Source organism: Stecheria intestinalis (genome assembly GCF_009696165.1).
In the GTDB taxonomy this organism is placed as follows: Bacteria; Bacillota_I; Bacilli_A; order Erysipelotrichales; family Erysipelotrichaceae; genus Bulleidia; species Bulleidia intestinalis.
The window spans coordinates 1-57,671 of the sequence record NZ_VUMN01000016.1 but is presented as its reverse complement, the minus strand read 5'-3'; the positions used below and the strand labels follow the sequence as shown (position 1 = coordinate 57,671).

Annotated in this window: 47 protein-coding genes (1 of these 47 running past the window's edge); 41 read left to right on the top strand and 6 right to left on the bottom strand. The window is 50.5% G+C overall.

Annotated features, from left to right (window positions below; translation table 11 throughout):
* The 21 genes from FYJ51_RS07775 to FYJ51_RS07675 all read left to right on the top strand — a co-directional run.
* A protein-coding gene (locus FYJ51_RS07775) for an EAL domain-containing protein (protein ID WP_105304047.1) crosses the window boundary here: on the top strand, positions 1-374 show its 3' end. 1,570 nt of this gene lie to the left of the window's left edge; only the last 374 of its 1,944 coding nucleotides appear in the window; the start codon falls outside the window, past its left edge; its stop codon occupies positions 372-374.
* On the top strand, positions 371-3,220 hold the full coding sequence (locus FYJ51_RS07770) for an EAL domain-containing protein (protein WP_154504730.1): 2,850 nt from the start codon (positions 371-373) through the stop codon (positions 3,218-3,220). The genes FYJ51_RS07775 and FYJ51_RS07770 overlap by 4 nt, the downstream gene beginning before the upstream one ends.
* Positions 3,221-3,319: 99 nt before the next feature.
* A complete protein-coding gene (locus FYJ51_RS07765; RefSeq protein WP_154504728.1) occupies positions 3,320-3,463 on the top strand; it encodes a hypothetical protein in 144 nt (47 codons plus the stop codon).
* Positions 3,464-3,556: 93 nt separating this feature from the next.
* A complete protein-coding gene (locus FYJ51_RS07760) occupies positions 3,557-4,318 on the top strand; it encodes a hypothetical protein (RefSeq protein ID WP_154504726.1) in 762 nt (253 codons plus the stop codon).
* Positions 4,315-4,623 carry a hypothetical protein gene (locus FYJ51_RS07755; protein ID WP_154504724.1) on the top strand — a complete coding sequence of 103 codons (309 nt, stop codon included), beginning with the start codon at positions 4,315-4,317 and terminating at the stop codon, positions 4,621-4,623. Before FYJ51_RS07760 ends, FYJ51_RS07755 begins: the two co-directional genes overlap by 4 nt.
* A gap of 15 nt (positions 4,624-4,638) precedes the next feature.
* The gene (locus tag FYJ51_RS07750) at positions 4,639-5,163 is read left to right on the top strand and encodes a pilus assembly FimT family protein (protein ID WP_154504722.1); all 525 of its coding nucleotides are present in this window, start codon (positions 4,639-4,641) and stop codon (positions 5,161-5,163) included.
* A gap of 10 nt (positions 5,164-5,173) precedes the next feature.
* A complete protein-coding gene (locus FYJ51_RS07745; protein WP_154504720.1) occupies positions 5,174-13,567 on the top strand; it encodes a CHAP domain-containing protein in 8,394 nt (2,797 codons plus the stop codon).
* A gap of 1 nt (position 13,568) precedes the next feature.
* Complete coding sequence (locus FYJ51_RS07740) at positions 13,569-14,000, top strand: hypothetical protein (protein WP_154504718.1); 432 nt, start codon at positions 13,569-13,571, stop codon at positions 13,998-14,000.
* Positions 13,997-14,779, top strand: coding sequence for a prepilin peptidase (locus FYJ51_RS07735; protein ID WP_154504716.1), 783 nt, complete (start codon positions 13,997-13,999; stop codon positions 14,777-14,779). The genes FYJ51_RS07740 and FYJ51_RS07735 overlap by 4 nt, the downstream gene beginning before the upstream one ends.
* Positions 14,780-14,793: 14 nt before the next feature.
* Positions 14,794-15,792, top strand: a complete 999-nt coding sequence (gene pilM / locus FYJ51_RS07730) for a pilus assembly protein PilM (protein ID WP_154504714.1) — start codon at positions 14,794-14,796, stop codon at positions 15,790-15,792.
* An 11-nt stretch (positions 15,793-15,803) separates the two neighbouring features.
* Entirely contained in the window at positions 15,804-16,418 is a 615-nt protein-coding gene (locus FYJ51_RS07725; RefSeq protein WP_154504712.1) for a hypothetical protein, read from the top strand.
* Entirely contained in the window at positions 16,418-17,071 is a 654-nt protein-coding gene (locus tag FYJ51_RS07720) for a hypothetical protein (RefSeq protein ID WP_105304037.1), read from the top strand. The genes FYJ51_RS07725 and FYJ51_RS07720 overlap by 1 nt, the downstream gene beginning before the upstream one ends.
* Before the next feature lie 83 nt (positions 17,072-17,154).
* Complete coding sequence (locus FYJ51_RS07715) at positions 17,155-18,126, top strand: glycosyltransferase family 2 protein (RefSeq protein ID WP_105304036.1); 972 nt, start codon at positions 17,155-17,157, stop codon at positions 18,124-18,126.
* 186 nt (positions 18,127-18,312) lie between these two features.
* Entirely contained in the window at positions 18,313-21,009 is a 2,697-nt protein-coding gene (locus tag FYJ51_RS07710; RefSeq protein ID WP_205946243.1) for a diguanylate cyclase domain-containing protein, read from the top strand.
* Positions 21,010-21,186: 177 nt separating this feature from the next.
* The gene (gene pyrH / locus FYJ51_RS07705) at positions 21,187-21,888 is read left to right on the top strand and encodes a UMP kinase (RefSeq protein ID WP_154504708.1); all 702 of its coding nucleotides are present in this window, start codon (positions 21,187-21,189) and stop codon (positions 21,886-21,888) included.
* A 19-nt stretch (positions 21,889-21,907) separates the two neighbouring features.
* On the top strand, positions 21,908-22,456 hold the full coding sequence (gene frr / locus FYJ51_RS07700; RefSeq protein ID WP_154504706.1) for a ribosome recycling factor: 549 nt from the start codon (positions 21,908-21,910) through the stop codon (positions 22,454-22,456).
* 143 nt (positions 22,457-22,599) lie between these two features.
* A complete protein-coding gene (locus FYJ51_RS07695) occupies positions 22,600-23,793 on the top strand; it encodes a BMP family ABC transporter substrate-binding protein (protein WP_154504704.1) in 1,194 nt (397 codons plus the stop codon).
* A gap of 288 nt (positions 23,794-24,081) precedes the next feature.
* On the top strand, positions 24,082-25,632 hold the full coding sequence (locus FYJ51_RS07690; RefSeq protein WP_154504702.1) for an ABC transporter ATP-binding protein: 1,551 nt from the start codon (positions 24,082-24,084) through the stop codon (positions 25,630-25,632).
* Positions 25,629-26,765, top strand: coding sequence for an ABC transporter permease (locus FYJ51_RS07685; protein WP_154504700.1), 1,137 nt, complete (start codon positions 25,629-25,631; stop codon positions 26,763-26,765). Before FYJ51_RS07690 ends, FYJ51_RS07685 begins: the two co-directional genes overlap by 4 nt.
* A gap of 2 nt (positions 26,766-26,767) precedes the next feature.
* Positions 26,768-27,709: an ABC transporter permease gene (locus FYJ51_RS07680; RefSeq protein WP_154504698.1), complete on the top strand. Its 942-nt coding sequence runs from the start codon at positions 26,768-26,770 to the stop codon at positions 27,707-27,709.
* Positions 27,710-27,715: 6 nt separating this feature from the next.
* On the top strand, positions 27,716-28,012 hold the full coding sequence (locus FYJ51_RS07675) for an HU family DNA-binding protein (RefSeq protein ID WP_154504696.1): 297 nt from the start codon (positions 27,716-27,718) through the stop codon (positions 28,010-28,012).
* Between the two features lie 740 nt (positions 28,013-28,752).
* Here the strand turns inward: FYJ51_RS07675 and FYJ51_RS07670 are convergent.
* The 6 genes from FYJ51_RS07670 to FYJ51_RS07645 form a co-directional block, all read right to left on the bottom strand.
* Positions 28,753-28,998, bottom strand: a complete 246-nt coding sequence (locus FYJ51_RS07670) for a hypothetical protein (protein ID WP_154504694.1) — start codon at positions 28,996-28,998, stop codon at positions 28,753-28,755.
* Between the two features lie 18 nt (positions 28,999-29,016).
* Positions 29,017-29,481, bottom strand: a complete 465-nt coding sequence (locus tag FYJ51_RS07665; protein ID WP_154504692.1) for a hypothetical protein — start codon at positions 29,479-29,481, stop codon at positions 29,017-29,019.
* Positions 29,482-29,580: 99 nt separating this feature from the next.
* Positions 29,581-29,991 carry a hypothetical protein gene (locus FYJ51_RS07660; RefSeq protein ID WP_154504690.1) on the bottom strand — a complete coding sequence of 137 codons (411 nt, stop codon included), beginning with the start codon at positions 29,989-29,991 and terminating at the stop codon, positions 29,581-29,583.
* A gap of 1,389 nt (positions 29,992-31,380) precedes the next feature.
* Positions 31,381-31,617: a hypothetical protein gene (locus FYJ51_RS07655; protein WP_154504688.1), complete on the bottom strand. Its 237-nt coding sequence runs from the start codon at positions 31,615-31,617 to the stop codon at positions 31,381-31,383.
* 51 nt (positions 31,618-31,668) lie between these two features.
* Positions 31,669-32,550 carry a hypothetical protein gene (locus FYJ51_RS07650; protein WP_154504686.1) on the bottom strand — a complete coding sequence of 294 codons (882 nt, stop codon included), beginning with the start codon at positions 32,548-32,550 and terminating at the stop codon, positions 31,669-31,671.
* Between the two features lie 351 nt (positions 32,551-32,901).
* The gene (locus tag FYJ51_RS07645; protein WP_154504684.1) at positions 32,902-33,210 is read right to left on the bottom strand and encodes a hypothetical protein; all 309 of its coding nucleotides are present in this window, start codon (positions 33,208-33,210) and stop codon (positions 32,902-32,904) included.
* A 67-nt stretch (positions 33,211-33,277) separates the two neighbouring features.
* Between FYJ51_RS07645 and FYJ51_RS07640 the strand changes: the two genes are divergently transcribed.
* The 20 genes from FYJ51_RS07640 (at position 33,278) to FYJ51_RS07545 (ending at position 57,605) form a co-directional block, all read left to right on the top strand.
* Entirely contained in the window at positions 33,278-33,709 is a 432-nt protein-coding gene (locus FYJ51_RS07640) for a hypothetical protein (protein ID WP_154504682.1), read from the top strand.
* 94 nt (positions 33,710-33,803) lie between these two features.
* On the top strand, positions 33,804-35,003 hold the full coding sequence (locus FYJ51_RS07635; RefSeq protein ID WP_154504680.1) for a hypothetical protein: 1,200 nt from the start codon (positions 33,804-33,806) through the stop codon (positions 35,001-35,003).
* A 19-nt stretch (positions 35,004-35,022) separates the two neighbouring features.
* Positions 35,023-36,627 carry an accessory Sec system protein Asp1 gene (asp1, locus tag FYJ51_RS07630; RefSeq protein WP_205946242.1) on the top strand — a complete coding sequence of 535 codons (1,605 nt, stop codon included), beginning with the start codon at positions 35,023-35,025 and terminating at the stop codon, positions 36,625-36,627.
* Positions 36,590-38,098 (top strand): accessory Sec system protein Asp2, encoded by a 1,509-nt coding sequence (asp2, locus tag FYJ51_RS07625; protein WP_154504676.1) that lies wholly within the window; start codon positions 36,590-36,592, stop codon positions 38,096-38,098. Before asp1 ends, asp2 begins: the two co-directional genes overlap by 38 nt.
* Entirely contained in the window at positions 38,091-38,537 is a 447-nt protein-coding gene (asp3, locus tag FYJ51_RS07620; RefSeq protein ID WP_154504674.1) for an accessory Sec system protein Asp3, read from the top strand. Before asp2 ends, asp3 begins: the two co-directional genes overlap by 8 nt.
* A complete protein-coding gene (gene secA2, locus FYJ51_RS07615; RefSeq protein WP_154504672.1) occupies positions 38,534-40,861 on the top strand; it encodes an accessory Sec system translocase SecA2 in 2,328 nt (775 codons plus the stop codon). Before asp3 ends, secA2 begins: the two co-directional genes overlap by 4 nt.
* A gap of 11 nt (positions 40,862-40,872) precedes the next feature.
* Positions 40,873-42,369 carry an accessory Sec system glycosyltransferase GtfA gene (gene gtfA, locus FYJ51_RS07610; RefSeq protein WP_154504670.1) on the top strand — a complete coding sequence of 499 codons (1,497 nt, stop codon included), beginning with the start codon at positions 40,873-40,875 and terminating at the stop codon, positions 42,367-42,369.
* Entirely contained in the window at positions 42,342-43,781 is a 1,440-nt protein-coding gene (gene gtfB / locus FYJ51_RS07605) for an accessory Sec system glycosylation chaperone GtfB (protein ID WP_154504668.1), read from the top strand. The genes gtfA and gtfB overlap by 28 nt, the downstream gene beginning before the upstream one ends.
* A gap of 84 nt (positions 43,782-43,865) precedes the next feature.
* Positions 43,866-44,876 (top strand): hypothetical protein, encoded by a 1,011-nt coding sequence (locus FYJ51_RS07600; protein ID WP_154504666.1) that lies wholly within the window; start codon positions 43,866-43,868, stop codon positions 44,874-44,876.
* A gap of 12 nt (positions 44,877-44,888) precedes the next feature.
* Positions 44,889-48,002: an N-acetylglucosaminidase gene (locus FYJ51_RS07595; RefSeq protein WP_154504664.1), complete on the top strand. Its 3,114-nt coding sequence runs from the start codon at positions 44,889-44,891 to the stop codon at positions 48,000-48,002.
* Positions 47,995-49,977, top strand: a complete 1,983-nt coding sequence (locus FYJ51_RS07590) for a PASTA domain-containing protein (protein WP_205946241.1) — start codon at positions 47,995-47,997, stop codon at positions 49,975-49,977. Before FYJ51_RS07595 ends, FYJ51_RS07590 begins: the two co-directional genes overlap by 8 nt.
* 100 nt (positions 49,978-50,077) lie before the next feature.
* On the top strand, positions 50,078-50,779 hold the full coding sequence (uppS, locus tag FYJ51_RS07585; RefSeq protein ID WP_105304013.1) for a polyprenyl diphosphate synthase: 702 nt from the start codon (positions 50,078-50,080) through the stop codon (positions 50,777-50,779).
* Positions 50,776-51,558, top strand: a complete 783-nt coding sequence (locus FYJ51_RS07580; protein ID WP_154504660.1) for a phosphatidate cytidylyltransferase — start codon at positions 50,776-50,778, stop codon at positions 51,556-51,558. Before uppS ends, FYJ51_RS07580 begins: the two co-directional genes overlap by 4 nt.
* Positions 51,559-51,560: 2 nt before the next feature.
* Positions 51,561-52,727 carry a 1-deoxy-D-xylulose-5-phosphate reductoisomerase gene (locus FYJ51_RS07575; protein ID WP_105304011.1) on the top strand — a complete coding sequence of 389 codons (1,167 nt, stop codon included), beginning with the start codon at positions 51,561-51,563 and terminating at the stop codon, positions 52,725-52,727.
* Positions 52,724-53,785, top strand: a complete 1,062-nt coding sequence (rseP, locus tag FYJ51_RS07570) for an RIP metalloprotease RseP (protein ID WP_154504658.1) — start codon at positions 52,724-52,726, stop codon at positions 53,783-53,785. The genes FYJ51_RS07575 and rseP overlap by 4 nt, the downstream gene beginning before the upstream one ends.
* 17 nt (positions 53,786-53,802) lie before the next feature.
* Entirely contained in the window at positions 53,803-54,819 is a 1,017-nt protein-coding gene (galE, locus tag FYJ51_RS07565; protein WP_105304009.1) for a UDP-glucose 4-epimerase GalE, read from the top strand.
* Between the two features lie 59 nt (positions 54,820-54,878).
* The gene (locus FYJ51_RS07560) at positions 54,879-55,610 is read left to right on the top strand and encodes an alpha/beta hydrolase (protein WP_154504656.1); all 732 of its coding nucleotides are present in this window, start codon (positions 54,879-54,881) and stop codon (positions 55,608-55,610) included.
* Between the two features lie 7 nt (positions 55,611-55,617).
* Positions 55,618-56,697, top strand: a complete 1,080-nt coding sequence (locus FYJ51_RS07555) for a PTS transporter subunit EIIC (protein WP_154504654.1) — start codon at positions 55,618-55,620, stop codon at positions 56,695-56,697.
* A 54-nt stretch (positions 56,698-56,751) separates the two neighbouring features.
* On the top strand, positions 56,752-57,225 hold the full coding sequence (locus tag FYJ51_RS07550; protein WP_154504652.1) for a DUF3592 domain-containing protein: 474 nt from the start codon (positions 56,752-56,754) through the stop codon (positions 57,223-57,225).
* Positions 57,210-57,605: a UPF0758 domain-containing protein gene (locus FYJ51_RS07545; RefSeq protein WP_154504650.1), complete on the top strand. Its 396-nt coding sequence runs from the start codon at positions 57,210-57,212 to the stop codon at positions 57,603-57,605. Before FYJ51_RS07550 ends, FYJ51_RS07545 begins: the two co-directional genes overlap by 16 nt.
* The last annotated feature ends 66 nt before the right edge of the window (positions 57,606-57,671 follow it).

Here is a 57,671-nt window from a genome sequence, read left to right as displayed (position 1 = left end):
CCGTTCTTCATAAGCAGATTGTCCTGCTTCAGCAAGCAGGAATTCCCTTTATCCTGGATGATTTCGGCAGCATGTCTTCGAATCTGGAACGGCTCAAGGATAATCCGTTCATGTGTGTGAAGCTGGACAAGGATATGGTATGGAGCTATATGAAGAAGCCTGATTTTATCATGCCGCATATCATCGATGCATGTCATGAGATGGAGATCCTGGTGACGGCAGAAGGAATCGAGGATCAGAAAACCGCCGAAGTATTCAGGAAGCTTGGATGTGATTTTTTTCAGGGATTCCTTTATGCACAGCCGCTTCCGGAAGAAGAATTCCTCAAGAAGATCATTGCGGATAAAGAAGCAGGCAGGACGCAGGAATCATGAAAAAAAAGAACTGGGCAGACTGGCTGGGGAGACAGATCCGACTGGTTTTCTTTACCGACGATCAGAAGCTATACCGGAATGAACCCTTCCGGAATGAGTGGCTCCGCCAGGAAGTATTCTATTTTCTCTGGGTTGCAGTACTGGTTTCCATGCTTTCTCTGATCGGGCTCGTGGGAACTTCTTCGGTTCAGGCAGAAGGCGAGATTCTTCCGTGGTTCAATGCGCCGAAGGTGTATGCACTGATTCTCGGGGTGAATATCGTCTTCTTCAGCCTGCTGCTGAAAGACCGGGAAGAATTTGAAACCAGAAAGAATCATGCATTCTTCACGGTCCGGGTGTTTTCGATCGTGGAGATGCTGCTGGCAAATATTACCTTTTTCACCACCCAGAAAGGAAGCAGTTTCTTTTTCGAGTATCTGCTGATTTCCATGGTTACCTTTCTGGTTCCTCTTTATGCTCATCGGGAGATGCTGATAATCATGGCGGCAGATCTTGCTCCGGCAGTTTTCATCACCCTGCGCTTCCGGAGCATGACGCCATGGCAGGATCTGGTCGACCTCATGATTTTCCAGGTCTTCTGCATCTTCGTAGCAAGTATCCGCTGGTATTCGTTTGTGCAGTATGAAGCGATCCGCCAGCAGCTGGAACAGAGCAATTCCCGACTTCAGGATGAGAGCCGTACAGATGGCCTGACCGGATTGCTGAATCGCAATGCCTGGCGGAATGACTTCACGGAATATCTGAATCACCCGATCTGCCTTGCTTTGGTGGATCTGGATTATTTCAAGCATATCAATGATACCTATGGACATCTGTTCGGGGATAAGGTGCTGGTTTTGATGGCAGAGCTGGTCCGGAAGGAATTCTCGAGGGATCGGGAAAATTGCTATCGCTTCGGCGGAGATGAGCTTCTGATTCTCTCCGTGTCGTCTGATGCAGAGGAATTTGAACAGCGGCTGCAGACCGTTCAGAAAGAGGCTGCTCATAATATGTCCCTTGGAATTCAGATGAATATGAGCATCGGATTCTGCAGCGGACTGCCAAGGAGCGAAGAGGATCTTCGTCTGTGCATGAAGATTGCAGATCACTGTCTCTATGCGGTGAAAGGCAGCGGCAGGAATTCAGTTTCAGGAGGAAAGCTGGAAAATGCAGAAGAGTACCAGGTGAATGGGAAAAGGGGAAAAGATTTCCTGGCTTCTATGATGAGCCTGGATGAGATCCTGCAGTCCTTTCATGAATCGGATGTTCATGCTTACGGCTGGACGACCCTGTATTTTGATATCAATCATTTTTCGGATCTTTCCAATCGCCTTGGCTTCAAAGCCGGCAGAGCGATTCTGCAGTCTGTGGCAATGGCGATCAGCAATCAGTTTCCCGGAGATCTGCTGGCAAATCCGGAACTGGATCATTTTGTTCTGTATACCGTGGCGTCGGATGAAGAAATCCTTAAGCGAGTGGAACTGATCCGCAAAGAGATTGCCGGTCTCAATCCGGACACTTATCTGAGCCTGAAATGCGGAGCGTACCGCAATCGGGAAAATGAAGATCAGGCTGGTCCGATGCAAGGCCTTTATAATGCAAAATATGCTGCCGAAAATTCCGCGAATTCAGAAGAAGTGATATTTTACGATGCGGCCATGGATCGTGTGCGCCGGAAGGAAACCTATGTCCAGGATCATTTCATAGAAGCCCTTGAACAAAAGAAGATCAGCGTCTTCTATCAGCCGATTGTCAGTGCACTCAGCGAAAAGACAGTCGGCTTCGAAGCACTCTCCAGATGGAAAGTGCCAGAGGAGGGAATCCTTTCTCCGGCAGACTTTATTCCATGTCTCGAGCGCACGCACCTGATTTTCCATCTGGATCTGTATCTGCTGGAGCAGGTCTGCCTCGAACTTGATCAGAAGGCAGGGGACTTCTTTGTCAATGTAAACCTTTCCCAAGATGATTTTGATGTCATTGATGTTCCGGATGAGATCGAGCATATTCTGGCAAAGCATCGGATTGCAAAGGAACAAATTCAGTTTGAGATCACGGAGTCGGCAGTCGGCAGAAAGAGCTCGATGGTTCAGGCGATTAACGAAATGCAGAGCCGGGGCTTCCGGATCTGGATCGATGATTTCGGTACCGGTCAGTCTTCTCTCAGCGTGCTGAAAGATTATTCGGTTTCCGGAATCAAGCTGGACCAGGAATTCCTGCGGGGATCGGGATCTATGGATCGTTCGAAGAAGATCATTTCCGAGATCGTTATTCTCAGTCATTCCATGGGCTTCCACGTGATTGCGGAAGGCATAGAGACCAGTGACCAGTACTGGTTTGTCCGGCGGGCGGGAGTGGATCTTATCCAGGGGTTCTATTTCAGCAAGCCGATCCCATTCAGCCAGCTGTCGGAGGGATTGTTTTTCAGAAATCTGACCAGCGAAGAAGACAGGAAGTTTTATCGGGCAGCTTCCTGGGTCGATCTGGACGGACCGATGGAATCCTGCCTGTTTCGGCAGGGACAGGAACATCCGCTCTTTGCAAAGGGAGTTCTGGAACAGGAACGTGGCAGGCTGTATTTCCTGAGGATGAATGAAGATATGGAGAAGCTATGCGCCCCTGTTCTTGTAAGAAATAAGAATCGGATGGAGATAGACCAGGAATGGGCTTTCCAGGCTGAGGTTCAGAGTTCGATCGCCCAGCTGCATGGACTGGCGGGGGTTGTTCAGTTCCAGGCCAGCGAAAACGAAATAACTTATTTCGGGGAAATCGGACTGCTTGCCAGCAGTCCTTCTGCCGGCAAGGAGGCCTTTGTGCTTACGATCACGAACTATCATACCCGGCAGGCGGAGGGAATCGAAAAAACGTGATGATCATCACGGAAGTCTTTCTCTCCGGAAAAGACAAGGGTTTCTTTTCTGTTTCTTTGGCATATCATTACCCATGTTGAGATTCTGCGGGAGGAAATCATGGACGAGAAACAGGAACAGGGAAACAGTTTCTTTGAAGACGTGGAGGAAAAAGAGAAAACGGAATCGCTATCTGCTCCGGTCATGAGTGAAAAGGAACTGGAAGAAGTAACCGCAAAGCTTCATCAATGGCTCTGGAAGTGATGGGAAACCATCCTTCCTTTTTTGTGCATCGCTCTGATTCGTGCTAATAGCCCATGATTGTCATATAATAAAGAAAGCGCAGAGGGTTTTCCTATGCGCGGAAAGAAAGACAGGATCCCGATGAAGCAGCTCTTGCTCGCAGGACAGAAGAAACTGAAGTCTCAGGAAGGTGCTTCCCTGATGGTAGCCTTGCTGTTTTTCGTCATGTGTGCATCAGTGGGATCAGTCATTCTTGCAGCAGCTAGTTCTGCAGCAGGGAGGATGAGCAGTCTCAAAGATAATCCGGAAGCCCAGAAAGAGCTTTATATCTATACCGGATACCTGGAAAAGGAATTCACGGCTGACAATGTATATGATCCGGAAACTCCGATTCCGGAGAATGCGGCTGCAGACTATAACCCGATCACTGATTTCAGTGATTCTTCCGAGATCAGGGATGTTCTGAAGGTGATGGCTTCCAGGATGTACAAGACCCAGTTTATCAATATCAGAACTCTGGGAAATTCCTATTGGGGGACCAGTACTGGAAATCTGAATATCTTTCAGAATAACACCGGTGCTATCACAGCAGGGAGCACTCCTATTACGCAGTCCTATGTGATTTCTGAAATAGATGGCTCTGATGTTCTGGCGCATAAGGCGTCAGTGACCATCATCATGAATGCTGATTATTCAGCCATGGTGACAGTGTCTCTGCTTGATACCAATGATCAGAGCAAAGTGATTTCCTCGATTTCTTTCAAGGTGACTGCTGAAACTCCTGAGATTCGCTATGATGAGACGATTGCGGATGGGAAGACCATCAGTTTCCGCGTTTCCTGGACTGAAGCTTCCATCACGGAGGCTGCCGCATGAAACAGATGATGAGAAAACTGAATTCTTCTGCCGGAGAATCCATCGCAGAAGTGCTTGCAGCGATGCTGGTGATTGCACTCGGAATCGTGATGCTGGTTTCCATGGTCTCTTCTTCGGGCAATATGATCCGCAGATCTGAGCAGAGCTACGCTGAATATATGGACCAGTTCAATGCCCTTGAAGTGCAGGCTTCACCTGCAGCAGCTGCCGATCCGAAGCCGGAGACTGCAGACATTTCGATGAAATGCACTTCTGGCGCTGATTCATATACTGGTTCGATCACGGTCTGGAAGGCGGGGCAGTAGTCTATGAGCAGGGAAATGAGAAAACTCAGAAGTGCTGTCGGTGCTTCCTTAGCAGAGACGCTGGTCACGATATTGCTGCTGTCGATTATTCTGAGCGCTGTCGTAGCAGGCATTCCGGCAGTGATGTCCGTCTATCGGGAAGTACGTCTGAAGGCAGATGCGCAGACTCTTTTAGCAACTGCCGTCACGGCCGTAACAGATGAACTCCGCTATGCAGAGGATGTTCAGTATTCGGCTGATTATACGTTCTATTCTTCCAAGCGTTCTGCTACGATCGCACTGGTCAACAGCACATATGGAACTGAGAGCACCAGCAGTGATCTTTCTGATCATGGAATTTTCATTCAGAATATCACGACAAAGAATACAACACCGCTTCTGACCAAGCAGACACAGACGCTTGGACTTTATGCTTCTTTAACTCCGGGTTCTATGGAAAACGGATGTATTGTTTATACGGTTTCAGTCATTTCTTCCGATGGCAAAGTGATTGAGAGCACGGCACTGAAAGTCAGACCGATTTCCAGTTATCAGGGGTAGATAGAGATTGATGATGAGGAAATTACAGATTAGAAAAAACAGAGAAGGATTCACGCTGGCAGAACTGCTCGTGACGGTAGCGATCACGGTTATTCTTGCTTCGTTCGGCTTTGTCAGTGTGTCAGGATATCAGAGGCGTCTGAAGCTCACTGAGATGGATAATACTGCTCGTGAGATCTTCATTGCGGCTCAGAACCATCTGACTTCATCTGAGGCTTCCGGAAGCTGGAACAGTGTGTTTCAGACGGATGCTGCTGAATCCGACTTCGGAGTAAAGGTATCTGCAAGCACTCTTGGAATCAGTGATTCTTCAGATGCCTATCGGGCAATCCTTTCCACCAGAGGAAAAGAGCCTTCAGATGGTGATTATGCGACTGCATGGAATGAGATTCTTCCTTATGGCTCCATTACGGAATCAGTTCGTACAGAAGGCCAGTATATCGTCATCTATAACGCTTCCAGCGCTTCTATCTATGGAGTTCTTTATACAGACAATTCCAGCAATGCTTTCGGGTCGGTGAATTCTGAATTCTCTTTCGATTTATCTAAGCTGAGCGAATATCTTGAACTGGTTCAGAAAACTCAGGATGAGCGTGTTTCCTATGAATCCGGAAATGGTCATGTCTATATTGGCTGGTATGGTGGTGCTTTAAGCAAGGCTGATAATTCTTCTTCAGCTTCTTCAGCAGATGCGCCGTCTCTCTACTTTGATAATGCTGAGATTCTGAAACTGAACTTCAATTATTCCGGAAGCAAATATTCTTATGCAGTCCTGAAATTCACAGGCAATACGAGCGGGGCAGAGGTATCGGTTAAAGTTGAAAAAACTGGTGGTATTTCTCCGGTATCTGATTCTGACAACAGCAAGATTGCCAGCAGGCTGAATTCTTCCTTGTCCTGGAAACCAGTCACAGGCGGAATCAGCTTCAGTATCAGTCTGGATGATATTACAAGGCAGGGTGGAAACTTCGGCTATATTTTTGATACAGATATAAGTGATACGCCAGCTGTCTCTTCTAACGGAAATGCATCTTCTGCTAAGTTTATTTCCGGTGAAGATATTACAGTGACTGCATATGCAGTACGTACGGATGGCACTCAGTCTCTCACTGCTGCTGCAACGGCGAACAGCCTGTTCGAAGAAGTCAAAGGGGATTTGATCAGTATCTCTAATGGCCGTCACCTGCAGAACCTGGATGCTTCAGTATCAGGAATTCTAAAATCAAAGCTCTCTTCCAAGAGTGCAAAGCTCACACGGAATATCACCTGGAACACAGAGACAGCTGGCTTTTTCAGACAGGTTTTTGCACTTGGAAATAGTACTTCTGTTCCGACAAGAATCTACGGAAGAGATGGAAATCTCAAAGCCAGCAGCTCTTCTTTCTGCAGCATCTATAATGATCTGCTTTCAGAGGTAGATGGCAATAACCATACACTGGCTTATTTCAGTTTTGCTGGTAATGACAAAGCGAATAATAATAATGCCGGTCTGTTTGCACAGAATCCTCAGAATCCTAATACTGGTACAGCATTTTCAATTCATAATCTGACGATCAGTGATTCTTCTTCATCAAGTTCGAGCGGCAATGCAGGAATTCTGATGGGGCAGAGTACTTACGGATTAACAATCTCTGATGTTCACATTACTGCTACTVGTAATAATTCAGTTACGGTCAGTGCCCCGAAAGGGTCTGCTGGAGGTCTGATCGGATATCTGGCATCCGCCGCTTCTTCAACGACGACAGGAAGTTCAAACTTCACTATCTCTGATTGCTATTTTGTTTCAAGTACAACTCAGAATACAGATGATTCTGCTGATCAGGGCGGCTGGGTGAATGGAAATACTGCATCCGGTGGTTTTATCGGGACTGTTCAGGAAACCAATGAGAAGATCACAGTGACCATCAGCGATTCTTATTCCAATACCTATGTTTCCTTAAGATCAGATAGTACGAATGGGGCTTCTGCCGGCGGTTTCATCGGAGCAATCAGCACTACTGACGGATCCGTAATGATTCAGCGTTCCTATGCTGCAGGAAGGACCGTTTCCAAAGTATATCCGGATAAGGCTGATGGGCGGGGCAGATACAATGTTTACAGTCCTGCTGATGGAACCTATGCTGGCGGATTTATCGGAAGCGCGAATGGAAGACTTACCATTAATGCATGTTTCAGTGCCGCATCTGTTTACAGCAGCGGAGATTCTTCTTATTCTGGTGGATTCATCGGTGCAGCAAACGGAAGTTCCTATGTGACAATCAAAGGCAGCTATGCGGCTGGAAAAGTGTTCGGAACAAATCACAGAGGGGCGTTCCTTGGAATCAGCAGCCCTGGTGAGATGAATGCTTCTGACTGCTATGCGTTAAAAGGTAGCGGATTTAACGACTCTCTCAGCCTGATCTCTGATAATTCAGCAGTTTCCGGAATTGCTTTTGCAGAATCCGGTGCAGAAGGATCTCCGTTTGCAGTGGATGAGTCCAGCAGGAAAGCAGCAACTTCTAATGATGCAGAGCTGCTTGGTGAGTTTTATCCTTTCATGACTACTTCTCAGCTTTCTTCTGCATATCTGAATGACAGTTCGCAGTCTGAAAATGATAAAGATAATCAGTACTTCGGAGACTGGGAAGTTCCTGGGGGTACGAAGATTCTTATTGTCGGTGTAAACGGGAATAAACTGACCGTTCATTTTGCAGTTCCTAAAGGGACTGAAAAATTTACGATCGGAGTGAAGGGAGAAGATTCCGGGAAAACCTTCTACTGCCCTGCACAGATTGATGCAGATGGAACGATTCATTGGGTTAATTTTCTGACTTATCATTACAACACAAATGTCTGGACCTCTGGCGGAACAGTCAGTGATTTTTCCGGAAATTCCAAAACCAATGTGAAAGAGAATTCTGACTATTCGCAGCTTTATTCAGAGAGCAAAAAGGACTTCCAGAACGCAATTGATGCAGAAAAAAAGTCCGGAAGCAAGTACGGGACCATCGGTTCACCCTCCGCGGATGATAACTCGGAATTCTTTGCTCTTGTCCTTGATGATCTGACCGTTTATGGACATCAGTTCTCTGACATGTTCTTCAATACGGGTATGCTGCCAGGGGAGAACATCACCGTTTCTGTTGTTTCAGGATGGAATAATTCTTTTAAAATCGATAAATCTACTGGAGTCTATGTAAATAGCCTCTTTGATGATGGTACAAAACAAAGTAATCATACTGCATTGATTGCAAACAGCAGGCATCTGGAAAATCTTGATGAGAAAATTGCGGGAATCAAGGCAATGAATGCGGAGAGCTATTTTGCTGGCTTTACGATTGCTAAGCAGACAGATAACATCCACTGGAATACAGATAATGGTGCTATTTCAACGTCTCAGAAAGGAACGATTGCTTTTGCTGAAGAATTGAAGAATCCTTCTTCAGGAAATGTATCAGTTTATAGTAAATATTATTTCCATGAGTTACAGTTAGCGTCTGACAGCAGCTTTGTTCCTATTCAGAATCAATCGCTCCAGGAATATGATGGAAATCATTTCTCGGTTGAGAATCTGACGATTGATATGCATCACGTGCACAACTGGTATCAGACCAGCGGAATCTTCTCGGAACTTGGAGCACAGAATCATCAGGTATCGGTTCATGATCTTTCCTTGAACAATATCACTTCCATCTCCGTTGGCGCTGAGGCTGGTGGACTTGCTGGAAAAGTAACCAACGGTTCCTTTAGCAATGTTTCTCTGACCGGCAATTCATCGGTCAGCTCCCTGAACTTTGGCTCTGCAGGAGGGCTGATTGGTGCTGCGAGTGGAAGCTTGAACATGAGCACCTGTTCTGCATACGGAAGCGATATTGCTATTTCTGTGAATGGATGGGGAAAATCCGGCGGCGGCTTAATTGGTGAGATTGCGGCAAATCAGAAAGCAGTAACGATCTCTGATTCGCAGGCGGCGGTTCTGATCCATGCTGTTGAAAATGGCGCAGGAGGAAGCAATGCTGGCGGTCTGATCGGCAGCATTTCCAACGCAGGCTCAGGTTCTTCCGTTACCGCATCGCAATCCGGCGGTCATACGCAGAACGGGAGTTACTCCACTACAGTTTTCAATATGAATCTTCCATATCAGCAGTCGAATGCTGGTGGTTTAATAGGCACGATTTCAGGTTCCCAGCTTGACATCAGGAATTGTTATTCGACAATGTCAGTTTATGCAAGCCAGTATGCAGGTGGTTTTATCGGGCAGATTTCAGACGGAACTGTTCAGGTTAATAACTGCTATTCTACGGGGCTGGTTGGGGGAGGATCAGCAAGAGGCTCCTTCGCTGGCAGTATCGGAAATAACTCTCTCACAGGTACTGATAATTATTATCTGAATGAGATCAATGATTCCGGAGTCCAGCCGATCGGCAATGGTTCTTTTCAATCTTTCAGCATCGAAGGAAAAGATGAAGGAACCTTCCCATTTAGAAAGACTGAAGAAATATCTACTAATAAATATGACTTAACCCTTTTCGGAGCGTATCCATTCCAGGCTTACACGACAATCAATGGGAAGAAATCCCATGTCGGTGATTGGCCGGAATCGAAAGGAATTCTTGTCGATAACGATAATGTCCTTCAGGTGAAATTTCGCATTCCAAATATTGCTGATACCTGGAAATATACCATCCAGATCGGGATTTATGGGGAGACTTCAGGGAGCACAGAGAAGAAAGCTGCATTCTATCTGTTTAGGTCAGATAAATCCGGAAATGTTGACTGGAACAAGCCGGAAAGGTTCAAAGCAAAATTGATTCCGATTACCTATGACTCGGAAACAGGAATACTTACTTTGACTCTGGATGATATTACTTCCGATCGAGGAAATAATAGATTTGCAAAGCTGTTCCCGGACTTTATTCCTGGGGAGAACATCGATATTTACGCTGATTATTCCTCAGATCCTGAATTCATGAATAAGGTTGCAAATCAGACTGATTTATCTTCTTTTTACCATGTTAAGACAAACAGTCTCTTCGGCGATGGTTCCTTCAGCAGCAATTATTCTTCTTCAGGCTATTCCTCTCAGGCGTCGACGGTTGCGGATCATTATGGATTGAATGGAAAAGATTATTCCAGCACTGCTCTTATTCTGAATACACGTCACCTGGAAAACTTAAGCTACGCTGTGTCGCTTTATACCAGGTCGGGGTCGAGCAGTATCTCAGCACAATCTGCTAAGCAGTTATGCGATATCGATGTTTCTGAGTTCTTCAGCGAGGTAAAGGAAAAGCATGTATATTTTGATAATACGATTTCTGATGATAGTACCTCAACTGTGACGAAAAGGACTGATGATTACCGCTTGATTGGTATTATTAATGATGATTTGCAAAGCTATGACGGCGGGGGACATCAAATCAGGAATCTCAGTATCGGAAATACCCTGTATTACACCATGGGGTATCAATTCATTTCTCACCTGGATTCTGAAATCGGCATGTTTGCATGCCTTAATCAGAATGCAAGCAGCCGGGATTTCTCCATTAGTAACCTGACTCTGGTTAATCCGGATCTCAGCGGAAGCATAAGTACTGATGCGGGTGCTCTGATCGGAAAGGTTTATTCTGGCAACAATGTTACCATCAGCAAGGTTTCAGTGATCTCGGAAGAGGCTGCTTCCTCAAAGATCATTGGAGCTCATGCAGGCGGACTGATCGGTGTTTCTGAAGGAAGTTCCATCACCATTAATGACAGCTATGCGGAAGGCGGGAACCTGAGTATTGCTGGTCAGATTGATGCAGGCGGACTGATCGGTTCTGCAAGCGGATCTGATCCTCTGACTTTCAGAATCTCCAATTCTTCTGCAACCGCTTATGTGCAGCAGTCTGCTGATTCCGTTTCTGGCTCTGCATATTATGCAGGCGGACTGATTGGTTCTCTTTCCTGGACTGGCAATGCTGCTTCTATTACCAATACTTATGCAGGCGGACATACCAGCGAAGGAAACTATCTGGATACGACTGATACCTCCAGGGCTGGAAGGGTGAATGTCTATTCTGCTAACGGAACAGCCGGCGGTCTGATCGGATATCAGTCCGGATTGCTGTCAATTGACAAGAGCTTCTCTGCAGCATCTGTGGGTTCCGGAGCTTCTGCAAATGGTTATTCAGCAGGACTGATCGGATACAGCACAGGTCTTTCTTCTGATGCTCCGGTTTCGATCAGTGATTCTTATTCAGCTGGGAAGGTTCTGAAGCTGTCAGATCAGGCGATTTCTTCTGAAATTCTGAATGCTTCTGCTTCTACAGGAAACTGGAATCAGTATCTGAGCTTCAGCCATGTGCGTTATCTCTCATCCGGCTCAGGCTTCAGCAGTATTATCTGGAATGACTCTGCCGCTTCGGATGCTGGTTCTGAGATTCCGTCTTCAATCAAAGTCGATGAACTTAAGGCACTGGCTTCAGAGGAGAAAGGAAACAATGCTGAAAACAGCATTTGCTACGATCCTTCATTGAAGGGGGAAGGAAAGCCCGGATCCTACCCATATCCTGTTTACACAACCGCTGCAGTTACGGGGTCTGACGGTACTGTGCTGAATCAGCGTACCTATATCGGAGACTGGACGGAAACAGAGAATGCTTCTGCAAAAGTCAATTTCGTAATTGAAGAAGCGCCGGAAGATGAATCGGAGTTCTTCAGCGAGGGAGAAGCGTCTTCTTCTCCAGAAGCAAGTGCAGGTGCATCGGCAGAAAGCACGGAAACTCCGGAAGCCAGTGCATCCGCGGAAGCTGCAAGCAGTCCTTCACCGAGTCCTTCTCTGACTCCTGAGGCATCTCCTGCTGCCTCTGCAGAAGTGACCTCCACACCTTCTGCAGTGACAGAGAATACAGATACACAACCATCTCCTTCTGCATCTGCAGGAGGAGGCAATGCAACTCCATACCTGCATGCAGTGAAACTGTCTCATCCGCTTCTGAAGAAAGAAGAGACAGAGGAGACAGGAGAACCATCTGAAACACCTGCAGCTGATGCGCCTTCTGATTCTTCTGACTCTTCTCAGAAGATTGAAGGAGTAGAAACAGAAGAAGGAGATATCGTTACGGAAGAGGACCATGCAGTCACGATTGAACGGACTGTAGATGTCGGCAAAACGATTTCTCTATCTCCGATTCATCCGGTTGAGGATGGCTATACGCTCATCGGATGGAGACTGGTAGATTCCGAGAGTGATGAAGAGAATACCGGAAGTGAATCATTGGAAGTAGTCGATGGTTCCGGAAATACCGGGGTTGTTCATTATGACTATGATCCGGATGCGGTGGTTACGGTAGAAGGGGATATGAACCTGAAGGCAGTGTTTGTGAGCAACGATCTGCTTTCCTTCGGCAATACCTGGACATCTTCGGTGAGTGCTGCATTCAATCCATATCCTGGCAATACGAATAACTGCACGTGGACTGCATGGCAGCTTGTTTATGAGACGATGGGAATCCGCCTTCCTGCATGGGGTGATGCCGGCTACTGGCTGATTCGTGCAAAGGCAGCTGGTTTTACTGTGTCTTCAGAGCCTTCCGTCAATTCGCTGGTGGTGTTCTCGAACCATGTCGGCTTTGTGACAGATGTCAGCGAAGATGGACAGACGGTTTATATCAGGGAAGGCAATTACAGCGGCATGTATCATGAGGGCTGGTGGCCTGCCTATGGCGACCGGCATGGTCAGAAGAGATACGGATATATCTGGCTGAGCGGATCCGGAACCTCAGACATTACGGAAGAAGAACTCGCCGAGATGGAGAAGGAACAGGCTGCTCGCGAAGAAGCAGAAACAGAACAGGAAGAAACCGAAGAGACGATTGTCATCTCGGATGGATATTATGCAGGAAACAATGAAACAGCCTTACTTCAGGATCTTGCTGAGAAGGGTCTTTCTGCCGGAACCAGAAGCGAAGCATACAGCAATACTGCAGAAGCAGGAACGATCATTGCGCATGACAGCGGAACCTTTGCAAAGGGTGCTGCCGTGAATTATACCGTTTCGCTCGGAAAAGAACAGGTGACGGAAGAAACTGCAGAGCCGTCTCTGACTCCAGAAGCTTCTGCATCGGCAAGTGCTTCTTCAGTTCCATCCGCTTCTGCAAGTGCTTCTGCACCGGCTCCGTCGGTATCTGAGATCACTGAAACTGCGGTTCCTTCTGCAAGTGCATCTGCTCCAGCACCATCTGTTTCTGAAATCACAGTAACTGCAGCACCCGCAGAGACCTCAGAACCTGTCAATACTCCGGTTCCTTCTGTAACTGAGATCGAAGCTTCTCCTTCTGCTGCAGCAAGTTCCGCTCCGGCAGAATCTGCACCGGTTCCTTCCGTGAAGGAGATTGTGCCGGCAGCTTCTGAGACGCCGTCAGCTTCTGCGGCTGGTGAGGAATGATATGAAGAAGCTAGGGGGAAACAGAGGAGAGATCAGTGTTCTGGAACTGATTCTGATTCCGTTGATTATCTTCTTCGTGGTGTTCTTTCTGATTCAGGGAGGAGACTGGATGAAGATCCGGGTGGATCATGGCAATGATGGCCTGACCGCGAATACCGCAGAATCGGTTGCCAGGATCAATTCAAACAATGGATTGAATTGCCCGGTAGATGGCAGCGATGGCAGATGTCCGCACTGGACGAGCAGCGGATATGTTGCGTATTACGACAATGTGAAGAATACCATTGTTGGAGAGAAGCCTTATGGATATAACGAGGATTCCACGATGGTCATTGAAGGAAAGAAGTACTATGGAGATCCTGGAACCATGGTGATCAAAGTCGTGTGCTCAGAGGGAAAGATCACGCTGAGCTGGGAAGAGGGCAGGCAATGAGGCTGAGTTCTTTTTCCATCGGATTCCAGATCTGGGTGATTGTATTATGCTTCTTTCTCGGGGCTGCTTTAGGCAGTTTCATGAACTGCATTGCCGGAAGGATTGTAAGGCATGAGGACTGGATTCATGGGCGTTCGAAGTGCGATGCCTGCGGTCATGTGCTTGGCTGGAGAGATCTGATTCCGGTATTCACCTATCTGCTTGCTAAGGGCAGATGCAGATACTGCGGAGCGAAGATTCCTTCTGACTGCTTATGGACAGAGGCTGGCTTAGGACTTCTGTTCGTATTCTTTGCGGAGTGGTTCGGATTGAGCATGGAAACAGTCAGGACCATGGGACTGGCGAGCATTCTTCTCGGATTATCGCTGGTGGATCTGGAGAGCTATGAGATTCCGGATGGATTCATCATTGCCGGGATTGTCTGGTGGGGAATCTGTCTTCCGTTTATGGGTGAAACCATCGGCTCCCTGGTGAAGAATGGACTGATCGGAGGCTTTGCGATTGCCGGAGGCATGCTTGCTTTCTCGCTTCTCTTTGATAAGATCACAGGGAAGGACAGCATGGGCGGGGGAGATATCAAGCTGTATTTCATGGTGTCACTGTATCTCGGCCCGGCAGAAGGTTTTCTGAATCTTATCCTGTCCTGCATCGTGGGCCTTTTATTCGTGTTATTATTACACCGGCAGAAGATACCGTTCGGGCCGTCGATCTCGATCAGTTCTGTGATCTGCCTGCTGGTTGGATTGCCGATTGTAAGCTGGTATTTCAGCTTGTTCTAAAGGGGTTTTGACGTATGGCAAATGGATTGCTTGGTATGGAGTTCGGCTCCAGCCGTCTGAAAATTGCTGAAGTGAGGGATCATAAGCTGGTCAAGTTCTTCGCCGCCGATATGCCTGACAATATCATCCGCAATGGTGAGGTTGTCTCCATGGACGGACTTTCTGACTTCCTGAAGGATGTGCTGAAGGAGCAGAAGTTCACTGCAAAGAAGGTATGTCTTGCTGTCCCGGATGCAGATACGATTATCCGCCGTCTGCAGTTTCCGCTTATGACCGAAGCCCAGCTGAAGGTGAATCTTCCGTTTGAGTTTCATGATTTCATTACGGGAGAGAAAGATGATTACCTGTTTGACTATGCGATGATCGGCATTGAGAGCGATGAATCCGGGAAAGATACTGGAATGGATCTGCTCGGAGTAGCCGTTTCAAAGCAGAAGATGCTGGATTACCAGACCATGTTACGGAGGATCGGTCTGAAGCTTGTCGAGGCTGCTCCGGCTTCCCTTGCGATCGGCTGTCTTCTGAACCGGCTGGTTCCGGAAAGCAGAAACCGGGATTTTGCAGTTCTGGATCTTGGGTATCATTCTTCTGATATTCTGATGTTCTCAGATGGCGTCTATGATACCAAGCGGACTTATGAGATTGGCTGTGAGACTATGGCACAGCGGATTGCGGAACAGATGAATTGCGATATTCATATCGCTTCGCTGCACCTGAAGCAGAATAAGGATGGCGTTCTGGACAGTGAGGCGGTTTCAGATATTTCCGGTGAGATTGCCGTCAATGTGATGCGGGCAGTCAATTACTATACGTATGAGAAGCGGGATAATTCCCTGGAAGTGCTGTATGTGACCGGGGGCGGGGCCTGGATTGAACCGCTGGTGAAGCAGATCAGCGATACGGTTCCGCTGAAGGTGGTTCTGCTCAGTTCATTGAAGAATGCAGCAGTTTCTGATGAGGAAGCGCTGATCAGCGGATCGGCAGCCTGCGGGATCTGCTTCTATGGGGAGTGAGGTGCTGATCGATGAGTGAAAAGAAGAGCATCTTTTCAAAGGAAATCAGTCTGAAGCCTGTCAAAGCACGCTATCCGGAAAAGACGTATATCAATCTCGTCGTCGACGAGCAGAAAGCAAAGGATCAGAAAGCAATCATCTGGTTTGCGGTGTTTCTGGCGGTTCTGGCAGGATTCGTGAAAGTGGGGGTCTATGATCGCCTGGATGAGCTGAATGCTGCGGAAGCGCAGTATAATCAGATGGCCGCGCAGCTCACGAAGCTGCAGGAAGCAAACAGCAGCTATGATTCTGTCAAGGAACAGTATGATGAAGTGACTGACTGGTACATGACGGATGAAGAGAAGATGGAAGCTGACAAGGGCAGTGTCTTCGATATGCTGGATGCCGATATGATGCCGTATGTGAAGCTGGAGAATGTCTCGATCAGCGGCAGCACCATTACGGTGCAGACTGGAGTGACGGATCTTTCCACGGTATCGACATTCCTGAAGGCATTGCAGAATGATTCCCGAAATGGGTATGTTACGGTAACGACCGCAGCGGCTTCCGGGGATGAGACCGGAAACCTCGTGACGGCTAGTGTCGTGATTACCTGGGCTACTTCTTCAGAAGGGGGGAATCAGTGATGCTGTCACATGAATTCACGAAACGGGAGAAGATCCTTCTTCTGATCTGTGCAGTTCTGTTCCTCGGGTTCTTCTACTATGAAGTCGTCTACCGCAATGTGCAGGCAAGGCTTGCCGATTACAATACGGATACGCTGGTGACGGAGATTCAGGTCGAGACCGCCAAGGCATCGAAGATCAGCCAGATGCAGCGGGTCATTGAGGACTCGGAAGGAAAAGTCACCGGGGATCTCAGCATCTACAACAATCAGAGCGCAGAGATCACAGCCATGGGTGAGATCTTTGATGAAGATGCAGACAATGTCAGCCTCTCCTGGAGCGATCCGGTATTGACTCAGACGATTGTTCGCAGAGATGTGACGATCTCGTTCCACTGCACTTCCTATCAGAACTTCCGGAATGTTCTGCAGAAGATGTCTGAGATGAAGTACCGTTGTCTGATCAGGGACGTGACGGTTTCCGGCTATGACCGGAATGCGGGAACGGGCATCCAGGATGGCAATGATCTGAATGCATCGATTCAGGTAACCTTCTTCGAGACGACCGAAGGTGCTTCCAATCTCTCTGGTCTTACGGTCAGCCAGGATGACAGCACCACGGATGATACGCTTGGCGATGAACTCCAGAATCGGGCACAGGCTTACAGCAATTAAGCAGGGGCAATGAGCTCCTGCTTTTCTGATGGGAATTGCAGAAGAACTTCGTGACAGGTAAAATGTCTCAAGAGGTATCATGTATGACGAAAAAACCAGTGCTCTGGATCGTGATTCCCTGCTACAACGAGCAGGAGGTGCTGCCCATTACTGCACCGCAGTTTCTGAAGAAGATTCAGGATCTTGCCGGGCAGGGACTGATTGCGGAAGATTCGAGAATTCTGTTTGTCAATGATGGCAGCAAAGATCTCACCTGGAAGATCATCGCGGACCTTGCTGCACAGGATAAGCACTACCTCGGTATTGCCCAGTCCCGAAACCGCGGCCATCAGAATGCCGTGCTTGCCGGACTCATGGAAGCCAAGGATCATTGCGATATCACGATCTCGATTGACTGCGATGGCCAGGATGACATCAATGCCATGGATCAGATGGTGAAGGAATATCTGAACGGGGCAGAGATTGTATACGGCGTGCGGTCGAAGCGGGATACAGATACGTGGTTCAAGCGGACCAGCGCGGAGTCATTCTATAAATTCATGAATCGGATGGGCGTAGAGACGGTATATAACCATGCGGATTACCGTCTGGTGAGTTCCCGGGTGCTGCAGCATTTTGCCGACTTCCGGGAAGTGAATATCTTTCTCAGAGGCATGTTTCCGCTGGTTGGCTTCAAAAGTACGTGCGTGTACTATGAGCGCCATGAGCGCTTGGCAGGGAAGAGCCACTATCCGCTGAAGAAGATGATCAATCTTGCGGTGGATGGCATCACCAGTCTTTCGATTGAGCCGATTCATCTGATCGCAAAGCTCGGCATCCTCGTCTCACTGATCGGCATCATCGGCATCATCTGGGCAATCGTGAGAGCCGTAAGCGGCCATACCGTGGCAGGCTGGGCTTCGCTGGTATGCATCATCTGCTTCTTAGGAGGGATTATCTTATTAAGCCTCGGCATTATCGGCGAGTATGTCGGAAAGACATACATGGAGTCCAAGCATCGCCCGCGCTATATCATCAGCGAACGGACTTCTGATCAGAAAGAAGATAAAGACTGACGGTTATTCCGCATGGTGTTAAAATAGAATTAACAAAGGGGCAGATTCATTTTTAAGATCATGCAGACGGAACACATTCGAACATGGTGTCGGAACCATTTTGATGCGAAAGCTTTTCCGGCTTCTCATCTGGAGATGGCATTCCGGACAAATCTGAGGTTTTCGGGAAGCCTGGCAGTCTTTTCGATGGCTGCGTTGTTTGTCATCTATCGGAATACCGTATGGAAGATCGGGCTATGCCCGAGGATCGTCTATCTTCTGCTCTGTGCAGAAGTGATGATCAGCGGGCTTGTGCTGCTTGCCTCAAAGAAACGGGAAGTATGTAGATCAGAAAAAAAATACAGGAAGTATCTGAACTTCTATATCTTTTCCATATGCCTGGTCAGTCCCTGCATTGCGACCCTGGATTACCTGGCAAAGGGCCAGGAGATCTTCTTTGTTCCGCTGACGGCTGCCGTATTCTGCGGGCTCTGCATTCCGCCGATCTACGGTCTGGTTCTGCCGTTTGTATCGTACCTGCTGATTCCGTTTATCATCACGAGTGCGATGGAGATCCGGATCGCGTTTCATCCGGTCATGTGGTTTCTGACGATTCTGATGAGTGCGGTTGCGCTTCTGAGATGGGATTTCATCGGCGATCTTGCAAGCATGGAAGCCAGGCTGACGGAAACGAATCAGCGGCTGAAGAATGTCAGTGAGCGTGATGAGCTGACTGGTCTTCGAAACCGCATGGGATTGCGGAATGATTATGACCGCTATGCGAATATGCGGCTCATTGTAGGCATGGCAGATATCGATAATTTCAAGTTTTACAATGATACGTATGGTCATGATGTCGGCGATCTGATTCTGAAAGATATGGCGGACAACCTGAAGAAGCAGTTCGGAGAAGCTGGGGTCTACCGGTTCGGCGGCGACGAGTTTCTGATTATCCAGACCGGCCTTGACAGGCAGGACTTCGAACGGACCGCCGTGAAGTGGAAGAAGAGCCTGAAGCCCCGCATGTTCGGGACGCTGGAATTATGCCCGGAGTTCACGCTCGGGTTTGTCTATGGCAATACGCATGGCACGGATGATCTGAGAAAGATGATCTCGCAGGCGGATGAGCAGCTGTATGAAGGCAAAGCGTCCGGCAAGGGAAGAATCAGCGGTTCGCGGTTTCTGGATGGTTCCCGGAAGCCGGAATACGATCATGAGAATGCGCCGCGCGTGCTGGATGCCGATCCATTGACCGGTCTTCCCAATGCGATGTATTTCCGCGTGAAGTCAGATCTTCAGGCAGAAGCACTGCGCAAGGCGGGAAAAGATCCGGTGCTGATCTACACGAGCATCGATGAGTTCCAGAGCTTTGAGAGGAATCAGGGCTTTGCGGCAGGGGATCAGCTGCTCAAAGAGCTTGCCGAAGATCTCCGGAAGGTATTTCCTTCTGATCTGGTCTGCCGCTTCTCGGAAGATCATTTCCTGGTTCTGACAGATCGGGAAGGAGTAAAGCACATGCAGGAGACCTTCCCGGAGATGGTTTCTGCTTCGCCAGCAATGTCTTCGATGCGGATTCATATGGGTCTCTATGCCTGCGGCAGAAATGCTTCAGGTGTGGCGGACAATGTGGATTGTGCGCGTCTGGCTTCGGAAGAGATCCGCAATACGGATGTCATGTGCTTCTGGTATGACTGGAATCTGCAGCAGAAGAAGAGCCGGAATGCATATGTTCTGACTCATCTGACCGAAGCCATTGAGAAGCGGAGAATTGAAGTGCAGTTCTTGCCGGCAGTGCGGTTTGTCAGCGGGGAAACTTCGGAACTGGAAATCATCTCGGTCTGGAATGATCCGAAATGGGGACTCATGCAGGAAGAAGTCTATCTTCCGGCTCTTGAAGAAGCAGGCAGAGCAACGGAACTGAACCGCTATCTGCTGGATGAAAGTATTGCAATCATGGCTGCGCGGAAAAAGGAAGGCAGGCCATACGTTCCTCTGGTCCGCAAGCTGTCCTCCAAGGAATTCCTCGACCAGGAGTTCCGGAAACATGGACTGAAGCTCATTGATTCTGCCGGGCTTCCGCACAGCATTGTGTCGTTCGGCCTTTCTGAGAGTGCCTTCAGCACAGAGAATCAGGCATTGAACTGCGAAGTCAGAATGATGTGCCAGCAGGGCTTCCGGGTATGGCTAGATGACTTCGGAGCTGGCAGTATGGCGATGAACGGACTGCTGGAGCCGGAGTTTGATGCGATGCGGATCAATCTTTCCACGCTGAAACATCATCAGGAAACCGGCAGGTATCAGGAAATCCTTACAGGGATGCTGTCGCTTGGCCGAACGATTCATCTGACGTCCGTCGTTTCCGGTACCAGCGGAAGCGAAGAAGAAACGATGCTGATGCTCGAAGGATGCCAGAAGCTGCAGAAGACTGCAGCGGAAGCAGCTTTCCCGGCCGATCAGCTGGAAGAACGCCTGAAGGCCGGCTTCCTGCCGCCGCTGGAAGAAATGTCTCTGCGGACTTATTACGATACAATTGGTTCAATCCGGCTCAGGATTTCGCCCTCGAAGATGGCACCAGCTCCTTCAGCAGTCTTTGAAGAGAAAGAAGGGCACTGCCGGTGCCTGCGCTGGAATCACGAGTTTCTGGATCTGCTTGAAGAATTTGATATTCATGGGATCAGCCAGCTGAACGAAAAGCTGGAAACGGAACCATATCGTTCTCTTGCTGAAAAGCAGATTGAAGGAGCCCGGACGGATCAGAGATGGCACGCCGTCCGGTTTGCTGATCAGGTATCCATGAACGGTGCATGCCGCTTTGCGGCTTGCAATGATTCTGATCATCGGACTGCAGTACTGACCGTATTCTTCGGGTCGCTGCAGAACTCGATCGGGATCCCGGAACCATGATGTTTGAAAAACAACATTCCGGATCTGAAAGAACCGCAGACTGAAGGACTTTCTATGCGGATCTGATCTGAGAAAAGTTCCGAGAGAACCGCTCCGTCAGACAGGGATGCGCTATGAAATTGCTGTAGCAGGACAATAACGGGATGCTATAATGAATTCCGGGAAATGAGGTCAGAAATGTATAAGCGTGTACTACTGAAACTGAGCGGCGAAGCACTTTCCGGTCAGGAGAAGAATTTTGATCCTGCAATCCTCAGACATCTGGCTGAGGAAATCAAAGAAGCAAGCGCACTTGGCGTGCAGATCGCAATCGTAGTCGGGGGCGGAAATTTCATCCGCGGCAAGACGGTTGCGGAAATCGGCATTGACCGGGTCCAGGGTGATTATATGGGCATGCTCGCAACTATTATCAATGCGCTTGCTCTGCAATCAAGCCTGGAAGGCATCGGCGTGGATACCCGTGTGCAGACAAGCATTGATATTCCGAAGGTTGCAGAACCATTCATTCAGAGAAGAGCGGTCAGACATCTGGAAAAAGGGAGAGTCGTGATCTTCGGCGGCGGCACCGGCAGTCCGTATTTCTCCACGGATACGACGGCGGCGCTGCGTGCTTCAGAAATCAAGGCAGATGTAATTCTGATGGCAAAGAACGGCGTCGACGGCGTCTATTCCGCTGATCCTAAGAAAGATCCGAATGCGACCCGCTACAGTCATCTGACCTATATGGATCTATTGAACAAGGGTCTTCAGGTCATGGACAGCACGGCGACCAGCATGTGCATGGACAACCATATGAAGCTGATGGTGTTCAACATGAATCAGCCTGGCAATATCGTAAAGGCAGTACGCGGTGAAGAAATCGGCACCGTCATTGAATAGGACATAAGGAGAGAAAAGTATGGCTTACCCGATCGTTGAATCATCCGAAGCAAAGATGCAGAAACAGATTGAACACCTCAGAGAAGAACTCAATACTGTCCGTACCGGCATGGCAAATCCGAACATGCTTGCAGATGTGAACGTGGATTATTACGGCAGTCCGACACCCCTGAACCAGATCGCTTCCATCAAGGTGGAAGAAGGAAGAACCCTGGTCGTAAAGCCATTTGATCCGTCTTCTCTCAAGAATATCGAAAAGGCCATCAACATGGCTGATCTCGGTATCGCTCCGCAGAATGACGGCAAGGTCGTCCGTCTGTCTGTGCCGCAGCTGACCGGTGAAACCCGCAAGGAGATGACCAAGAAGGTCGGCAAGATTGCTGAAGAAACCAAGGTTGCGATCCGCAATATCCGCAGAGATGCGAATGCGGCAATCAAGAAGGACAAGACCATGGATGAAGACATCCAGAAGGATGCCGAGAACGAGATTCAGAAGCTGACTGACAAGTACAACAAGCAGGCAGATGAACTCGCTGACAAGAAGAACAAGGAAGTTCTGAAAGTATGACCGATGACATCCGGAGCATTGCTGCCCGGATGTTTTCTGTACAAGGAATCCATGTCCATTCTGGAATTGCAATGCAAAGTGCAAGCGTTTAAAATTGAAGTAAAGCAACCACATCAGATTTTACAAAGGAGGAAAGAAAACTGATGAAAAAAGTCTTATCATTGACCCTGGCCGCGCTGATGTCTCTCAGCCTGGCCGGCTGCGGAGGAGGTTCTTCTGCAGCAGCTACCTCAGCAGCAGCTGCTTCAGAGGCCGCTTCCGAAGCACCGGCAGAAACTGCCGCAGCAGCTGCAGCATCTTCTGACATGAAGGTTGCGATGATCACCGACTATGGTGACATCACTGACAAGTCCTTCAACCAGACTACTTACGAAGCATCCAAGGCATTCTGCGATGAGAACGGAATCGAATTCGAGTACAAGAAGCCGGCAAGCGATGCAGATGCAGACCGTGAAGCTTCGATCGAAGATGCAATTTCCGAAGGCTACAACGTCATCGTCATGCCGGGCTTTGCATTTGCACAGGCAATCGCAGATGAAGCACCGCTTTATCCGGATGTGAAGTTCGTCGCTCTCGACGTTGCGCAGGCTGACCTCGATTCGGCTGCAGGCGGAACGTTCTCTGCTGACAATGTCTATTCCGCAGTCTACAAGGAAGAGCTGGCTGGCTACATGGCAGGATATGCTGCTGTGAAACTCGGCTATACGAAGCTCGGCTTCCTCGGCGGCATGGCAGTTCCGTCTGTTGTCCGCTATGGCTCCGGTTTTGTTCAGGGTGCTAACGATGCGGCAAAGGAACTCGGAAATACTGCTGATGTCGAAGTGAAGTATGTATACGGCGGCCAGTTCTACGGCGACGCTGATATCACTTCCGTCATGGATACCTGGTATCAGAGCGGCACAGAAGTTGTCTTCGCATGCGGCGGCGGCATCTACAGCTCGGCTGCAGAAGCAGCAGTCAAGACCGGCGGCAAGGTGATCGGCGTTGATGTTGACCAGGCTGCTACGATTGACGGCGACTATGGCGAGGGCATCACGGTCACTTCTGCGATGAAGGGTCTGGCTGCTACGGTCAATACGCTGCTTTCCGCAATCCGCGATGGCAAGTGGGATGAATACAAGGGCAAGGTTGAAACTCTTGGCATCGTCTCCGATGAGCCGAGCGAGAACTATGTGCAGCTGCCTGATGATACGCAGTGGGGCGATGGCTTCACCCAGGATGACTACAAGCAGCTGGTTGCAGATCTGCACAGCGGCAAGATCACGGTTGACAATTCCATCGATGCACTGCCGACGGTTGATATCGCCGTTGATGATCAGGGTTCTATCAAGGGCTGATCTGAATCACACTATCATTGCCTGCAGAGGGTTCGTCCCTCTGCTTTTTTTCTGATTTGCAGGAACCTGAATCTTCCGGTTTTATGAAAGAGCTGGTTTTTCTGAAACCATCATTGCTTCAGTATTTCTGAAAAGACTGCGTAAAGGAATGCGGGAATTCGTTCTTTTTCTCATGAAAGTCCTGCATGCATGATCTGGTGAAGTGAATTTATTCCTTCATCGGTCTCTGATTCCGGTATAATTTATAGTAAAGCAACCGTTTCCAGAAAATAGGAAGGGAGGACAATTATGGCAGAGGAACAGTGCCCGTATGCAGTAGAAATGCTGCATATTACAAAGCGTTTCCCCGGAATTGTCGCAAATGATGATGTTACCCTTCAGCTGAAGAAGGGAGAGATTCATGCGCTGCTTGGAGAGAATGGCGCAGGCAAGTCAACCCTGATGTCCGTATTGTTCGGAATGATTCAGCCGGAAGAAGGAGTCATCAAGCTGAATGGAAAAGAAGTGCAGATCAATGATCCGAATGATGCCAATGCTTATGGCATTGGCATGGTTCATCAGCACTTCAAGCTGGTCCAGGTTTTCACCGTTCTTGAGAATATCATGCTCGGTGTAGAAACCACGAAGCATGGCATCCTGCAGAAGGAGGAAGCCAGAAAGAAAGTCGTGGAGCTCAGCGAGCGCTATGGCCTTTCGGTAGATCCGGATGCGAAGATCCAGGATATCACCGTAGGCATGCAGCAGAGAACCGAGATTCTCAAGATGCTCTACCGGGATAATGACATTCTGATCTTCGATGAGCCGACGGCAGTACTGACTCCGCAGGAGATTGAAGAACTCATGCAGATCATGAAGAATCTGGCCAAAGAGGGGAAGTCGATCCTGTTCATTTCCCATAAGCTCAATGAGATCATGGAAGTAGCTGACCGGGTTACGGTCCTGCGCAAAGGCAAGTGCATCGGCACGGTCGATGTCAGCGACACGACGCCGGAAGAACTGAGCCGCATGATGGTCGGAAGACCCGTCCAGCTGGTCGTGGACAAGAAGCCGGCCCATCCGGGAGAAACGGTTCTCGAAGTCAGAGATCTCACGATTGCCAGCAAGGTTCATAAGAACAATGCAGTAAAGCATGTCAGCTTTGATGTTCATGCCGGAGAAATCGTCTGCATTGCTGGTATTGACGGTAATGGCCAGACCGAGCTTGTCTATGGCATCACCGGTCTTGAGAATGCGGTCAGCGGCACGGTGAAGCTGTGCGGAAAGGACATCACGAATGCACCGATCCGCGAACGCTCGGAAGAAATGTCTCATATTCCGGAAGACCGTCAGAAACACGGACTGGTTCTGGATTATCCGCTGGATTACAATCTCGTGCTGGAACGCTATTTTCAGCCGGAATTCACTACCAGGGCAGGCTTTCTGAAAAAACCGGCCATCCGGAACTATGCAGAGAAGCTCATTGAAGAATATGATATCCGCTCCGCGCTTGGACCGGCTACGATTGTCCGCAACATGTCCGGCGGCAACCAGCAGAAGGCAATTGTTGCAAGAGAGCTTGATAAGCATCATAAGCTTCTCGTTGCAGTTCAGCCGACCAGAGGTCTTGATGTCGGCGCAATTGAGAATATCCATCGTCAGCTGGTCGCTCAGCGCGATGCCGGCGATGCCGTGCTGCTGGTCTCTCTGGAACTGGATGAAGTCATGAATGTCAGCGACCGCATTCTGGTCATGTATGAAGGAGAAATTGTCGGTGACCTCGATCCGAAGAAGATCACGACCGATGAACTTGGCCTCTACATGGCAGGTGCGAAACGCATGAAGGAAGGAGCAGACGCATGAAGAACAGGAAAGGCAGCCTGCTTGAGAGCGAAGGATTCCGTACCTTCCTCTCCTCGATGATCTGCATTCTGGTCGGACTTCTGATCGGCTGGGTGGTTCTCACGATCATCAATCCTTCCGGATCAGGTGAAGCAATCATCACGATTCTCCTCAACTTTCTGACCAAGTCCACCGGACCTGCCAGACTCAAAGCACTCGGCAATACACTTGCCAAGACGGCACCGCTGCTGATGTGCGCACTGAGCATCTGCTTCTGCTACAAGACCGGACTCTTCAATATCGGTGCAGCCGGTCAGTATGAAGTCGGAGCAGGAGCTGCATTATATGCTGCCCTTGCGTGGAACTGGCCATGGTATCTGTGTCTGCTCTTTGCGGCAGCTGCCGGGGCATTGCTCGGCGCGATTTCCGGCGCCCTCAAGGCATACCGCAATGTCAACGAAGTTATCTCCGGCATCATGCTGAACTGGATCGGTCTTTATTTCGTGAACATGATCCTCGGTTCCGGAGCTCCGAAAGACAGTGCCAGCCCTTATACGAAGAAACTGGCCAGTGCCAATGCTTCGGCTGTACTGCCGAGTCTCGGACTGGATAAGCTCTTTGCCAACAACCGCACGGTCACGATTGCGATTCCGCTTTCGATTCTGTTTGCCATTCTCATCAGCGTCGTTCTGAACCGGACCCGCTTCGGATATGAACTCAAGGCAACCGGATACAACCGTGAGGCAGCCCGCTATGCCGGCATGAAGGAAAAGAAGAATGTCATCCTGACCCTTGCCATCGGCGGTGCACTGGCCGGTATCGGAGCAGCGTTCCTGTTCCTTTCTACCTATCAGGAATGGTCCACGACCCAGACTTCCGTCCCGGCCATGGGCTTCAACGGCATCGCTGCAACCTTCTTAGGAGGACTTTCTCCGATCGGTTCCATCTTCGCTTCCTTCTTCATTCAGCAGATCACCGACGGCGGTTCGCTGATTGATAAAGCAATCTATCCATCGCAGATCTCAGACCTGATTTCCTCGATTATCATCTATCTCTGCGGATTTGTCGGCTTCTTCCGGTTCATGATGAAGCAGCACGCAGCTATTCGCAGAGAGAAGAATGACGGAGAAAAGAAGAAAGAGGAGGAGAAATAACTATGCTGCTGTTAGTGCAATATACTCTGATCTTCGCATCCGTGCTGATGCTGGTAGCTCTGGGCGGATGTTTCTCGGAACATTCCGGTGTCATTAACCTCGGCCTGGAGGGAATCATGGTTATGGGTGCCCTCGGCGGCGCGCTTGCCATGAAGTACATGGGTGCTGATGCCTCAGCCCCGGCCATTATCTTCGGCACGACGCTTGCAGCAATTGTCTGCGGCGTTGTCTTCTCGCTGCTGCTGGCCTTTGCCTGCGTGAACTTCAATGCAGACCAGACCCTCGTCGGAACTGCAATGAACCTGCTGGCAACTGCATTCGCAACGATCATTGCCAGGGCCATCAATACAGCGGAAGACCCGAACAACGTCTCGAATACTATTCAGTACATCCAGCAGAAGAAAGCGCTGATCGTGAATATCAATGGTTTTGAATTCAGCTGGTTCATGCTGTTTGCCCTGGTCGCATTGATTCTTGCCTACATCATCCTGTACAAGACCCGCTTCGGGCTCCGTCTGATTGCCTGCGGCGAAAACCCTCAGGCAGCCGATTCCGTCGGCATCAATGTCTACAAGATGCGCTGGGCGGGCGTTCTGATCTCCGGACTTCTCGGCGGACTGGGCGGGATCGTCTATATCACCGCCGGTGTCTCCGAATGGAAATTCGAAGTAGGCGTTGCCGGCTTCGGCTTTCTGTCTCTTGCCGTTATGATCTTCGGTCAGTGGAAACCGCAGCGCATTGCCTTAGCCGCATTGATGTTCGGCTTCTTCCGGGCATTATCCAATGTCTATTCCGGCATTGCCTTCCTGAATGCACTGAACATCGATTCGAAGATCTATAACATGATGCCTTACATCATCTCGCTGATCGTCCTTGCATTCACATCGAGGAACTCTGCCGCACCGAAAGCAGAAGGCATCCCCTACGAGAAGGGATCCAGGTAGCAGGCTATGTATAAGCCGGAAATCGTATTCACCGGAAAGGATATTGCCCGCACCATCTCAGATACAAAAGGCATTACCCGCAAGCAGGCTGGCGAATATGTCGACACCGTATTCGAAGCCATGAAGCAGGAACTTGCAGAAGGGAAGAACATCTCCATTCACGGCTTCGGCAGATTCGAACAGAAAGTGCGCCCGGAACGCGGCGGGATCAATCCCCGCACGAAGGAAAAAGTACGTATCCCCGAATCCCGTACCGTTGTCTTCCATCCTGCAAAAGCACTAAAAGACAAAATCTCAGATTGAACCATAACCGCTGGCTGAAGCCGGCGGTTTTTATCTGAAAGCTCTTTCAGAAACTTTAACTGAAAATCACAGGAATTTTACAAGCAGTTGTCTGGCAGAAACATGCGCTCAATGTTAAAATGACTTTGCGTTAATAATGCGGTTTTTTGATATTCCTTTTTGGATAAACCGCAGAATTTACGCATCGCTCAGCAAAGCATACAGGAAGATTTATTTTCAGAAAATAAGAAATCTTTCCTCTGGTCTTCCTGTTTCTTCTTTTAATCAGAAAACAGACAGGGTAGGTCTATGAAAACAAGAAAAGAAGATAGAAAATCAAAAGTTTCGAGAAAGCGGAAGAGCTCTCTCTTAGGGCGTGCTGCTGCCGCCGGAACCGTCATCGGAACGACTTTCGCCGCCCATGGGAATACCGTCTATGCTCAGGAAATGGAGTCTGAGAGTGCTGCGGACAGTGAGAACGACTATACAGCAAATGCCCAGGCATCTGAGTCTGAAGCAGAATCCGTAAGCCCGGAATCTGAAAACGAAGCAGAGGCACAGCCTCAGTCCGAAGCCGAAGCCCAGCAGCAGAGCGAGCTGGAATCTGTTTATCTGGCAAGTGAATCTGCCGAAAAATCTGATTCGATTTCCACAGTTTCTGCTGCTTCTCAGTCTGAGTCTGCTGCCGAGATGCGCTCAGCACAGACTTCTGACACGCAATCCGCTTCTGCAGCTGCTTCTGAATCGCTGGCTCAGGAGAATCAGTCTCTCTTTGAAGCTTCCGTTTCTGCCTCAGTGAAATCTTCAGAAGAATCTTCCTCTCTGAACGCAGAAAGCATATCTGCCTCGAGGAGCAGATCCCTCAGCCTTTCTGCTGGTTCTGCAGCAGCAAGCACTTCTGCAAGCCAGAGCTTAGCCGCATCCGCTTCCAGCCAGAATGAGCAGGCCGCAAGCCAGTCTAAGAGCCAGAGCATTTCAGAGAGCACCAGCGCTTCGCTTTCTGTCAATGCAAGCCAGGCATCTTCTCAGAAATCTGCCATCTCTTCAGAAAGCGATGCTTCCGGAGATTCTGCTTCTCTTTCGCAATCAGCCGCAGCATCTTCTTCTATCTCTGCTTCAGAATCTCTGGCAGAGGAGAATGCTTCCCTGAGCGCGATTTCCGGATCCGTTTCTGAATCGATCAGCACTTCTGCTTCGGCATCCGCTGCTTCTTCCCAAAGCATGAAGACAAAAGAGAGCACCAGTGCTTCGGAAGCTTCTTCTAGCACTTCCGCTCGTGCAGCATCAGCTTCAGAAAGCAGAAGCATCTCTGCTTCCATGCGTTCTGCTTCCGAATCTGAAAGCACCTCTTTATCGGAAAGCACCGCTTCCATCAGAAAAAGCGAATCTCTCAGCAGAAGCACTTCGCTCTCTGCTGTTTCCAGTGAATCCCTGAGAAAGAGCGAGTCTCTGAGCAATGCAGGTACCTCTGCAAGCGACTCGTCCAGCACCTCTGCTTCTGCCGCAAAGTCGGCTTCTGCCTCTGCATCCGAAGTTCTTTCCGAGAAGACTTCCAGCAGTGCAAGCGAATCTCTTTCTGCCTCTGGTTCTCACAGTGCTTCCGGTTCCATTGCTGCCGCATCCGCATCCAAAAGCGAGAGCATTTCCGGAAGCCTCAGCGAATCTGAAGCAAGTGACAGTGCTTCTGCAAGCATCAGCGCAGTTTCGCAAAGTGAAGCTGATTCCATCAGCGGCAGCAAAGCGGACAGTCTCAGCGCATCCGAAAGCACTTCCCTCAGTACCATTGAATCCGTAAGCAGAAGCGCAGAAAGTGCCAGCACTTCGATTTCTGATTCCGCCAGTGCCAGCATGTCTGCCAGCGAATCTTCCTTAAGCACTTCTGCCAGTGCCTCTGCGGCTCTTTCAGAGTCCGCAAGAGACTCTGCTTCTGAATCTGCTTCCGCTTCCCTGAGCGAGGCCTCTGTTTCTGATTCAAAATCCGCAGCACTCTCAGAATCCAATTCTGTTTCTGCTTCTGCCAGTGCTTCAGAAAGTGTTATTAAGGCTTCTGAATCTGCTTCTGTCTATCAGAGTGAGATGGCAAGTCTCTCTGCTGCGATCAGCACAGCTGATTCCGCTTTCCAGTCTGCATCGGTCCAGTTCTCTCAGTCAAATCTGGAAGATCAGTATCTCGAAGATCTGATTGCAAAGATTGAAAAGGCTCGCGCTGAACTGAAAGAGCTTCAGCAAGGGTTTATCACAAGAGGAGAAAGCTACGTCTGGGGAGATTACTGGAAGAAAGGAAACGAGCTGGCTAACTATCTGGTTGAATACCGGTTCTACCAGGAGAGCCAGGTTACCTCGATCTCCGAAGGAAGATGGGAACAGAATTCCGGAGCAGGAAACTATGTGAAAGTGACCTATGTAGGAAAAGACCAGCAGACTCATACAGCTTATTTTGATTACATCACAGTCGATAAGAATGGGAATCCGCTCTTTGATATTGAAAAGCAGGGAGGCTCTGAGGGGTCTTCTGATCCGAAGGTGATCGGCGGTATTCTTGTTGTTCAGAAAACGCTTGGAGCAAATGGAAAGTTTATTCCTACAAATCGCAAGGACGTCGTAAGTTTCGGCAAAAAAGGATATGCATATTTCTCGGAAAAAGACTTTGAAAATGGAGTAGATGAATATCACAGCAACCGCAGTGCAGTTACTTCAGCCTCTGAGAGTCTGAGCGAGCTTTCCTCTGAATCCAGAGGCAGTTCTGAATCAGTTTCCTCCAACCTGAGTGCAAGCAGGTCTCTTCGCGAAAGTCTCTCTTCTTCCAGCGAATCCGATTCAAAGAAACAATCTGAATCCGCTTCTTTCCGTTCGGCATCTGAGAGCGAATCTCAAAAAAACAGTCAATCTGCTTCGGAATCGGCTTCCGAGTCTGCCAGGAATTCTCAGTCAGCAAGCGCAAGCAGATCCGAGAGCCAGAGCACAAGCGAATCTGAGAGCGGTGCATCCGCAAGCGCAAGNAGATCTGCATCGAAGAGCATTTCCGCTTCTGAAAGCAAAGCAGCAAGTGAGAGTGGTTCCGCCAGCGCCAGTGAATCTGAAAGTGAAAGTCTTTCTGCTTCTGCAAGCAAGAGCGAGTCTGAAAGCATCAGCAGCTGGAAGAGTCAGAGCAGGAATATCAGTCAATCTGAGAGTCAATCAGCAAGCACCAGCAAATCCGTATCTGATAGCATCTTTGCTTCAGGATCGGCAAGCAGATCATCCAGTCAATCTTTCTCTGAAAGCGTCAGTACTTCAGAGAGCCTTAGCGGAAAACTGAGCGATTCTGCTTCTTTGAGTGCGAGCAGCTCAGCTTCTGTTTCTGCAGAACAGAGTGAATCTGTATCCGATGAAGGTGAGAGCAGTCTGAGTCAGTCTGAACAAGATAGCAGCTCGATCAGGGACAGCCTTTCTGCAAGCACTTCGGAATCAGAAAGCAGGAAGTTCTCTGAATCCGGTTCTGCTTCGGCAAGTGAGGAGGGTTCTGAAAGTGAATCCACTTCATTAAAGGAATCTGAATCCGTCAGCACTGCCGCATCTGAATCAGCAAGCATCTCAGCTTCCAGGAGCAGTTCCGAGAGCCAGTCCCTCTCTGAAACGAAGAGCATTTCAGAGAGTGAATCTGCTTCGGCAAGCACTGCTTCAGAAGAAAGCCGTTCTCAGAGCCGTTCCATTTCTGAATCAGCAAGCTCTTCTGCAGAAGCAAGTGCTTCCTTGAGCACTGAACAGTCTGCATCCATCAGCAATTCCGGCAGCACAAGCATTTCCGCAAGTGAGAGTGCTTCCGGGAAAACCAGTACCTCTGCGAGCAGGTCTGCTTCCGAAAGCGGAGACGCATCTGCTTCAGATAGCAAATCTCTGAGTGAAAGTTCCAGTACTTCCGCAAGCATTTCTGCTTCAGCAAGCACCAGTGCCTCTATCAGTGCAGATGGATCTGAGAGTATCAGCACTTCGATCAGCAATAGCAATTCTGCCAGCAGAAAAGACTCAGAGAACGAAAGCAGACATGCTAGCGAATCGGAATCAGATTCCAGAAAAGAATCTGCAAGCATGTCTGCATCTGTCAGTGACAGCAGCAACAGTTTAGTCTCCGAGATTGAACACTCTGCATCTGTCAGTGCTTCTGAAAGCATCAGTGCTTCCCTCAGCAAGAGTACTTCTCTTAGTATCAGCGGTAGTAATTCTTCAAGCTTATCTGCAAGCCAGAGCACCAGTGAATCTAAGAGCACTAGCACTTCGGCTAGTATCAGCGGTTCTTCAAGCACGAGTACATCAGCTTCTGCGAGTGTGAGTACTTCCGCATTTGAGAGCATCAGTGAATCTGAAAGCACATCGACCAGCGTAAGTGAGTCTGATAGCGTAAGCAGCTCTGAGAGTGCGTCTGAGTCTGAGAGCTCATCAGAATCTGAAAGTGCATCTGAATCCGAGAGCATCAGCACTTCCGAGTCTGAGAGTGAATCGGAATCCGAGTCTGAGAGTGAATCGGAATCCGAGTCTGAGAGCTCATCAGAATCTGAAAGTGCATCTGAATCCGAAAGCATCAGTACTTCCGAATCTGAGAGTGAATCGGAGTCTGAGTCTGAGAGCATCAGTGAATCTGAAAGCACATCGACCAGCGTAAGTGAGTCTGATAGCGAAAGCAGCTCTGAGAGTGCGTCTGAATCTGAGAGCTCATCAGAATCTGAAAGTGCATCTGAATCCGAGAGCATCAGTACTTCCGAATCAGATAATGAATCTGAAAGCACCTCAACCATCACAAGTGAGTCTGAATCGGAGAGTGAGAGTCTTTCGACTTCAGGCAGTAAGTCTGAGTCTGATAGCACTAGTGCATCCGAAAGCGAGAGTGTTTCAGCTAGCAGCAGCGAGTCTGAAAGCATAAGTGGTTCGGAGAGTCAGGGCAAGAGCGCCAGCGAATCTGATAGTGTTTCCGTAAGCACCTCCACAAGCGAGTCTGAGTATGATAGCACAAGTGAATCAGAGACCGAGAGTCTTTCAGCTTCAGGCAGCAGGTCCGAATCAGAAAGTGAGAGTGCATCAGCTAGCAGCAGTGAGTCTGCAAGCATCAGCGGAAGCATATCAGGTTCTGAGAGTACTTCTGGTTCTGAAAGTGGATCAGTCAGTGAAAGCCGTTCTGCTTCACAGAGCACGGAGGCTGTTGTCAGTACTTCTTCAAGTATGGCTGATTCTGGGAGCGGAAGCATCAGTACTTCGGAGGGAAGCTTTGCTTCAGATCGCACAAGTGAATCTGAGACGGCAGCAGAAACTGTAATGGCAGGAGTTCAGTCTGCCAGTGCGACTGCTCCGAGTGCTAGTGCAGTTTCGGAGACTGGTTCTGAAAGTGTTTCGTCCGGGAGTGTTCTGGATGAAGCATCTGTCAGTGAGTCTGTTTCGGCTTCTGAGAGCAGCAGTCAGAGAGCAAGCTCGAGTGACAGTGCAAGTGCCGCAGCGAGCGAAAGCAAGTCTGCTTCTGCTTCGACGGCTGCTTCGGAGTCTGAGTCTCTGAACAGCAACAGCATTTCAAACAGCATCCGGATGTCGGCAGAAGATTCCTTCAGTGAGATGTCAAGCAATCATATGGCAGAGGGCAATGTCAGCGGAAATGAAGTCAGCGCTTCGCGGACGGCTTCAGCCGCAGGGACTGAGTCAAAGGAACTGGAAGAACTGAATGGGGCGGTTCTGCTTCAGGTGAGAAAGCATTAATCAGTCAGAAACACATAACTGGTCATTCGTCAGCCGGCGGATGACCATTATGCGTATCTGAAGAATTCAGGTTTATAGGAAGGATTCATTCTGGATGGAGAAACAGAAAACACATGAGCTGCGGAATCGGATTCTGTTCACGATTCAGGTTGCCGCAGTCTATCTGCTGTGCCGGAGCATTGTACTGTATGGCATTGATCCGGATTCCCTCAATCCCGGTGCCGCAGATGTGCAGGCATTGCTTTCGATGATGGTGAGCGGGGATCGCTATCGGGTGACGGTGATGGCGCTTGGCATCATGCCGTATATCAATGCTTCGCTGCTGGTGCAGATTATCTTTGCGTTCCGCAGCTCTGCTTCAAGAGCGAAGATTTCGAAAATGGAAAGTGATCGCTGGATGCGCACGGCTGCGATCCTGTTCAGCATCGTGATGGCAATCATGAGGTCTTATGAGCTGACCTACCGAAGCGATCTCGGACCGATCTGGGCATTGAGGCTGATCGTGACTCTCGAGATGATTGCCGGAGCAGCAGGAATCAGCTATCTCTGCTTTGAGAATGAAAAACATGGCATCGGTGCTTCGATGCCGATTATTCTGATCAACATCGTGACTTCGCTGGTTCAGAACATGAATGCGAATCATTTCTTCGAATTCCGGCAGATGATATGGCTTTGCGTGATTGTGATCATCGGAACGGTTCTGATGGAAAATTCGATTATCCGGATTCCGCTGCAGAGAGTATCGATTCATAACGTGCATGCGGATCAGAACTATCTTGCCTATAAGCGGGCTCCGATGGGCATCATGCCCGTGATGTTTGCAGCTTCGGCATTTTTCGTCCCGTATTATTTCGTGAAGATGCTGGCGTATTTCTTCCCGGAGAATGCATCTCTTGCTTCGGCAAGTGAGAATCTGGTGCTTACCAAGCCGCTCGGGGTCGGAGTCTATCTGATTCTGATTGTGGTGCTTTCCGTGGTGTTCTCGATGCTGATGCTGAATCCGAAGGAAACAGCGCATCAGCTGCAGCGCAATGGCGACAGCATCATCGGCTTAGCAGCAGGAAAGAAGACGAAGAGGTATCTGACTGGCATTGTGCTGAAGTGGAGTTTTCTCAGCGGGTTCCTGCAGATGCTGTGCATGGCTGTTTCCATGGGGCTTTCGCTCAGGGGACAGATTCCTGCAGCGCTTGCGATGGTGCCGTCTTCGGTGATGATTCTTGTCAGTATCGTTTGCAGCTTCGTGCAGGAAATCGGAACATACTACCGGTATGACGCCTATCGGTTCTTCTTGTGATGTGAGAAAGGAGAGAGCTATGCAGTATTTCATTCCGGCGTGGTATCAGGAAAATGACTGGAGAGAAAACGAACAGGTCTGGTATCGGTCAAGGACGGTCACGGAGTTCGATGATACCGTCAAGCAGGTCCAGCTGTTCTTCCGCCGCAAGGTTGCTCCTCTGGAGGTCGTGCTGCTGAGTTTTTCCCCGAACTTCCGCCATTTCCTGCATCGCCAGGGGGTCTATCATGTGCCGTACTGGTCGTGCTTTGATGCGATGCAGGGCATTTCAGTAAGAGCCATGCATACGTTCTCGTTTCATGATCTTTCGTGGCCGGAAGACGTGGAATTCGTATATTCGCCATTTGCCGTGCTCGTCATGCACAATCGTGAGAAGTATGCAGAGATCAGCTTCGCAGAAGATGGAAACATGTTCCGGGTGGATCTGTTCCGGAATGGCCTGATGAGTGCGAGCAATTTCTATGATGACCGCGGGTTTGTATCGCAGCAGATTGCTTATGAGAACGGAGTTGCTTCGTTCCAGAGATATTTTGATGAGCAGGGAGTATGGAAGTTTGCAAGATATCTGGAGGATGGACATGTCGTCATCAACCCGGAGAGTGCATTCTTCCTGCATGGCAATGAAAAGGTTCCTTATGCAAAGCAGCGTTATCAGAATCTTGATGAAGTCATTGCCGAAGTCCTGGCTGATTTTCTGAAGGATACTTCAGAAGAAGATGTGTTCACGATTGCGATGCATCCGCTGCATTCCGAGCTGCTGAATACGGTTCTGAAAGAGAGGCCGAAGATTCTGTCGTTCTTCGAACGCAGAATGGAGGCACATGCCTTCACAGAAGCAGAACAGGAACTGCTGGATTCGGCTGGCTGCATCGTTGCGGATAAACAAAGCACTGCAGAAGAAGTGAAGAAGCATCTGCATCGCGATACGCCGATCCGGGTCATCACGCCTTATGAGACGAGAGTTGAGTTCGGCATCAGCCAGCATCTGCAAGTTCAGAATATTCTGGCGGCTTGCGATGATCTGTCCGAAGAGCAGTTTGACCGCATGATCGTGCTGCTGGGCGGATATATCCGGAATCAGAATCATCGGGCAAGGGTCTGCCTGTTCACGCGGTCTTCGAAGTATGACGAGAAGATCGGCTTGCTGAAGCGGGCTCAGAATGCTCTCAGCAGAGCAGGCATGAATCCGGAGATGGCAGGAACTGAAGAAGGAGTCAGAGAGAATGATGTCTTAGAAGATCCGCTGGTCAGAGTATTTTCTGTCGCACAGTGCGTGGATGAGATGCATGTGAGCAGAACGCTCCGGGAACAGAGGGTCGTATGCGATCTGTCACCGCTGCCGGATCAGTTCCTGGAGATTTCTGCCATGAGCATGGGCATTCCGCAGATCACAATGCAGAAGACAGAATATATCGAGGACGGAAGGAACGGAAAAATCCTGAAGGATCTTTCTGAACTGCCCGAAGCAGCGGATTACTATCTGGGCAGCGTGGCGCATTTCAATGAAGCGCAGATTGCGTCTTATGATCTTGGCAGCCGGTTCACGGCGCCGGAGCTTGAGAAGGCATGGAAGGAGGTGATTCAGATTGATCAGCATTCAGGCACTGCAGCTGGGCGGGAATGATCTCTCTCTGGAGGTTGTTTTCAGCGAGGATGTGAAATGGAATTATGAGCCGGAGCTGAATGCTTCGGATCCCGAATATGACATCGCCTTCATTCTGAGAGAACTCAGCGAAGAAGAAGCGAAGTATCTGAATCGCCATGTGCGGGCCCACTGCCTGTTCTTCCTGGCAGGGCTGAAGCAGAATTCCGCAATGGAATGGCTGAGGAAAGCGAGAGCCGGACAGGAGATTTCTGCAGCAGATCTGAAGCCGTTTCTTTCGGATCAGCTGAAGAACTATGAGTCGAGGTCGTATGGCGAGAAGTTCGATCCGCATATGATGTCGGTCTCTCCGTATTTCCACGGTTCCGTGACGTGGCATGGATACACGGAGGCAGTCCTGGAAGGATCGTTCGGAGATACGATGCACCAGGCAGTATTCTGGCGCGGCAATATCCCGGTGGAAGAAGGCCAGGCAATTGATTTCTGGCTGGAGTATGAGAAGGATGATAGTGTCTCGATCGAACTCCAGATCATCCAGTTCCCGCGGGGCAGTGTTTCGGCGATTCAGAATACCTGGACCTTCTCAGAAGCAGATCTGAGGCAGCCGGTGACGATTGATAACGAGAAGCTTTCCGGGCCGGTATTTGTTTCTTTGAATGCGTGCGGGCATGGAAAACTGAAGATCCGGGCGCTGCATGACCGTTATTCCAGAAGAGGCGCAGGTGCCTTTCTCCCTGGCGGAAAACGGCTTGTCACTGCTGATGGAGAAGAAGTATTCACGTATTTTGATCCGGGGGATCTGAAACCGCCATTATGTGTGTATTTCTCCGGTTACAAGACCATGGAAGGCTTTGAAGGATACCGGATGATGAGAAGGATGGGATGCCCGTTTCTTCTGATCAGCGAATCAAGGCTTGAGGGCGGAGCGTTTTATCTTGGCAGCGAGGAATATGAATCGCTGATTGTCAGCGCCATCAGAAAAGCGTGCGGGGAACTCGGGTTCTCTGAGAATCAGGTCGTGCTCTCGGGACTTTCGATGGGCACGTTTGCGGCATTGTATTATGCGATTCGCATTGCGGCTGGCAATGTGATTGTCGGAAAACCATTAGTCAGTCTCGGCAATGTGGCTGAAAATGAACGCCTTGTGAGACCAGGATTGTTTGCAACCTCGCTCGATGTGCTGTGGAAGTCGGAAGGCAGTCTCAGCCAAGAGGCAGTAAAAGCGCTTAATGCGCGTTTCTGGGATCAGTTTGAAAAGACCGACTGGTCCGGCCGGACGATCTATGCGGCTTACATGATTGAAGATGACTATGACCAGGATGCGTATCAGAAGCTTCTGGCACATATGAAGGGCAGTCAGGCAAAGCTGATCGGCAAAGGCCTGCATGGCCGTCATAACGATGATACGCATGGCATTGTCAGCTGGTTTATCTGGCAGTATCACCGTGTGCTGCGGGAAGAATTCGGAAGAGAGCAGAAACAGGATGAATGAACTTGAAAACAGCTGGACGATAACCTGGAACGAAAATGCCGGCGATACGTATCTGTACGGATCAGAGATCAGGTTTATTGCCCAGGATGATGTGGAATTCCGTAATGCACTGATGCCGGCCGGAACGGTGATCAAGGTCTGGTATTCGATGGTTAACTATCAGGCCGGCAGAATCGAGCCTTCGCTTCCCATTATTGATGGGGAAGGAAGCTATCATGTTTCCCTGAAGATCGACACGGATGTGCCGCAGGGAATTTTTCTGCGTTTTGTATTTCATGGAAAAAACGGAGAGGAAGCAGGAAGTCGGGTCATGGACGAGCCGGAGATGGATCTGAAGTGTCCGCTGAAGGCATACAGCTATGAAGCACAGCTGATCTGTGCCGGGGCCCATGCATTCCATTTCCATTCCTTCACGATCACGGAGACCGGCAGACAATGACAGACAGAAAGCTGAAACAGATTGCAGATGCCGTGAAAGCATCTGCCGTAAAGATCTCCCGGCTGAGCGATCAGGAGCTCAGGCTGGAGACGAAGAGACTGAAGCAGGAGCTTTCAGAAGGAAAGAGCCTGGATGAGATTCTTCCGGAAGCCTATGCAGCAATTGCTGAGGCAGATCGCAGAGTCCTCGGGATCTATCCGTTTGACGAGCAGATCTACGGGGCTGCTGCACTGCATCAGGGGTGCTTAGCGGAAATGAATACCGGCGAAGGAAAGACGCTCACGGCAACGATGCCGCTGTATCTCCATGCCTTAACCGGAAAGAGCACGATTCTGGTCACGGCGAATGAATACCTGGCTTATCGTGATGCAGAGCAGATGCGGCCGGTCTTTTCCTTCATGGGCCTGACGGAGAGGGCAGGGGTCTCCAGAACTCCGGATCATTCCTTTACCAATGATGAGAAGCGGGTGAATTATGCGGCAGATATTCTGTATACGACGCACAGCGTGCTVGCATTTGACTACCTGCTCAACAATCTCGTGATGCGGGCGGAAGACCGGTTCATGCGTCCGTTTGAGTTCATCCTGATCGATGAAGCTGATTCCGTACTGCTGGATGGCGCGCAGATGCCCCTGGTCATCTCCGGTTCGCCAAGAGTGCAGTCGGATCTTTATGCCAGTGCGGATTTCTTTGTTTCGACGCTGGAAGAAGGAAGAGACTATGAGACCGAAGAGAAGTCAGTCTGGCTCACGGAGGAAGGGACTGCCTATGCAGAACGGTTCTTCGGGATTGACAATCTCTATGCGCATGAGAACTTCGAGCTGAACCGGCATATTCAGCTGTCTTTAAGAGCCAGAGTGCTGTTTCTGATTCAGAAGGACTACATGATCTCCGATTCCGGGGAGATTGTCCTGCTCGATAACAGCACCGGCAGAAGCCTGCCTGGCATGAAGCTCAGGGGCGGGGTCCATCAGGCCATTGAACAGAAAGAACACCTGGAGCTTTCCCAGGAGCAGCGTTCAGTTGCTTCGATCACGTACCAGAATCTGTTCCTGATGTTTCCGAAGATGTGCGGCATGAGCGGCACCTTCTTTGATGCGAGAAAAGAGCTGCGCCAGGTGTATCACAAGCGGGTGGTCATTGTTCCGCCTCATAAGAAGCTGCAGCGCATCGATCGGGAAGACCGGTATTTCATGACGGCTGAAGAGCAGTTTGAAGCAGCCCTGAAAGAAGCGCTGAACCATCACGCGACCGGGCAGCCGGTGCTGATCGTCACGGCGACGATCCAGGATACGCAGATCTTCTCGCGGATGCTGGTAGATCGCCATGTGCCGCACAGCGTTCTGAATGCAAGCAATGCATACTGGGAAGCGGAGATCATCGCTGCGGCCGGCAGGAAGAATGCGGTGACGGTATCGACCGGCATGGCTGGCAGAGGCACTGATATCAAGCTGGAAGACGGTGTGCAGGAACTTGGCGGACTGGCGGTGATCGGCATCGGCCGCATGGAGAATACCCGTCTGGAGCGGCAGGCCAGAGGCAGAGCAGGCCGCCAGGGCGATCCGGGCAGCAGCCAGTTCTTCGTATCGCTGGAAGATGAGATTGTGACGGAAATGTTTCCTGATCAGACGGAAGCGGTGCTTTCCGGAAAGAAATCCATCTCCCATGGGCGGCTGAAGCGCCTGATCCAGCGGGCTCAGCGGACCATGGAAGAGCAGAGTGTCGCAACCCGCGAGCAGGCAGTCCGGTATGATCAGATTCTGAGAAGACAGAGAGAGATCCTCTATGCCGCAAGAAATCGGCTGCTGGACGGCGAAGCCGTGCAGGAAGATCTGCTGAAGCAGATCGTGCATGAGAACCTGAAGCGGTTCGTGAAGAGCCATCGCTCTCTTTCAGAAAGCGATCTCTGCCGCTATGTGCTCGATCATCTTTCGTATGAAGTGAATCCGGAAGTGCTTTCTCTGTCCCCTCAGAAAGATTCTGCGGGTCTTCTGAACAGGCTGGAGGCTTATGCGGACGGACTGCTGAAGCAGAAAGAAGATTCGTTTGAGAATGCAGAGCAGCTGCAGGAGTTCGAGCGCGCATGCATGCTGAAGGCGCTGGATGAAGGATGGATCGAGGAAGTCGACTATCTGCAGCAGCTGCAGTATGCGATCACCTCGCGAGGAACTGCCCAGCGGAACCCGATCTTCGAATACAGCCGGGAGGCATACCATTCCTTTGAAAATATGGAGCAGACGATGATGGAGAACATTGCCCGCAACTTCTTCCTGGCTGAAATAGGGCAGGGGTCTGACGGGAAGCAGATGATTCTGTTTCCGTAAGGAGAAGCGCGATGATCTACAATTTCAATCTCGGCATCGGCTGGGCATCCAGCGGCGTCGAATATGCGCAGCTCTATCGGGCCAGGATGTTCCGGGTGCTGAAAGAACCGGCTAAGTTCATCTTCACTGATATGTTTCCCCAGGAGAACATCGAGCATTTCACGAAGCATATCGGCTTTGCGGATGACGAAGTGATCTGGCTGTATACGTATTTCACCGATTTCCGCATTTCGCCGGTGACTTATACGCTGAAGCAGTTCGAAGCGACGCTTGCCGATCAGAAGTTCAGCGTGAGCAGAACAGGCAGGATCGGAAGGCTGCAGTTTCAGGATCCGGGTCACTACTGCACCATCTACTTCACGGATGAGAAACAGGATCTGGTTCATCGGGTGGAGTTTGTATCGCATGGGGCTCTGATCCGCAAGGACTACTTCACATACGGAAGAATTTATTCGGAATACTATGCACCCCTGGATGGAAGCGCGCACCTGTATCAGAGAAGGTTCTTTCATGAAGATGGGTCCATTGCCTATGAAGAACTGACCGGTCCGAAGAATTCAATGTTCCGCTTTCCGGATCATATCTTCTATTCGAAAGAAGACTTCGTCGGCTACTTCGTGCAGTGCCTGCATCTTTCCGGACAGGATACCGTGATCGTCGATCGGACGACCGGCATCGGCCAGGCAATCTTCGAGAATGCCGGCCAGGCAAGAATCGGCATCGTCGTGCATGCGGATCATTACAGCGTATCCGGAACGGATGATACGCACATTCTCTGGAATAACTACTATGAGTATCCCTTTGATCTGTACCGCCATATCAGCTTCTTCATCACCTCGACCATTGCTCAGAAACAGAAGATGGCAGCGCAGTTTGAACACTATGTCGGAGCTGTTCCGAAGATCGAGGTGATCCCGGTCGGGAGCCTTGATCAGCTGATCTATCCGAAGAAACCCAGAAAACCGTATTCGATTGTGACTGCATCGAGGCTTGCCAGCGAGAAACATCTGGACTGGGTCATTGAAGCCTGCGTGCTTGCCAAGGCGGATGTGTCTGAACTGACGCTGGATATCTGCGGAGCAGGCAGCGAGTATCAGCGGCTTGAAAGTCTGATCAGGAAGCGGAATGCTTCGCGGTATATTCATCTGCTCGGTCAGCAGGAAATGAAAGACCTCTATCAGGACTATGAGCTGTATCTTTCCGGTTCGACGAGCGAAGGATTCGGGCTCAGCCTCATGGAAGCAGTCGGCAGCGGCTTGGCGATGATCGGTTTCGATGTTCCTTATGGAAATCCTTCCTTTATCCGTAACGGGAAGAACGGAACGCTGATTCCGGTTTCGGAAACGATGAGCGACCAGGAGCGGGTACAGGCACTGTCTGATGCGGTTGTGCAGTATTTCCTGACGGCTGATCGCAGGGCATATTCGGAATGTTCTTATGAGATTGCTTCAGAGTATCTCACAGAAAACGTGGTGCAGAAATGGAAAAGCGTGATACAGGCAGAGTAAAAGAGGAAGGAATCCTGCTTCTTGATCATTATGATGAAGCAGCAGAGATGCTGAAGGATTCGTTCCGGAGTGCGGGTTTTTCCGGGCCGGTGGTCGTGCTTTCCGAAGAAGCGTCGCTGCCGGATGATGTCATTTCTCTGTACCGCATGTTCTGTTACGATGAAACTGCGGGTGCGCTTTGCGGAGCAGTCTATGTGCCAAGGAAGAAAAGCGAGGCTGAGATTCAATCGTACCGTCTAGGTCATGCGGGCTGGCTGCCGGGCACGAGCAGGTATTTCAATCAGATCGAGCTTCCGGATTACTGGGAGATCAGTGCGGACGGCATGTCGGCAAGGGTCTATGACCGCAATCACCTGAGAGCCCGGATCTTCTATGCAAAGACTCTGCATAGCCGGATTGTCAGCGATGCGGACTGGCTGGATGAAAACGGAATCGTGCGGTTCACCGACCACTATGATCTCCATGGTCTTCTCTATGCAAGAACGATCTTCAATGAGAAAGGCGAGCGGTTCTCCTGCTCGTGGATGGATGAAGAAGGAAGAGAACGGGTCGTCGAGAACTATGTGACCGGAGATATTCTGGTCAATCGGAATGGGATGACGGAGCTGTTCAGCGGCCGGACGGAACTGGCGGTTTCTCTGATCAGGGAGCTTGGCTATGAAGGACAGCGGATCTTCTACAATTCGCTGTCGACGCCGCTGTTTGTCAGCGAGCGGCTGGCTTCTTGCAAAGCAGGCAATGTCCTGTTCTGGCAAGAGGAGCCAAGAGACGATATTCCCGGAAACATGCAGATGATCCTGGCTGGAAACTCGCATACGAAGGAAATTCTCGTGCAGAACAGAAAGAGCTGCCGAAAGCTGCTGTCGCTCGGGGCTTCTTCGGAAGAGGTGCGTCCGTTTGGATTCGTGTACGCGTTTGACCATGCAGGAAGGAACCGGAATGAGGTGCTGATCTGCACAAACTCGGATCAGATCGCTTCGCTGGAAGAACTCGTGAAGGGACTGCCGGAGATGAAATTCCGGATTGCGGCAGTCACGGAGATGTCTTCGAAGCTGCTGGCCTTCGGGTCTTATCCGAATGTGCGGCTGTATCCTGCTGCTTCAAGGCAGATCCTGAATCAGCTCTTTGCGGCGTGCGGCTGGTATTTCGATATCAACTACGGGAGTGAGATCGTCTCGGCTGTGAAGCATGCATTCCTCAATGAGATGCTGATCATGGGCTTTTCATCCACACTGCATCGGCCGCAGTATGTGGCGGAAGAGCATGTGTTTGCGGATGCGGAAGGGCTGATTGCAGAAGTGAAGAAGCTGATGGCATCAGAATCCATGCAGGAAGAACATCTGTCTCTTCAGAAACAGGCAGCGATGTCAGAGCCGATCACCTCTTATCAGCACTTGTTTCTGAATCACTGATCTGCTGCCAGCGGCAGATCTTTTTCATGGTTTCCATCCCAGGAGAATCAGCAGAATGCGTGCAGATCGTTTATAATAAGGAACATGACAGGAAAAGATGAACAGAAAACTTCCCGGCTTCTGATCGTAATCGTGGTTATTCTCGCTGCTGTGATTGCAGCATTTCTGTTTCTGCTGCACGATCCGAAGAACAGCAGTGCTGCTTCTTCGGATCCTGATACGATCGGCGAGAAAGCTTCGCTTGCGACCGCCGGGGCGATGAGCGTTCCTTCCCGGACGACCGAGATGTCTTCGCTGAGTATTTCTGTGAATGATTACAAGGTGTTTGCGCTGGATGGTCTTGATTTCCGGTTCGTGATTGCCAATGTGCATATTGAGGGAGAGAGTCCGCTTAATGTTTCGTTGTCTCATTTCACGACTAGTGAAGGCATCCGTCTGGATCAGGTTTCTGATTACGTGAATACGCTGGAAGAGAATAACCTGTTTCTCGGCAGGCAGAATGTGCTGTTCTCGCTGATCTCGGAGACCTCTCCGTTTGATGCGAATATCTTCATTCCCGTGAAGGATTCTTCATTGAGCAGCGTTACGGTATCCATGGATTTCCAGACCAAGGCACTTTCCTTCTCGCTCTCTGACCCGAAGGGGACTTCAGAAATGCTTGCTTACACGGATGGCGATGTCATCACGGATGGCAAGACGTATCAGATGACGGTCTCGAAGGCAAGAGAGATCACCGGCGAACCGCTGTATCAGACCATGAATGGCCAGGACCAGGAATACCTGCTTCCTTCGACGACCCGGGTCTATGCGTTTGAGGTCGATGCCGTGTCGCTGTATGGCGATACGATTTCGCTGGAAAGTGCACAGTATGTGCCGGCGAATTCCTCGGAAGTATTTGATGCGCTGCCGCTAGAGGTCCATACACTGAAATTCCAGAATATCCTCGGGAAGACGATTTCGGATACGTCTTCGGGATATCTGTTCTTCTATGCATATGATCCGGAAGATCATCCGATCACGTATACCGGCGTGCTGAAGCTGAAAGTCAGCGGCCAGGATACGTGGATCACGGTCAATGTGAACCTGAATGAGTAAAGGAGTGACAGAATGAGAACGTTTCCGATTCTGACAGCAGTGCTGAGTCTCGCGGTTTCTCTGGTCACTGCATTGCCCGCAATGACCGTGGAAGTCTCGGCAAAGGAAGAATATGACTATTACCCGATGGCCTGCAGTCTCTATGAAGTAGACAAGGTCGTTTCGTCCGGCGGCAATGCAGGCTTTGAGATGATTGCCTGCACTGGCGACTATTCCGAAGCGAAGCGGCAGATGTATGCGCTCGGCGATGCCGGCGTCATCCGCAGCAGTGCTTCGTATTCGCCAAGCAGAATCATCGATATGAGTGCCGGCGTCGTCTATACGTATCCGCAGCGTTCCGGTGCCAATACCGTCACGATCTACCAGTATTATGATCTTTCCGGCTCCATGCCTGCTTACAATAAGACCACGGCAGTCACCTGGCACCGGGAGCTGCAGTATCTCGGCCTGTATTCCGTTCCGGACAGCGACGGCAATGCGCAGGTACTCGTCGATGCGGCGGGCTTTGAAGGCTATGTGAACCTGAAGAATGTCGATCTCATTCCGATGGCAGTCATTGAAAACGGCTGGGGCATGTATCTTGGCGGCAATTCGACGTATGACGGCGAACAGCCGTTTCTGACCTATGCGCATCAGCAGTATTACAAGGTGGAGCAGAATGGGAATTATGCCGATCTCGTGCTGCATTATTTCAGCGGCTGGGGCAATCCGTCCAATGGCGGCCAGGTTCAGGAATGGACCAGTGCGGTCGGACCGGCAGCTGACTGGATGAAAGTCGGTGATGTCTATTACAGCTATGACAACACGACGTTCTATACCGACCGTACCTGCCAGAACCAGGCGGGAGTGTATTATCCGTATTATGAATTCGTGTTCCTGCGCTCGAAGACCGGAATCTCTGAGAGCACGTTCAATCAGTTTCTGAGCTCAGTCGGGAAGGATTCCTCGAGCAAGCTCTGGAATACGGGTTCGATCTGGCTTTCTGCCCAGGACAAGTATGGGGTCAATGCCCTGGAGATCTTTGCGATGGCATGCCTGGAGTCAGGCTATGGCATGAGCGCCTATGCCCAGGAAAGAAACAATCTCTTCGGCTGGAATGCGGTGGATTCCGATCCGGATCAGGCTTCGTATTTCAGCAGTGTCGAGCAGGCGATCAATGAACATATGAGCATCAATCTGAGAGGATATCTGGACATCAATGATGCAAGATACTTCGGGTCGCATCTTGGCAATAAGGGTTCCGGCTTCAATGTGAAATATGCTACGGACAACTACTGGGGCGTCAAGATCGCTTCGATTGCCTATGCGATTGACAAGTGCGACAACGACTGGAACGGAAAGCTGACTGATTTCAATTCGGTGAGTCTTGGCATTGTAAAGAATGATGCCCATGTGGATATCCTGAAGTCAGTCAACGGATCCGTGCTCTACAATACGGAATACGGTTCCCGCTATCAGAAGAACCATACGCTTGCGATTCTGGCAGAACGGGATGGATGGTATGAAGTGCAGTCCACGAATGTGCTGGATACTTCCGGCAATGTCGTCACCCACCTCAGCAGTATGGGAGGGCTTGATTATAACTTCGATACGATGGTCGGCTGGATCCGCAAGGATCAGGTGACGCTGATCAATACGACGCCGATCCAGATCACCGGAAGAACGGCGACTGGTGACGCGGTGCAGACGCTGGATGCGCTCAGCTGGAATGAGAATGGCACGCTGCATCTGGAAGGAAGAAGCTATGTGCCTGGCATTCTGACCGATAGCGAGAATACGGTCACGGAAACTCTGACGATTCAGAGCGATGCCTTCGCTTCTGTTTCAGAGATTCCGCTTACGGTTTCTGCCGACAGCGATGTTCTGAAGTGGAGCACGGATGTCGATGTGTCTTCCCTTGCACAAGGAACGTATTTCTTCAGTTTCGCAAGGTCTTATTCGGCAGTATCGGAATACAGCAGCACGTATTGGCTGCCATTGATCCAGAGCCTTCCGGATCCGCATACTGCCAATGGCAATTCGTATGCCTTCTCGTCGGCATCCTTGTCCGGAACAGATGGACTGGCACTGACGGTGCAGAAAGTGAGCTGCGGCGTGAATGCTTCGTATGATGAAGCAGCTGGTTCCTGTGTCTGTGCAGATGGATATGAGAACTACACCGAAGGAACCGGATGCACCATCAAGCCGACGGAAGATGTTAGCGAGAATGTGATGAGAGGCGTCGAAAGTGNTTCTCTGAAGGATCAGGTGCTGACGATCAGCGGTATGGCCTTCCTGAAGGGCATGGATGCCAGCGACAGCAACCAGGTTTCTCTGATCTTCCGGAATATGGAAACGGACGAAGAGACGGTCTTTGATGCAAAGATGAGCGATCTTCCGTCTCCGGTCAGCCTCGGCGATTCGTATACGTATTCGCATGTACTCTATGAAGTCTCTGCAGATCTCTCAGGGCTTGCGGCAGGAACGTATGAGATCCAGGTGAAAGTCACCAATGGGGAGGAATCCGGGACAGTACCGCTGTACTGCACGAAGGATGATATCGATCAGAGCGAGAATCGAACCGACGGATCCATCGTGAGCTTCTATGCAGAACCGATGTACAACTATCGTCTCGAGGTTTCGATCGGTACGTCCGGCATTGATAAGTCTGTCATCAGCAAGCCGATCCGCAGTGCTTCTGTCTTCGGAACGAATTCACTCACGATTGAAGATGGCAAGTTCAGTATCGATGCATATGGTCTGCTAAGAGGGACTTCCATCACGGCAGACGATCATCCGTCCTATACGATTCTGATCGAGGATGAGAATGGAACTGTAACCTCGTATTCCATGAATACGAAGGCATGTCCGGTAGATCTCGGAAAGATGCTGCAGTCGGATTACACGGCTGATGAAGCATGCTTTGACGGATCGATTGATCTTGCTTCTCTTTCAGAAGGAACCTATACGCTGTATCTGGATCTGAAGACGGATTCGGCAAGAGATATCTATGAGCTTTACAGTCTCAGAGACATGGATCCGGTCACGGATACGTATCAAGGAAGAACCTATACGATCGCCAAGGGAAAGATTCATGATCGCTTTGAGCTGACGATTGCGGCAGATGAGGGGAATGCGAATGATTAGACTTGCAAAGACAACAAAGATCCTGCTCGGGGTTGCAATCGGTCTGGGAACGGCGACGGTCGGAACGGCAGCGTACTATTTTTCCTCGGCCCCTGAAACGGCGAAGATCACGGTTCCGGCCTTCGTCGGAAAGACGAAGAGCGATGTCGAAAGCTGGATGACAGAGAATTCGGTTTCTTCTGATCAGTGCACCTTCGACTATACGTATGATGAAGAAAAGGATCAGGATGTCGTCCTGTCTCAGAGCATTGAAGCAGATTCGGTCTTAGGGTCTGAAGAGGTTCTGGAGATCACGCTGTCAAATGGACCGGATCCGGACAAGGAATTCAAGATGCCTGATTTTACCGGCAAGAAGCAGGCAGAGGTCGAGCAGTGGTTTGAAGACCATAAGTTCACGGCAGTGAGCTATGCCTTTGAGAGCGATGACAAGGTAGAAAAGGGTGTGTTCCTGAAGGCTTCTGCAGATGCAGGCACGACCATGAAACGTTCTGATGAGCTGACGATCACATTCTCAAGCGGCAGCGATTCCGACGAAAAGACTGAAGTGACCGTTCCGGATTTCTCTTCGTATTCGCGGAAGAATATGCAGGCATGGGCATCGCAGAATGGCATCACGCTGACGATTGCTGCCCAGGCTTCTGATACGGTAGCCAGCGGCGGCTTCCTCTCGCAGAGCGTGAAGGCCGGAACGAAGGTGAAGTCCGGTTCTTCGATCACCGTGACCTTATCTTCGGGCAAGGCCATCAAAATCGTGAGCTATGTCGGCAAGACGAGGAGCGAAGCAGAGACCTGGACAAGTTCACAGAAGCTCAAGAGCAGTGTCACGCTTCTCTACAGCAGCAGCGATGCCGGCATCGTCCTGTCGCAGTCTCCGGATTCCGGTACGGCTGCAGAAGGGACAACGGTGAAATTCACTGTTTCTGCAGGAAAAGTGAATCTGCTGGATTATACGGGCAAGACAAAATCCGCATTTGAAGCGTATCTTTCTTCCCTGAATGCTGAGAACAGCAGCAGCGCAAAGATCTCGGTTTCCTATCAGGAAACGGAAAGCACTTCGGCAGCGGGTACCATTCTGTCCCAGAGCGTGAGCGGGCTGGTGGCTCCGGGTACCAGCGTGACGGTTCAGGTCGCCATCGGAAAGAAGTACAGCGTAACCAGTCAGGCAGGCAAGTCTCTGGACAGCTTCAAGAGTTATCTGAGCTCGATGGGTCTGAATCTCGGCAATGTTTCCTATGTTTACAGCGACAGCTACCGTTCAGACGTCCTGGTGTCCAATGATACGGGCAGCTATGAATCCGGAGCCTCGATTAACTGTGTGGTTTCAAAGGGTTCCTATTCCTGGGATCCGGGCAGCCTCGTGAATGCTGGTTCCAGCTGGAGCTCTCTGTACAGTGCTTCTGCAGATGCGAGAAAGAACGGCTACACCGTAACGAAGTCGGATGTGGAAAGCAGTCAGTATTCGGAAGGACAGATCGTCGGCTGCACCGTGAGCGGAAAGAGCATTTCCTGCCAGGTATCGATCGGCTCCTATGTGACGATTCCGGATGTGACCGGAAAGGACCATTCGGATGCTTCTTCGACGCTGAGCAGTCTCGGTCTTTCGGTCACGGAGCTGGAGCAGAGCTATTACAGCGATGTCACCGCGGGTCAGGTGGTTGGTCAGTCGCTTTCTGCCGGAACGAAAGTCCGAGCAGGAACAGCGATCACGATCACGTATTCGAAGGGACCGGAACCGGTTGTGACGGCGACGATTCCGACGATCTATACGGCCCTGTATGATGGCATGAAAGGTTCGGAGATTGTCTCGAGCCTGACGCAGACGCTGAATGCGGCGGGATTCTACAACCTGAACTTCGTGAAGATTTCGACGGGAAGCACGACGAGCATCAATGCGCTGAAGTCGGTTTCACCAGCACCTGGTTCCACGATCAATGTGAAGGACCAGATCACGATCGAGTATTATTCCGCAGACTGAAAAGAAGAAACAGATCACCAGGGACTCGCTGGTTCCATGCATACAGCGGAGGCCCTGGTGATTATGCTATAATTCTTCTGGCTGAAAAGAGAACATGGCTATGAAAGAATGCAGACACGTTGCGATTATCATGGACGGAAACGGCAGATGGGCGAAGGCCCAGGGAAAGCCGCGGACGTACGGTCACCTGGTCGGTTCGGATAATGTCCGTACCATTGCGATAGCTGCGGATGAGCTCGGGGTGAAGTATCTGACGCTCTATGCGTTTTCCACGGAGAACTGGAAGCGGTCGCAGGAGGAAGTGGGCTATATCATGAAGCTGCCTGCTTATTTCTTCCGGAAGTATATGCAGGAGTTTCTGGACCGGGGCTATCAGATGCATATGATCGGCGAGCTGGATGCCCTGCCGGAGAGCACAAGAAAGGTGCTTCTGGATGCGGTGGAAGAGTCGAAGGATAATACCGGTCTGAATCTGAATATTGCGATCAACTATGGTTCGCATCGGGAGATCGTGCTGGCTGCGAATCAGTATGCGAGAGATGTCAAAGAAGGAAAAGCAGAGCTCGGCATCGATGAGAAGGGCTTTGAGAAGTATCTGATGACGAAGGATTTCCCGCCGGTGGATCTTCTGATCCGCACGAGCGGGGAAGAGCGGATCTCGAATTATCTGCTCTGGCAGATTGCCTATGCGGAACTGGAATTCGTGCCGGAGAGCTGGCCGGAGTTTACACCGGAGGTATTCCGGCGCTGCATGGAGGAATACCAGGCCCGTGATCGCAGATTCGGAGGCGTGAAGGCATGAGTGATACGAAGAAGCGGGTCCTCACCGCGGCAGTGCTGATTGCGATTATCATTCCGCCGTTTCTGGCAGGCGGAATCTGGATTGATCTCCTGATGGCGGTGATCTCGTTTTTCGGTGCGTATGAGCTTGCCAGCATGAGCGATCAGAAGCCGCACATGGGCATGACGATCCTGACGGCGGCGGCGATCATCCTGCTGTACCATCTGGAAGGCGAGCTGATCATTGCCGGGTTTGCATTATGGATCATCGTGCTGTTTGCCATCCATATCTTCTATGAACCATTCTCGACTGATGAGGTCGTCTATATCTATGCGATTTCGTGCATCCTGGCGATGGCATGGAATGGCGTATGCAGAATCTACGGAACCATACTCGGGCCTGATACGATGATCTATGTCGCGCTGGCCTGCTTTCTGTGCGATACGGGAGCCTGGTTTTTCGGAAGAAAGTTCGGAAAGCATAAGATGATTCCGCGCATCTCTCCGAAGAAGACCTGGGAGGGCAGTATCGGCGGCTATCTGACCGGACTTGTGATTTCTCTTGTCTATGGGTTGTTCTTCGTGCCGGAGATGCCGATCGGATTGTTAGTGAGCGGATCTCTGGTACTGCCTGCGGCAGCTCAGATCGGGGATCTTTCGTTCTCGAGCACGAAGCGGCATTTCGGCATCAAGGATTTCGGCAAGCTGTTGCCTGGTCATGGCGGCATCCTGGACCGGATTGACAGCCTGGTGTTCTGCTTCATGGCATTCAATGCACTGATGCTGGCATGGGGGATCTGAATATGACGAAGAGATTTGTACTGCTCGGAGCGAGCGGTTCGATCGGCACGCAGACGATCGATGTGATTCTTCAGCATCCGGATCGCTTTTCTTTGACGGCATTCGGAGTAGGCAGAAGGATTGAGACGGCCAGAAAGCTGCTTGGCATCTTTCCGGTGACCAAGGTTTCCGTGATGCGGAAAGAAGATGCTGAAACCTTAGCTGCAGAATTTCCTCATACGAAGTTTTTATGGGGAGAAGCAGGCATGGAAGAACTGGCATCGGGATCGGATTATGATGTGCTGATCAATGCGCTGGTCGGGTTTGCGGGCTTTGCGCCGACCCTGGCCGCGATGAAGGCGCATCATGATGTGGCCCTTGCCAACAAGGAGACGCTGGTCTGCGGCGGAGCGCTCATTAAGAAGGCAATGCAGGAATACGGCGTGCGGCTGTATCCGATCGACAGCGAGCATTCGGCCATCTGGCAATGCCTGCAGGGCAATCAGATGAAGCAGGTGAAGCGGCTGATCATCACGTGCAGCGGCGGCGCCTTCCGGGATAAGAAGAGAGAAGAACTTGCGCATGTGACGCTGGAAGATGCTCTGGCCCATCCGAACTGGTCGATGGGACCGAAGATCACGGTGGACTGCGCAAATCTCATGAATAAGGGATTTGAAGTGACGGAAGCGCACTGGCTGTTTGATCTTCCGTATGAGCAGATCGACGTGCTGATGCATCGGGAGTCCGTGATTCATTCGATGGTCGAGTACTGCGATCACAGCGTGATGGCTCAGCTCGGAGCACCGGATATGCGGCTGCCGATTCAGTATGCGATGAGCTGGCCGGACCGTCTGCCGCTGCATCAGGATCACCCTCTGGATCTTTCAGAGATCGGAACGCTTCATTTTGAGAAACCGGATACGGAGCGGTATCCGCTGCTTGCCTTAGCCTATGAAGCAGGAAAGAAGGGCGGCAATCTCGGAGCGATCATGAATGCGGCAAATGAGGCTGCCAATGCGGCTTTCCGCAGACATGAGATTCCGTTTCTCTCGATTGAGCAGATTGTGATTGATACGGTGCATCATGCGCCGTTTGCAGAGCTTTCCAGCGTGGACGACCTGATTCAGGCAGATGCCTGGGGCAGAGCTTATGCGGAAGAACAGATCAGAGGAGTACTCATTAACGAATGACGATTATCTATTTTATCCTTCTTCTTACGGTGATTATCTGCATCCATGAGGCAGGTCATCTCTTTGCGGCAAAGAAATTCGGCGTATACTGCTACGAATATTCGTTCGGCATGGGACCGGTCATCTGGAAGCGGAAGAAAGGCGAGACGCAGTACAGCATCCGGGCGATTCCGATCGGCGGCTTTGTCGCAATGGCGGGAGAGCAGGATGGCGATGCGGCTTATCCGGATGTCACAGTTCCCGACGGCAGGCGTCTGACCGATAAGCCATGGTGGCAGAAAGTCATCATCATGCTGGCGGGAGTATTCATGAACTTCGTGCTCTGCTGGGTGATCTTCTCGCTGATCATCCTGCATGCAGGATCGTTTGCTGTATCTCCGAAAGCGGTGATTGAAGAAGTCATTTCCGGGGGTCCTGCGGAAGCAGCAGGACTTGAAGCAGGGGATGAGATTGAAGCAATCGTGCTTTCTGATGGAACCGAGTATCATCCATCAACCTATCAAGACCTGCAGCTTGAACTGTCTTCGATGTCGGATCAGCCGATCCAGCTGACGGTGCTGAGAGATGGCAAAGAACTCACCGTCTCCGTGACTCCGGAATATAACGAAGAATACCAGTACTACATGATCGGCATCCGCGGTCCTTCGGCAGAAATGAAAGATGTGAATCTTCTGAACTGCTGGGGCTTCGGAGCGCAGGAGATGTGGACGGTGACGAAGCTCATGATGAGCGCGATCCGCAATCTCTTTGCTGGAAGAAATCTGAATCAGCTCAGCGGACCGGTCGGCATCTATCAGGCGACGGAACAGACTGTTTCGTATGGTTTCTCGAGCTTCCTGTTCCTGATGGCAGAGCTTTCGCTGAATGTCGGCATCTTCAATCTGATTCCGTTACCGGTGCTGGATGGCGGCCAGGTCGTGATCACGATCGCCGAAGCCATTGCTCATCGCAAGCTGAATGAGAAGGTCAAGATCGGGCTCATGGGAGCCTGCTGGGTGCTGCTGATCGCATTGATGCTGTTTGTTACCTGGAATGATGTTTCCAGAATGATCGGATAGAAAGAAGGTATTCACACATGGCAACTATTCTCGTAACCGGAGGAACCGGATATATCGGTTCCCACACATGCGTTTCCCTGATTCAGGCTGGATATGAGGTCATCGCGCTCGATAATCTCTATAACTCCAATGAAGCCGTTCTGGACCGCATTCAGACGATCACCGGTGTGAAGCCGAAGTTCTACCGGACTGATGTGCTTGACAAGGATGGACTGAAGAAAGTATTCGATGAGAATCATATCGACGCCGTCATCCACTTTGCCGGCTACAAGGCAGTCGGAGAATCCGTTCAGAAGCCGCTGACGTATTATGAAAACAATATCTCCGGTTCGATCAATCTGTACTGGGCAATGCGCAATGCCGGCTGCAAGACCATCGTCTTCAGCTCCAGCGCTACCGTCTACGGAGCACCGGAGAAGTGCCCGATCACCGAGGATTCCAAAGTCGGCGGAACCACGAACCCATATGGCACCAGCAAGCTCATGAATGAGCGCATCCTCGAGGATGTCTCGAAATCGGATCCGGAATGGTCCGTCATGTTATTAAGATATTTCAATCCGATCGGAGCGCATCCGTCCGGACTGCTCGGAGAAGTTCCGAACGGAATCCCGAACAACCTCGTTCCGTATATTGCAAGAGTTGCCAACGGCCAGCTGGAATATCTGAGAGTCTGGGGCAATGACTATCCGACTCCGGATGGAACCGGTGTCCGTGACTACATCCATGTCGTGGATCTGGCAGATGGACATATCGGAGCGGTGAAGTATGCGCTGGAACACAAAGGTGTCGAGCATGTCAATCTCGGTACTGGCAAGGGATATTCCGTCCTGGATGTCCTGCATGCATATGAGAAGGCATGCGGGAAGAAGCTTCCGTACAAGATCATGCCGAGAAGACCTGGCGACATCGCAGAATGCTATGCCGATCCTTCCAAGGCAAAGCGCCTGTTCGGCTGGGAAGCCAAGTATGATATCGATGATATGTGCCGCGATTCCTGGAACTTCACGCTGAAGAATCCGGACGGCATTCATTGATCCTCGAAGCTCATCCGTCCCGGATGGGCTTTTCTTCCTAAGGGAGGAGGGAAAAAGACATGGTTCAGAGAAAGCACAGACGTCAGCAGAAAACATGGGTGATCCTCGCGGTGATCGCAGCCTTGTTTCTTGCCTCAGGAATCTATTTCGGAACATACTATCACGCCGATGAAACCGCACATGCCGCGATGCAGAGCGATGATGCCGTGACGATCGCTGAAATTCCGCAAGGAGGATATCTCTTTGACGGACCGGGCGAAGGGACCGCGATGATCTTCTATCCTGGTGCGAAGGTGGAGACGATCGCCTATGCGCCATTGCTGCATCAGATTGCGGCTGAGGGCTGCGATGTGTTTCTGCTTGAGATGCCATTCCATATGGCTTTCTTCGCATTAAATAAGGCAGATCAGATCCGTCAGGACTATGAAGAGACAAGCTGGTATATGGCCGGGCATTCGCTCGGGGCAGCGATGGCTGCACAGTATTCTGCTTCGCATCTTGAAGAGTATGACGGTCTGATTCTTCTCGCAGGGTATCCGACAGCGGACCTGCATGCAGAGAACTTCCGTCTCTTAAGCATCTATGGATCAGAAGACGGCCATCAGAAAATGCTGCAGAAGAATCCGCAGTATGATCCGGATGATACGACGATCGTTGTTCTGGAGGGCGGAAACCATGCCCAGTTCGGAAACTACGGCATTCAGAGCGGAGATGGCGTCGCATCCATCTCCCGCCAAGAACAGCAGAAACAGACCTCTCTAGCGATCCGGGAATTTCTGAAGAACGATTGAGGACTTTATGAAGAAGATTGCAGAAGCGTATTCCATTGCGGCAGGAGGGATGCTGTTCTTTGCGGCTTTTCTGTCGCTCGGATATGCCCTCTGTCCCGAGACGATGCAGGGCGGAAATGCCTATGCCCCGACTGCAGAAGCTGGAAGAATACTCGTATGGATCGGAAGTCTCGGCTGGGATCATCCTGGCATCGTGCTTTCCATCTGTCTTGGCCTTGGCCTTACGGACGAATTCCATGTCAGTGCTTCTCTGCTCTCATTTCTGTCTTATGAGGTGCTTGCCCATGGCATCTCCCGCTTCATGTCATTCAGCACTGCCCGGAATGATATCCCGTATGCACTGCTCGGAATGATTGCGGCAATCCTTGCCTGCACTCTCTTTCAGCGGGTTCTGAAGAAGTCCTGCGACTTCTGGAAGAAGCTGCTGGAAGCAGCACTGCTCCTCATTGCAGGTTCTCTGTTCTCTGCAGTTCTGTTCTCACTTCTCTGGCCGCCATTCTATGATGGCATCACAGCGCTTGGCAGATGGTGTGCGGATGGCAGCGTGAGAGGTGCATTCTGGTTCCATGTCTTCGAACGGCTTCTGGCTCCATTCGGCATGGAGCGCGGCCTGAACCGGATGGTATGGAATGCAGGAACCGGTTTAGGAGATCTTTCGTACTTCTGGGCAAGGAAGACTTCCGAAGATGTCTCCTGGCCATCGGGGCTCTATATGTCGGGCTTCTTTCCGATTATGATGGGCGGCATTCCGGCGGCCTGCGCGGTGCATCAGAATCACGATGGAAACCGGCGCTGGGGAATGATCGGTCTGGTTTCGTTTCTCGGGGGAACGGTGCTTCCCTATGAATATCTGCTGCTGGTGCATCCGCTTCTGTATCTAGGCTATTGCCTTTCCTATGGCATTTCCGCAGTGCTGGCAGATCTTCTTTCCTTCCGTGCCGGGCTGGCCTTGTCCGGAGGGTTTGCGGACTTCTTCTTCAGCGGCGTCATGCCAGCTTCAAAGAACCCGCAGAGGATTCTCCTCCTCGGAGCACTTGCGGCAATGGTCTTTGCAGGAACTGCGTATCTTCGGACGAGGAAGAAATGACAGGGGATCCTTCCGTCCTTCTGCTAGGGATAGAGAAGAAGGAAGGTATTCTTTATGGGCAGACTCAATTTCATCACTGAACTCATTCCCGGCATTCTGTTTGCGGGCATCGGCCTTGCCGGGCTGATCCTGTTTCACTCTGCGGGACCGGGAATCATCCTCACCGGTATCCTGTTCAGTGCGGCCGGAGTGCTGATTCTCATCCGGGCGATTGCAAGGATCCGCAGGATTTCTGCTGCCGAGAAGCACGGAACGAAAGTCATGGCCGAAGCAGTCACGTGCTATATCGACTTCTCGGTTTCCGTGAATGGCATCTCTCCTTATCTCCTGGAATGTGCATGGCAGAATCCGGCAACTGGAGAAGTATGCCATTTCTGCTCGGATCCGATCTACCGGAATCTCTCCTTCGTGCAGCCGGGAACGCCGGTAGAAGTGATGGTGGATCCGGAGAATCCGGAGATCTATGCCGTGCACTGGAAGAGCGTGCTGCAGGCAAAGAACCAGGTGCAGACATGGCAGAACGTCTGAAGAATCTGCCGGAAAGCGAACGGCCCAGGGAGAAAGCGATCATGCATGGCATCCGCAGTCTTTCCAGCCGCGAGCTGCTGGCGATTCTGATCCGCAGCGGCATCCGGGGCACGTCTGCCCTTGATGCGGCTGATCATCTGCTGATGAAAAGCGGCGGGGTGAACGGGCTGTTGAAGCTTAGCCGGTATGACATGAAGCAGGTCCCTGGAATCTCAGAAGTCAAAGCGCTGGAACTGGAAGCCTGCATGGAGCTTTCCAGGAGAATCTCGTATGAGCGGGCTGTGGAAGCAGATGTCGTGAGAAGTCCGGAAGGACTCTATGTGTCGTATCCAGTTTTTCAGCAAGCCGAATCCGAAAAAACAGCAAGCTCAATCCGATGAGACCGGCATGAGTCCTAGACCGCTTCAGATTGATCTGATTTCTGAACAGGAGGCAGTTTGGTGTTC

Excerpts from the sequence above, each read along its gene's own strand:
- FYJ51_RS07770 (WP_154504730.1), top strand. The coding sequence starts at position 371 with ATGAAAAAAAAGAACTGGGCAGACTGGCTGGGGAGACAGATCCGACTG.
- FYJ51_RS07765 (WP_154504728.1), top strand. The coding sequence starts at position 3,320 with ATGGACGAGAAACAGGAACAGGGAAACAGTTTCTTTGAAGACGTGGAG.
- FYJ51_RS07760 (WP_154504726.1), top strand. The coding sequence starts at position 3,557 with ATGCGCGGAAAGAAAGACAGGATCCCGATGAAGCAGCTCTTGCTCGCA.
- FYJ51_RS07755 (WP_154504724.1), top strand. The coding sequence starts at position 4,315 with ATGAAACAGATGATGAGAAAACTGAATTCTTCTGCCGGAGAATCCATC.
- FYJ51_RS07750 (WP_154504722.1), top strand. The coding sequence starts at position 4,639 with ATGAGAAAACTCAGAAGTGCTGTCGGTGCTTCCTTAGCAGAGACGCTG.
- FYJ51_RS07740 (WP_154504718.1), top strand. The coding sequence starts at position 13,569 with ATGAAGAAGCTAGGGGGAAACAGAGGAGAGATCAGTGTTCTGGAACTG.
- FYJ51_RS07735 (WP_154504716.1), top strand. The coding sequence starts at position 13,997 with ATGAGGCTGAGTTCTTTTTCCATCGGATTCCAGATCTGGGTGATTGTA.
- pilM (WP_154504714.1), top strand. The coding sequence starts at position 14,794 with ATGGCAAATGGATTGCTTGGTATGGAGTTCGGCTCCAGCCGTCTGAAA.
- FYJ51_RS07725 (WP_154504712.1), top strand. The coding sequence starts at position 15,804 with ATGAGTGAAAAGAAGAGCATCTTTTCAAAGGAAATCAGTCTGAAGCCT.
- FYJ51_RS07720 (WP_105304037.1), top strand. The coding sequence starts at position 16,418 with ATGCTGTCACATGAATTCACGAAACGGGAGAAGATCCTTCTTCTGATC.
- FYJ51_RS07715 (WP_105304036.1), top strand. The coding sequence starts at position 17,155 with ATGACGAAAAAACCAGTGCTCTGGATCGTGATTCCCTGCTACAACGAG.
- FYJ51_RS07710 (WP_205946243.1), top strand. The coding sequence starts at position 18,313 with ATGGCTGCGTTGTTTGTCATCTATCGGAATACCGTATGGAAGATCGGG.
- pyrH (WP_154504708.1), top strand. The coding sequence starts at position 21,187 with ATGTATAAGCGTGTACTACTGAAACTGAGCGGCGAAGCACTTTCCGGT.
- frr (WP_154504706.1), top strand. The coding sequence starts at position 21,908 with ATGGCTTACCCGATCGTTGAATCATCCGAAGCAAAGATGCAGAAACAG.
- FYJ51_RS07695 (WP_154504704.1), top strand. The coding sequence starts at position 22,600 with ATGAAAAAAGTCTTATCATTGACCCTGGCCGCGCTGATGTCTCTCAGC.
- FYJ51_RS07690 (WP_154504702.1), top strand. The coding sequence starts at position 24,082 with ATGGCAGAGGAACAGTGCCCGTATGCAGTAGAAATGCTGCATATTACA.
- FYJ51_RS07685 (WP_154504700.1), top strand. The coding sequence starts at position 25,629 with ATGAAGAACAGGAAAGGCAGCCTGCTTGAGAGCGAAGGATTCCGTACC.
- FYJ51_RS07680 (WP_154504698.1), top strand. The coding sequence starts at position 26,768 with ATGCTGCTGTTAGTGCAATATACTCTGATCTTCGCATCCGTGCTGATG.
- FYJ51_RS07675 (WP_154504696.1), top strand. The coding sequence starts at position 27,716 with ATGTATAAGCCGGAAATCGTATTCACCGGAAAGGATATTGCCCGCACC.
- FYJ51_RS07655 (WP_154504688.1), bottom strand. The coding sequence starts at position 31,617 with ATGCTCTTCGTTTCAGAGAGGGACTGGCTCTCGGAACTGCTCCTGGAA.
- FYJ51_RS07650 (WP_154504686.1), bottom strand. The coding sequence starts at position 32,550 with ATGCTTTCGGATTCAGATGCACTTTCAGATTCTGATGAGCTCTCAGAC.
- FYJ51_RS07645 (WP_154504684.1), bottom strand. The coding sequence starts at position 33,210 with ATGCTTCCGCTCCCAGAATCAGCCATACTTGAAGAAGTACTGACAACA.
- FYJ51_RS07640 (WP_154504682.1), top strand. The coding sequence starts at position 33,278 with ATGGCAGGAGTTCAGTCTGCCAGTGCGACTGCTCCGAGTGCTAGTGCA.
- FYJ51_RS07635 (WP_154504680.1), top strand. The coding sequence starts at position 33,804 with ATGGAGAAACAGAAAACACATGAGCTGCGGAATCGGATTCTGTTCACG.
- asp1 (WP_205946242.1), top strand. The coding sequence starts at position 35,023 with ATGCAGTATTTCATTCCGGCGTGGTATCAGGAAAATGACTGGAGAGAA.
- asp3 (WP_154504674.1), top strand. The coding sequence starts at position 38,091 with ATGAATGAACTTGAAAACAGCTGGACGATAACCTGGAACGAAAATGCC.
- gtfA (WP_154504670.1), top strand. The coding sequence starts at position 40,873 with ATGATCTACAATTTCAATCTCGGCATCGGCTGGGCATCCAGCGGCGTC.
- gtfB (WP_154504668.1), top strand. The coding sequence starts at position 42,342 with ATGGAAAAGCGTGATACAGGCAGAGTAAAAGAGGAAGGAATCCTGCTT.
- FYJ51_RS07600 (WP_154504666.1), top strand. The coding sequence starts at position 43,866 with ATGACAGGAAAAGATGAACAGAAAACTTCCCGGCTTCTGATCGTAATC.
- FYJ51_RS07590 (WP_205946241.1), top strand. The coding sequence starts at position 47,995 with ATGATTAGACTTGCAAAGACAACAAAGATCCTGCTCGGGGTTGCAATC.
- uppS (WP_105304013.1), top strand. The coding sequence starts at position 50,078 with ATGAAAGAATGCAGACACGTTGCGATTATCATGGACGGAAACGGCAGA.
- FYJ51_RS07580 (WP_154504660.1), top strand. The coding sequence starts at position 50,776 with ATGAGTGATACGAAGAAGCGGGTCCTCACCGCGGCAGTGCTGATTGCG.
- FYJ51_RS07575 (WP_105304011.1), top strand. The coding sequence starts at position 51,561 with ATGACGAAGAGATTTGTACTGCTCGGAGCGAGCGGTTCGATCGGCACG.
- rseP (WP_154504658.1), top strand. The coding sequence starts at position 52,724 with ATGACGATTATCTATTTTATCCTTCTTCTTACGGTGATTATCTGCATC.
- galE (WP_105304009.1), top strand. The coding sequence starts at position 53,803 with ATGGCAACTATTCTCGTAACCGGAGGAACCGGATATATCGGTTCCCAC.
- FYJ51_RS07560 (WP_154504656.1), top strand. The coding sequence starts at position 54,879 with ATGGTTCAGAGAAAGCACAGACGTCAGCAGAAAACATGGGTGATCCTC.
- FYJ51_RS07555 (WP_154504654.1), top strand. The coding sequence starts at position 55,618 with ATGAAGAAGATTGCAGAAGCGTATTCCATTGCGGCAGGAGGGATGCTG.
- FYJ51_RS07550 (WP_154504652.1), top strand. The coding sequence starts at position 56,752 with ATGGGCAGACTCAATTTCATCACTGAACTCATTCCCGGCATTCTGTTT.
- FYJ51_RS07545 (WP_154504650.1), top strand. The coding sequence starts at position 57,210 with ATGGCAGAACGTCTGAAGAATCTGCCGGAAAGCGAACGGCCCAGGGAG.